General features: G+C 37.2%; 47 protein-coding genes (2 of these 47 only partly in view). 39 read left to right on the top strand and 8 right to left on the bottom strand.

The genetic code is table 11. The features are described from left to right. The 14 genes from glnT to JOC48_RS03220 form a co-directional block, all read left to right on the top strand. A protein-coding gene (glnT, locus tag JOC48_RS03285; RefSeq protein WP_204497616.1) for a type III glutamate--ammonia ligase crosses the window boundary here: on the top strand, window positions 1-1,268 show its 3' portion. Its footprint begins 88 nt before the window's first position; the window shows 1,268 of its 1,356 coding nt (coding positions 89-1,356); the start codon falls outside the window, past its left edge; its stop codon occupies window positions 1,266-1,268. A gap of 27 nt (window positions 1,269-1,295) precedes the next feature. Continuing rightward, window positions 1,296-2,456, top strand: coding sequence for an N-methyl-L-tryptophan oxidase (gene solA, locus JOC48_RS03280; protein WP_204497615.1), 1,161 nt, complete (start codon window positions 1,296-1,298; stop codon window positions 2,454-2,456). A gap of 372 nt (window positions 2,457-2,828) precedes the next feature. Continuing rightward, window positions 2,829-3,233, top strand: a complete 405-nt coding sequence (locus JOC48_RS03275; protein WP_204497614.1) for a cupin domain-containing protein — start codon at window positions 2,829-2,831, stop codon at window positions 3,231-3,233. A gap of 118 nt (window positions 3,234-3,351) precedes the next feature. Then, window positions 3,352-4,347, top strand: coding sequence for a heme-dependent oxidative N-demethylase family protein (locus JOC48_RS03270; protein ID WP_239584155.1), 996 nt, complete (start codon window positions 3,352-3,354; stop codon window positions 4,345-4,347). 14 nt (window positions 4,348-4,361) lie between these two features. Then, entirely contained in the window at window positions 4,362-4,901 is a 540-nt protein-coding gene (locus JOC48_RS03265; RefSeq protein ID WP_204497613.1) for a dimethylamine monooxygenase subunit DmmA family protein, read from the top strand. A gap of 21 nt (window positions 4,902-4,922) precedes the next feature. Further along, entirely contained in the window at window positions 4,923-5,879 is a 957-nt protein-coding gene (locus JOC48_RS03260; RefSeq protein WP_204497612.1) for a PDR/VanB family oxidoreductase, read from the top strand. A 203-nt stretch (window positions 5,880-6,082) separates the two neighbouring features. Then, window positions 6,083-7,528, top strand: a complete 1,446-nt coding sequence (locus tag JOC48_RS03255) for an ethanolamine ammonia-lyase reactivating factor EutA (protein ID WP_204497611.1) — start codon at window positions 6,083-6,085, stop codon at window positions 7,526-7,528. Between the two features lie 138 nt (window positions 7,529-7,666). Further along, window positions 7,667-9,049 carry an ethanolamine ammonia-lyase subunit EutB gene (locus tag JOC48_RS03250; protein WP_204497610.1) on the top strand — a complete coding sequence of 461 codons (1,383 nt, stop codon included), beginning with the start codon at window positions 7,667-7,669 and terminating at the stop codon, window positions 9,047-9,049. 76 nt (window positions 9,050-9,125) lie between these two features. Continuing rightward, window positions 9,126-9,866 carry an ethanolamine ammonia-lyase subunit EutC gene (gene eutC / locus JOC48_RS03245; protein WP_239584167.1) on the top strand — a complete coding sequence of 247 codons (741 nt, stop codon included), beginning with the start codon at window positions 9,126-9,128 and terminating at the stop codon, window positions 9,864-9,866. 31 nt (window positions 9,867-9,897) lie between these two features. Next, window positions 9,898-11,172: a class-III pyridoxal-phosphate-dependent aminotransferase gene (locus JOC48_RS03240; protein WP_239584154.1), complete on the top strand. Its 1,275-nt coding sequence runs from the start codon at window positions 9,898-9,900 to the stop codon at window positions 11,170-11,172. A gap of 36 nt (window positions 11,173-11,208) precedes the next feature. Further along, window positions 11,209-12,225, top strand: a complete 1,017-nt coding sequence (locus JOC48_RS03235; RefSeq protein ID WP_204497608.1) for a phosphotransferase enzyme family protein — start codon at window positions 11,209-11,211, stop codon at window positions 12,223-12,225. A gap of 123 nt (window positions 12,226-12,348) precedes the next feature. Then, window positions 12,349-13,113: a 3-oxoacyl-ACP reductase FabG gene (gene fabG, locus JOC48_RS03230; protein ID WP_204497607.1), complete on the top strand. Its 765-nt coding sequence runs from the start codon at window positions 12,349-12,351 to the stop codon at window positions 13,111-13,113. Window positions 13,114-13,305: 192 nt separating this feature from the next. After that, entirely contained in the window at window positions 13,306-14,634 is a 1,329-nt protein-coding gene (locus JOC48_RS03225; RefSeq protein WP_204497606.1) for an ammonium transporter, read from the top strand. A gap of 51 nt (window positions 14,635-14,685) precedes the next feature. After that, on the top strand, window positions 14,686-14,943 hold the full coding sequence (locus JOC48_RS03220; protein WP_204497605.1) for a hypothetical protein: 258 nt from the start codon (window positions 14,686-14,688) through the stop codon (window positions 14,941-14,943). A 641-nt stretch (window positions 14,944-15,584) separates the two neighbouring features. Here the strand turns inward: JOC48_RS03220 and JOC48_RS03215 are convergent. The 4 genes from JOC48_RS03215 to JOC48_RS03200 all read right to left on the bottom strand — a co-directional run bounded on the left by JOC48_RS03215 (window position 15,585) and on the right by JOC48_RS03200 (window position 21,453). Next, on the bottom strand, window positions 15,585-17,030 hold the full coding sequence (locus JOC48_RS03215; RefSeq protein WP_239584153.1) for a YfcC family protein: 1,446 nt from the start codon (window positions 17,028-17,030) through the stop codon (window positions 15,585-15,587). A 306-nt stretch (window positions 17,031-17,336) separates the two neighbouring features. Beyond that, complete coding sequence (locus JOC48_RS03210; RefSeq protein ID WP_204497604.1) at window positions 17,337-19,106, bottom strand: LytS/YhcK type 5TM receptor domain-containing protein; 1,770 nt, start codon at window positions 19,104-19,106, stop codon at window positions 17,337-17,339. Between the two features lie 195 nt (window positions 19,107-19,301). Continuing rightward, on the bottom strand, window positions 19,302-20,039 hold the full coding sequence (locus JOC48_RS03205) for a LytR/AlgR family response regulator transcription factor (RefSeq protein WP_204497603.1): 738 nt from the start codon (window positions 20,037-20,039) through the stop codon (window positions 19,302-19,304). A gap of 280 nt (window positions 20,040-20,319) precedes the next feature. Beyond that, on the bottom strand, window positions 20,320-21,453 hold the full coding sequence (locus JOC48_RS03200) for a DUF2927 domain-containing protein (RefSeq protein ID WP_204497602.1): 1,134 nt from the start codon (window positions 21,451-21,453) through the stop codon (window positions 20,320-20,322). Between the two features lie 189 nt (window positions 21,454-21,642). Between JOC48_RS03200 and JOC48_RS03195 the strand changes: the two genes are divergently transcribed. Both JOC48_RS03195 and JOC48_RS03190 read left to right on the top strand, forming a co-directional pair. Beyond that, a complete protein-coding gene (locus JOC48_RS03195; protein ID WP_204497601.1) occupies window positions 21,643-21,774 on the top strand; it encodes a YpzI family protein in 132 nt (43 codons plus the stop codon). A 495-nt stretch (window positions 21,775-22,269) separates the two neighbouring features. Next, the gene (locus JOC48_RS03190) at window positions 22,270-23,502 is read left to right on the top strand and encodes a multidrug effflux MFS transporter (protein WP_204497600.1); all 1,233 of its coding nucleotides are present in this window, start codon (window positions 22,270-22,272) and stop codon (window positions 23,500-23,502) included. A gap of 224 nt (window positions 23,503-23,726) precedes the next feature. Here the strand turns inward: JOC48_RS03190 and JOC48_RS03185 are convergent, their stop codons facing one another. Both JOC48_RS03185 and hisD read right to left on the bottom strand, forming a co-directional pair. Beyond that, window positions 23,727-24,821, bottom strand: a complete 1,095-nt coding sequence (locus tag JOC48_RS03185; protein WP_204497599.1) for an ABC transporter ATP-binding protein — start codon at window positions 24,819-24,821, stop codon at window positions 23,727-23,729. A gap of 211 nt (window positions 24,822-25,032) precedes the next feature. Beyond that, the gene (gene hisD / locus JOC48_RS03180) at window positions 25,033-26,346 is read right to left on the bottom strand and encodes a histidinol dehydrogenase (RefSeq protein ID WP_204497598.1); all 1,314 of its coding nucleotides are present in this window, start codon (window positions 26,344-26,346) and stop codon (window positions 25,033-25,035) included. A gap of 413 nt (window positions 26,347-26,759) precedes the next feature. On the opposite strand from hisD, the gene JOC48_RS03175 reads away from it, so the two are divergent. From JOC48_RS03175 to JOC48_RS03150, 6 genes are all read left to right on the top strand, one after another. Beyond that, complete coding sequence (locus JOC48_RS03175) at window positions 26,760-27,707, top strand: carbohydrate ABC transporter permease (protein ID WP_204497597.1); 948 nt, start codon at window positions 26,760-26,762, stop codon at window positions 27,705-27,707. Continuing rightward, the gene (locus JOC48_RS03170; RefSeq protein ID WP_204497596.1) at window positions 27,707-28,528 is read left to right on the top strand and encodes a carbohydrate ABC transporter permease; all 822 of its coding nucleotides are present in this window, start codon (window positions 27,707-27,709) and stop codon (window positions 28,526-28,528) included. Before JOC48_RS03175 ends, JOC48_RS03170 begins: the two co-directional genes overlap by 1 nt. A gap of 79 nt (window positions 28,529-28,607) precedes the next feature. Further along, on the top strand, window positions 28,608-29,900 hold the full coding sequence (locus tag JOC48_RS03165) for an ABC transporter substrate-binding protein (RefSeq protein ID WP_204497595.1): 1,293 nt from the start codon (window positions 28,608-28,610) through the stop codon (window positions 29,898-29,900). A gap of 162 nt (window positions 29,901-30,062) precedes the next feature. Continuing rightward, the gene (locus JOC48_RS03160) at window positions 30,063-31,847 is read left to right on the top strand and encodes a sensor histidine kinase (RefSeq protein ID WP_204497594.1); all 1,785 of its coding nucleotides are present in this window, start codon (window positions 30,063-30,065) and stop codon (window positions 31,845-31,847) included. Next, complete coding sequence (locus JOC48_RS03155; RefSeq protein WP_204497593.1) at window positions 31,828-33,411, top strand: response regulator transcription factor; 1,584 nt, start codon at window positions 31,828-31,830, stop codon at window positions 33,409-33,411. Before JOC48_RS03160 ends, JOC48_RS03155 begins: the two co-directional genes overlap by 20 nt. A gap of 35 nt (window positions 33,412-33,446) precedes the next feature. Further along, window positions 33,447-34,286 (top strand): nitrilase family protein, encoded by an 840-nt coding sequence (locus JOC48_RS03150; protein ID WP_204497592.1) that lies wholly within the window; start codon window positions 33,447-33,449, stop codon window positions 34,284-34,286. A 69-nt stretch (window positions 34,287-34,355) separates the two neighbouring features. Here the strand turns inward: JOC48_RS03150 and JOC48_RS21745 are convergent, their stop codons facing one another. Together JOC48_RS21745 and JOC48_RS03145 are read right to left on the bottom strand one after the other, a co-directional pair. Next, window positions 34,356-34,814: a CBO0543 family protein gene (locus tag JOC48_RS21745; RefSeq protein ID WP_420829204.1), complete on the bottom strand. Its 459-nt coding sequence runs from the start codon at window positions 34,812-34,814 to the stop codon at window positions 34,356-34,358. Window positions 34,815-35,347: 533 nt separating this feature from the next. After that, entirely contained in the window at window positions 35,348-36,043 is a 696-nt protein-coding gene (locus tag JOC48_RS03145) for a hypothetical protein (protein ID WP_204497591.1), read from the bottom strand. A 402-nt stretch (window positions 36,044-36,445) separates the two neighbouring features. On the opposite strand from JOC48_RS03145, the gene JOC48_RS03140 reads away from it, so the two are divergent. The 17 genes from JOC48_RS03140 to JOC48_RS03060 all read left to right on the top strand — a co-directional run. Further along, entirely contained in the window at window positions 36,446-38,215 is a 1,770-nt protein-coding gene (locus JOC48_RS03140) for a right-handed parallel beta-helix repeat-containing protein (protein ID WP_204497590.1), read from the top strand. A 15-nt stretch (window positions 38,216-38,230) separates the two neighbouring features. After that, entirely contained in the window at window positions 38,231-39,628 is a 1,398-nt protein-coding gene (locus JOC48_RS03135; RefSeq protein WP_204497589.1) for a hypothetical protein, read from the top strand. A 3-nt stretch (window positions 39,629-39,631) separates the two neighbouring features. Beyond that, complete coding sequence (locus JOC48_RS03130; protein WP_204497588.1) at window positions 39,632-40,024, top strand: hypothetical protein; 393 nt, start codon at window positions 39,632-39,634, stop codon at window positions 40,022-40,024. Window positions 40,025-40,782: 758 nt separating this feature from the next. After that, window positions 40,783-41,433 (top strand): GntR family transcriptional regulator, encoded by a 651-nt coding sequence (locus tag JOC48_RS03125; protein ID WP_204497587.1) that lies wholly within the window; start codon window positions 40,783-40,785, stop codon window positions 41,431-41,433. 118 nt (window positions 41,434-41,551) lie between these two features. Further along, entirely contained in the window at window positions 41,552-42,535 is a 984-nt protein-coding gene (locus JOC48_RS03120) for a sugar phosphate isomerase/epimerase family protein (RefSeq protein ID WP_204497586.1), read from the top strand. Between the two features lie 13 nt (window positions 42,536-42,548). Next, complete coding sequence (locus JOC48_RS03115) at window positions 42,549-43,373, top strand: sugar phosphate isomerase/epimerase family protein (RefSeq protein ID WP_204497585.1); 825 nt, start codon at window positions 42,549-42,551, stop codon at window positions 43,371-43,373. 70 nt (window positions 43,374-43,443) lie between these two features. Continuing rightward, on the top strand, window positions 43,444-44,550 hold the full coding sequence (locus tag JOC48_RS03110) for an ADP-ribosylglycohydrolase family protein (RefSeq protein WP_204497584.1): 1,107 nt from the start codon (window positions 43,444-43,446) through the stop codon (window positions 44,548-44,550). A 136-nt stretch (window positions 44,551-44,686) separates the two neighbouring features. Next, on the top strand, window positions 44,687-45,979 hold the full coding sequence (locus JOC48_RS03105; RefSeq protein ID WP_204497583.1) for an ABC transporter substrate-binding protein: 1,293 nt from the start codon (window positions 44,687-44,689) through the stop codon (window positions 45,977-45,979). Window positions 45,980-46,063: 84 nt separating this feature from the next. After that, a complete protein-coding gene (locus JOC48_RS03100; protein ID WP_204497582.1) occupies window positions 46,064-47,011 on the top strand; it encodes a carbohydrate ABC transporter permease in 948 nt (315 codons plus the stop codon). Continuing rightward, window positions 47,011-47,847 carry a carbohydrate ABC transporter permease gene (locus JOC48_RS03095; RefSeq protein WP_204497581.1) on the top strand — a complete coding sequence of 279 codons (837 nt, stop codon included), beginning with the start codon at window positions 47,011-47,013 and terminating at the stop codon, window positions 47,845-47,847. Before JOC48_RS03100 ends, JOC48_RS03095 begins: the two co-directional genes overlap by 1 nt. Before the next feature lie 26 nt (window positions 47,848-47,873). Then, complete coding sequence (locus tag JOC48_RS03090) at window positions 47,874-48,959, top strand: ADP-ribosylglycohydrolase family protein (RefSeq protein ID WP_204497580.1); 1,086 nt, start codon at window positions 47,874-47,876, stop codon at window positions 48,957-48,959. A gap of 141 nt (window positions 48,960-49,100) precedes the next feature. Next, the gene (locus JOC48_RS03085; RefSeq protein WP_204497579.1) at window positions 49,101-49,994 is read left to right on the top strand and encodes an aldo/keto reductase; all 894 of its coding nucleotides are present in this window, start codon (window positions 49,101-49,103) and stop codon (window positions 49,992-49,994) included. Between the two features lie 148 nt (window positions 49,995-50,142). After that, the gene (locus tag JOC48_RS03080) at window positions 50,143-51,615 is read left to right on the top strand and encodes a glycoside hydrolase family protein (RefSeq protein ID WP_204497578.1); all 1,473 of its coding nucleotides are present in this window, start codon (window positions 50,143-50,145) and stop codon (window positions 51,613-51,615) included. A 27-nt stretch (window positions 51,616-51,642) separates the two neighbouring features. Next, window positions 51,643-52,521, top strand: coding sequence for an NAD(P)-dependent oxidoreductase (locus JOC48_RS03075; RefSeq protein WP_204497577.1), 879 nt, complete (start codon window positions 51,643-51,645; stop codon window positions 52,519-52,521). A gap of 161 nt (window positions 52,522-52,682) precedes the next feature. Further along, a complete protein-coding gene (locus JOC48_RS03070) occupies window positions 52,683-54,146 on the top strand; it encodes a glycoside hydrolase family 32 protein (protein WP_204497576.1) in 1,464 nt (487 codons plus the stop codon). Between the two features lie 344 nt (window positions 54,147-54,490). Further along, window positions 54,491-56,842 carry a glycerophosphodiester phosphodiesterase family protein gene (locus JOC48_RS03065; RefSeq protein WP_204497575.1) on the top strand — a complete coding sequence of 784 codons (2,352 nt, stop codon included), beginning with the start codon at window positions 54,491-54,493 and terminating at the stop codon, window positions 56,840-56,842. Window positions 56,843-57,063: 221 nt separating this feature from the next. Further along, window positions 57,064-57,671, top strand: the 5' end (the start) of a protein-coding gene (locus JOC48_RS03060; protein ID WP_204497574.1) for a PrpR N-terminal domain-containing protein. 1,135 nt of this gene lie beyond the right edge of the window; 608 of the gene's 1,743 nt are visible here — the first part of the coding sequence; it begins with the start codon at window positions 57,064-57,066; the stop codon falls past the right edge of the window.

Raw genomic sequence — 57,671 nt, 5'->3', positions numbered from 1 at the left:
CTTTTTCAGACCTTAACGGTACATCTAGAGCGAAGCTGGTTCCGTCCAAACGGTTATCAGCCGTCTGTGAGAGTGGAGCTGGGTTTGCTGGCTTTGCTGTAGGGGATCTGGGGCATGGACCAGCAGATCCGGATATTTTATGTATTCCCGACTTACGCTCCTTAACGATTTTACCGTGGCAGAAAGATTTGGCATGGTTTGCTGGTACCTTAACAGAGGATGGAACCCCTTGGTCTTATTGTACAAGAACGATTTTATTAAATGTGATGGAAAGAGCGAAAAAGCTAGGTTATGAAATGAAAACGGGGTTAGAACCGGAATTCTTTTTATTAAATGAAGATGAACAAGGTGGAATTTCACCTTCTGATCCTTATGATGTAGCAAAGAAGCCTTGTTATAATCAACAAGCATTGATGAGAAACTATGATTTCTTGAGTAGACTAATCCATTATATGGATGAATTAGACTGGGGAGTTTCCCAGGCTGACCATGAGGATGCAAATGGACAATTTGAGGTGAATTTTAACTTTTCCGATGTTCTTACTTCTGCAGATCGCTTAACGTTTTTTAAATATATGGTACGGAACATGGCGGAGGAACGTAATTTAGTTGCTACCTTTATGCCAAAGCCATTTTCTCATTTAACTGGTAATGGATGTCATATGCATTTAAGCCTTTGGAATGGAGATAAGAACCTGTTTGAATCTGATCATGATCCGAGAGGTAATGAACTATCAGAAACTGCCTATCATTTTATAGGTGGTGTGTTAAAACATGCGCGTGCTCTTTCAGCCATCGTTTGTCCAACAGTCAACTCTTATAAACGTCTAACGGCTTTGTCCACAAGCTCAGGGGCAACATGGGCGCCAAATTTTATCTCTTATGGTGGTAATAACCGTACGAAGCTTATTCGAATCCCTGAATCCGGAAGAATTGAATTCCGTGCGATGGATAGTAATGCCAATCCTTACTTAGCAGCAGCAGCCATATTATCGGCAGGGCTGGATGGTATTGAAAATAAGATCGATCCAGATCAATTCATTTCAGATAATTCCAAATTAATGAATCACTTAGGTGAAAAAGTCGATAAACTACCTTCTACTCTACAAGAAGCTATTTTGGAATTAGAGCAAGATACCGTTTTAATCGATGCATTGGGTGCAGGATTCATGGAAACATACTTGAAGAGAAAGAAAGAGGAATGGGCGGAATACCATGATTTTATTAGTTCATGGGAAATCAAAAAATACCTGAAGGAAACGAACTAAAGATGGCAAAAGTGATGAGGCTGGGGGATGAAGGTTTTGGAGAAAAAATATGATGTCATCGTTTTAGGAGGCGGCTCCATGGGTACTGCTGCCGCTTATTACTTAGCAAAGGAAAATAAGAAGGTAATGGTGATCGATCAATTTTCGATACCTAATCATTACGGTAGCCATCATGGTCATACAAGGATGCTTCGTTTAGGCAATGGAAATGGTGGAAAATATGTACCTTTTGGAAAAGAGTCCCTCCGTTTGTGGAAGGAATTAGAAGAAATCTCAGGGAAAACGTTATTTAATCAATTAGGTGCTCTAACTGTTGGTCACCGGCAATCAACGTTTGTCAAGGAAGCTATTAAAAGCTCTATTAACCATGATGTTGTATATGAGGAAATGGATGCAAAAATGATTATGGACCGGTGGCCGGGAATTAAAATACCGGATGATTATTACGGCTGCTTTGATCCGGAATCGGGATTTCTCTTTAGTGAGGAATGTATTCAAACCTATAAGGAAGAGGCAATGAAGCTAGGAGCGGACGTGATTGAAAATCAACCGGTTGTAGATTTAGAAATGAACGATGACCAAATCATTTTATTTACAGCTAATGGACAATACACTGCTTCCAAGCTTGTAGTTACAGCTGGTGCTTGGCTTCCTAAGCTTCTTCCATCGATGAGTATACCTATTAAGCCATTAAGAAAAACGATTGGCTGGTTTAAACCAACCGTTGAAAAATTATATAGTGAAGATTTCCCTTGCTTTATCTTTGATACGAATACGATTGGTCATTATTACGGCTTCCCGGATTTTGATGGAGGTGGAGTTAAATTAGGAAGAATGGATCTAGGCTATGATTGTGATCCTGATACATTAAACCGTGATTTTGGTGCTTATGAAGACGATGAATATGATATTCGCAATTTTTTAGAGCATTTTCTTCCGGGAGCTTCCGGTGAATTGCTGAAAGGTGCAACAAGCATGTTTTCGATGACTCCTGATGCGGATTTTATTGTTGATGTTCATCCGGAATATGAAAATGTATGTGTAGCAGGTGGATTTTCCGGACATGGCTTTAAATTTGCTAGTGTAATTGGGAAAATTCTAACAGACCTTTCTATCCGTGGTGAAACAGAGTATGATATATCATTTCTTCGGTTAAATCGTTTTTCAGAATTAGAGAGAGTTAAATAAATTTTTCGTATAGTAGGAGCCTTCCCGTACTACAGGGAGGCTCCTTTATTATGCTTAGGAAATGATAAAATGGCTGGATTGTAGGTAAGCGATGTCCAGCTCCAGCGCACAAGGGGATATTAAAACAACAATCGATCGGAAGCTTTGTTAGAAAATATAAAAATAATGAAAAAACCTTGTCAGATCATATAACGATTTCTCAATTATTCAGAATATTTGGTATTTTTTTAGGGGAAATCATGGCATGATTACCATATAAACAGAATAAAGGAAGGAGATATTTTCCTTCCTTAAAATGCAAAGGGTTGTTTTTAAACAATCATCTATTGTTTCCTTCCATCGTATAAAAATTTATTAAAAGGAGTGTTTTTAATGAGTGAAAAAGTATTGGATTATGACTATTTAAGTGTTAAGCCAGGTGTTCAATTAATTAAAAAAGGTACGTATCAAATGGTAGAACTGGATGAAAGGTTAGGGATTCCTGGTTTGAAAAGCCAGATTATTGATGTTCCAGTTACCGACAAAAAGGATGCCTATCAAATGGGGTATTTTTCCATGCAACCTGGGGAAGGATTTGAATTTACTTACACCTACCTTGAAATAAAGGTTATCGTCAGCGGTAAAATAATTGTTCGTGATGACCAAGGGATAAAATATGTTTCGGAACCTGGCGATGTATTTGTATTTACTCCAGAAACAACGGTTTATTTTGATGGTGAAAGTGATGGTTCTGCAGTATATACGGGACACCGTTTGCCTGAAGCGAGTTTTATGTAATCAACCAAACATCGGCTCAATATATCGTAGGACTGTTTGAGTCGATCTTTTGAACATGTATGACTATATGATACAAGGTTAAAAGAATCTATTCATTATGTTAAAGGAGGAAAGCTTCATGTCTATGTTAAATGAGGATGTCAAAAAAAATTATGTACAACACTTATCCACCGAGCCTCTTGTTAAACGATTTCCTTTTCCTTTCCACGAAGATTCCTATCGATATTCCAATAATTCCAGACAGCTTGAATCGGGTTTATGCTTAGATATTACGCCTGAATACAAGGGGGAGGTTGAGGAAAAAAGAGCTTTGTTAGAAAAGTTTCCGATGAAGTGTTATCAGTCATTTTCCCATACGATCGAAGCACAGTGGGAAGTACTAGACATGTTAATCCATGAAATGGTTGAGATTTATCCAGATTATTTTACGCTTAAAAAACAAGGCGATGTATGGATCTTTACTAACTATCTCCTTAACGAGCAGGATACCTTCACTTTTGGTCAATTAAATACGTTACCTTGTGAACCACTTGATTTTATCGGTCGTCATATGCAAGAAGACCTTGTTATTGTATCCGAGAGAGATCAGGATTTATATATGGATGCAGGTCAATTATGCTTTCCTGCCAATTGGTCTTTAGTTTTTGATTTGGGAATGACCTTTACAGAATGGCATTCACCGGTTCCAGTTTTCTCAGATAAGCTTGCAGCGAAGGTCCGTGACTTTTTAATGAGAATGGAAGCTGGCAAGCCGTGGACCAGGTACAACTGGACATTGACGGTGGAACATATTTTACCTACTTTTGCCGAAGACTTTGATCAATGGGCACCCAAAAAAGAAAAGATAACGAAAGAAAACATAGGGGATCTTGTGCATCTTCGGGTGGAAGATCAAAGGTTATTTCGTTTGCCAAAGTCAAATAGTATTCTATTTAGTATTCATACCCATTTAATCAACTTGAATGAACTATCTGAAAATCGTGAATGGCTAAATCGTTTTAGTAAGATTATTGATGACCTTCCTGAGTACATAGCAGAATACAAAGGTTTTTCTGAATATAAGCTGCTATTGTCAGCATGGTTAAAAGAAACTTTATATGTGAAAAAGCTATAAAGGAAGTGAATGCTATGACTTTTAAAGAACAAGTAATCGAGTCCATTGAGATTCCGGAAAATGCTCAAAAAATAGTGTTGTTTTTAGATCAGCAGGGGTTAAACGAGATACAACCTCAATGGAAGCAATTCGCTCGATTAAACAACCGAATAGAAGCTTATCTATTGATGAATGAAAAAAACCCCTTATTTATGAAAGAAAAAATAGATCAGCTAGTGCCAATAGAATTTTCGTTTGCAAAAGTAATAACAGAAGAAACGGTACAGGAAGTCCTCTCTAACCAAACCATAGGTACTTATCTATTGTTGGGGTGTGATTCTGAACTTGTAAGGACGATAAAAAGACAAGCGATAGAAATTGGATTTTCCGAACAGGAAATGCGATTGCTGCAAGTTGGAGAGAAAAAAGAAAAGCTTTTTTGTGTAAAGTGCTATCACTACAATAACTTAACCGATGAACATACAGTCGTGTGCAATCATTGTCAGACAAAGCTCGATGTCTCGGAGCATTATTCAAGAGTGAAAGAAGCTTATTTAGGCTATATTGCCATATAGACGAAAGGGAGTTGGATTACATTGCAGACGAAATTTTTACAAGTAATTGTAGAAAAAGTAAAAATAGAAACATCTTCCGTCAAAAGCTTTACATTAGTTCCCCCTCGTGGAGAAAGGTTACCTGGATTCAGTGCTGGTTCACATGTCACTACTTATATAGAAAATAACGGAAAAAAATTAGAGCGTCATTATTCATTAGCGAGTAACCCTGAGATTCCAAATGAATACGTGATTGGCATTAGAAAAAGTGAATCTTCGAGAGGAGGTTCTGAAGCATGGCACGAGTGCATTAAAGAAGGGGACCGTCTATTTATTAGCAATCCAAAAAATCACTTCCCACTTAGCTTTCGGGCAAGAAAACACGTGTTTTTTGCAGCGGGGATTGGAATCACTCCATTTATTGCTATGATGTTTGACTTGAAAAAAAGAGGGATTGAATTTGAGCTTCACTATGCAGCAAGGTCAAAGGAGCTTTGTCCCTTCTTTCCACTAATCAATGAGCATTTTCCAGAACATAGTCATTTTTATTTCTCCGAGTTAAACAATCGCATGTTACCAGATTTAATGAAGGAACAGCCGATCGGAACGCACGTTTACTTTTGTGGCCCTGAGTTAATGGTAAAGCAGTTTTCACAGCGTGCACATGCTTATGGTTATCCAAAGGCAAATGTTCATTTTGAATTGTTTTCTCCTCCTGATATGGGTCCAAAAACTCCTTTTCATGTAAAGCTATCGAAAAGCAAGAAAGAGTTCTATGTTTCAGAGACGGAAAACTTATTAGATGTTCTTTTAGATGGAGGGGTTGATGCGTCTTACTCCTGTCGTGTTGGTGGGTGCGGAAGTTGTCAACTAAATGTGAAAGAAGGGGTGGTTGATCATAGAGACCAATTTTTATCGGATGAAGAAAAGAAAACCTTACAAGTGATTTTGCCTTGTGTGTCGAGGGCCAAATCTAAAACACTAGTTCTTGACATATAGTCGATAAGAAGCATGGGGGCGATCCTCTTGCTTCTTTTTAAAGGGCAAATGCCACTATGATTCTTCTGATATTTTTCATAAAAATTTAAAAAACCTTGGTAGAAGTTCTTACATTTCTCGCTATTTAGGAAGATTTCGTTGTTAAATGGGATTAAACATGTCAACATAATGTTAGTTTCATTCACATCAAGGAGGGGTTGGTAATGGAAATCACTCCGGTGACGAGTGTTGGGATTGATATTGGTACGAGTACAACGAAGATGATTGTCAGTCATTTATTGATTAACAGTACATCTAATCCTTTTTCCATTCCAACATTTGAAATTTCTGATCGAATTATTTTATTTCAAAGTGATATTATATCAACTCCACTTCTTTCGAAAGACGAAATCGACGTAGAACGTATAGCAGCATGGCTTAAAAAACAGTATGTGTTAGCAGGGATCCGTGTTCCTGACATTAAATCCGGGGCCGTTATTATAACAGGTGAAACAGCTAACAAAAGAAATGCGGAGAAAATGATTCATTTTCTTGCAGAGCGCGCAGGTGATTTTGTTGTAGCAATCGCTGGTGCCAACTTAGAAGCAGTTTTGGCAGGAAAAGGATCAGGTGCATTTCAGTATTCCATCGACAATGTACTTACCGTGGTCAACATTGACATAGGTGGGGGAACTGCAAATGCTGTTTATATGAGGCAAGGAGAAGTAGTTGCTTCCGTTACTTTTCTTGTTGGTGGCAGATTAATAGAAATGAATGAAGAAGGTAAAATACTTCATGTTTCAGACGCCATCACGCCTTGGTTAGAAAAAAATAACTACCGGCTTCAAAAAGGAGAAAAAGTATCCTTTGTTTTGTTACAAACCATCATCCAACATTTATGTGAGAACATGGTTACTATTCTAATGCGTGGGTCCTTTAAGAAGGATGATCCACTGATTCATAGCTATACAACAACTACATTACCTTCCGTGGATGCGATTTTTATTTCTGGCGGTATTGGTGCGTTACGCTTTTACCCAGAACCACAATCTATATCGGATATAGCAGTATATCAAGACGTAGGACCTCTCATCACGTGTGAACTTCAAAAAACAATCAATAATTATCAAATAAAACAAGTACCTGCGGAGCAAACTTCGCGCGCAACGGTTATAGGGGCTGGCATGCAAAGTACTGAAATAAGCGGCTCAACGATTTATGCTGACCGGGGTAGGTTACCTATTCGAAACATTCCAGTATTAACATGCGAGATTGCAGAAGATACGTTGCAAAAGGAGAAGACTCTACATAACACCATATACTCCGTTCTATTAAAGGGTAAAGAGATGTATCCGGACTTTTTAAAAGCACCCTTTGCTATTCATATTCTAGGGAATGTGAAAACTTCTTATTTACTTATAAAACAACTAGCCATTACCCTTAATCAGGTTTATCAAGCGTTATTTCCTAAGTCAGACTTGATGATCATCGTGTGTGAACAAGATATGGCCAAAGCACTTGGTCAGGCGATAAAGGTATTAGCAGGGGGTCGTTTTGATCTTATCTGTATCGATCAAGTTCAAGTGAAGCATGGTGATTTTCTAGACATTGGAGAAATGATACATCAGTCGACTGTTCCAGTAGTTGTTAAGACGTTAGCCTTTTCTTAATCTAATCCGTTTGTTTCTATCTATTAATTTTTTCACAATTTATCGTTGAATAGAAATGGTTTCAAACTTTATATTCTCATAGATGGCTAGATGAGGTATGGATGAATTGAACTCAATGGAATTCGAAGGGGAGATTCAGTGATCAAAAAGATTAGGTTATTAAACGATACGTATCTATTTAAAGATTTAAAAGAAATAATGGCTAAAGCGAATGAAGAGAAATCTGGTGATCAATTGGCAGGGATTGCGGCTTGTGATGCAAAAGAACGTTTGGCAGCGAAACATGTACTTGCAGATCTCACTTTGGCGGATATTCGAAATCATCCACTTATTCCTCCAGAAAATGATGAAGTATCCAGGTTAATCGAAGAGCAAGTTGATGAACGCGTATATGAGTTTATTTCTAATTGGACAGTAGCTGAGTTAAGAGAATTTCTTCTATCTGAAATGGCAAGACCACCGGATATAGAAAGACTTCGGCTCGGATTAACTAGTGAGATGGTAGCGGCAGTGACCAAAATTATGACCAATATGGATTTAATACAAGCAGCTTCCAAAATAAGTGTGGAAACAACATGTAACCACACCATTGGTCAAAAAGGCTGTTTAGCTGGTCGAGCACAACCAAATCACCCGTCTGATCATATTATGGGAATTCGTGCATCATTATACGAAGCATTAGCTTACGGGGTTGGTGATGCGGTGATTGGGATTAATCCAGTCATTGATACCGCTGAAAGTGTGAAGAGCATTTTAACGATGACGAAAGAGGTTATCGATAGCTGGGCTATTCCTACGCAAAACTGCGTACTTGCACATGTTACTACGCAAATGCGTGCCATTAAAGATGGTGCTCCAGCTGATCTCATCTTTCAAAGTCTTGGTGGTACTGAATTAGCTAATCAATCCTTTGGCATTGATATAAAACTGCTAGATGAAGCGGACGAATTAATCCATACAGAAGGTACCGCACAAGGGCCGAACCGATGGTATTTTGAAACAGGTCAAGGGTCCGAGCTTTCATCCGATGCGCATCACCTAGTAGATCAAGTTACACTTGAATCCCGTTGTTATGGGTTAGCTAAACGCTACAAACCGTTTATTGTAAATACGGTTGTCGGGTTTATTGGTCCAGAGTATTTATATGATAGTAAACAAGTTATTCGGGCTGGATTAGAGGATCATTTTATGGGTAAATTACAAGGTCTTCCGATGGGGGTGGATGTTTGTTATACAAATCATATGAAAGCAGATCAGAACGATATGGAAAACCTGGCTATTTTACTTGGTTCAGCTGGCGTCAATTTTTTAATCGGTGTACCGATGGCGGATGATTGCATGCTCAATTATCAGTCGACAAGTTTTCATGACATCGCCAGTGTCCGTGACATACTTGGACTAAGGCCGACCCCAGCCTTTGAAGCATGGTTAGAGAAGAATGGGTTAATGGAGAACGGGAAACTAACGAAATATGCTGGAGATCCATCTTTCTTCCATCAGAAAACAACGCTACAAGCATAGGAAGACGAAGATGTGAACTTACCATAAGGATCAAGGTGATGCTATGTTTGAAAAGGAACCGCTGAAAGCTCCAAACATGTTTGGAACAAAAAATAAAAGAACGCTAATTGACGGAGTGAATAAAGCTGGCATAGAGGAAATGCTGCGTACAACTCCTGCAAGGATTGCGGTTGGGCGTACAGGAACACGTCCAAAAACGAAAGCAATATTACAATTTCAACTCGATCACGCTGCAGCAATTGATGCGGTTAGTGGGGAGGTCGACGTTAGTTACTTAGAAGAATTTGATTTATTTTCTGTAGATACATGCTTTGAAACAAAAGAAGAGTACTTAAAGCGCCCAGACAAAGGAAGAAAACTAACAGACGAGGCGGTTAAAACAATTAAAGCAAGATGTGAATATAGACCACAGGTGCAAATTGTTGTATCTGATGGCCTTAGTGCAAGTGCCATTGACACGAATTTGGAAAATGTGTTACCGGCTTTATATGATTCATTAAAGGTGAACAATTTATCGGCAGGGACTCCCTTTTTTGTGAAAGGTGGCAGGGTTGCATGCATGGATCATATTGGGGAAGTATTACAACCGGAAGTGCTTGTTTTATTGATTGGAGAACGTCCCGGTTTAGTATCTGCGAATTCGATGAGCGCTTATATATGTTACCGGCCAAGGTTTGGCGTGCAGGAGTCCAATCGCAATGTCATTTCGAATATCCATCCTGGCGGTACACCTGCTGTTGAGGCAGGCGCTCATATCGGTACGCTTTTGAAAAAAATGATAAAGCAAAAGACGAGTGGTGTAGCACTTGCATTCTAAAAAAGAACCAACCATTAGGGGGAGTTGTCATATGAAGCACATAAACATGACAAAGGATATGGTAATCGATAAATCCATACGCTGGTGGAACCCGCATAAAACAGAAAACTGGCAGGAGCTAGGCGTTGATTTAGTGATGGATAAACGCGAAGGTTATTACTTTTATGATATGGATGGCAAGCAATTGATGAATTTACATTTAAATGGTGGAACCTATAACCTAGGGCATCGAAACCCTGAAATAATTGCTTCTTTAAAGGAAGGGCTACAAAGCTATGATATTGGAAATCACCATTTTCCATCAGTCATGCGTGCGGAATTAGCAGAAAAGTTAGCAAAAGCTTGTCCTGGTGAATTGAAGTATTCGATTTTTTCAAGTGGTGGGGGAGAAGCGATCGATGTAGCGATAAAATGCGCCAAATATGCGACAAAAAGGAGAAAGGTTGTATCGATTGAACATTGCTATCACGGTCATACTGGGATAGCTGTTGCATTAGGTGACCACCGTTTTTCCGAGCCTTTTCTGAGTAGAGGGGATCCAAACGTATATATTCATGTTCCTTTTAACGACATAAATGCCATGGAAAAAGCTTTAGCAGGTAATGATATTGCTTGTGTCATTATCGAAACAATTCCAGCTACTTATGGATTTCCAATGCCCGATGTTACTTATTTGAAGCAAGTGAAGGCATTATGTGAGCAATATGACACCCTATTCATTGCAGATGAAGTACAAACTGGTCTAATGCGAACAGGCAGCATGTGGGCGATCACGAAATATGGGGTTGAACCACATATATTAGTAACCGCAAAAGGACTAAGTGGTGGTATTTATCCAATCGCAGCAACGGTAGTAAATGAAAAAGCAGGACAGTGGCTGCTGGAAGACGGTAAGGCACATATGTCAACCTTTGGGGGTTCAGAGCTTGGTTGCTTGGTCGCGTTAAAAGTATTAGAAATAACAGCGCGAGAAGATGTGCAGGAAAATGTAGCATTTATATCCGATTATTTGGCGAAAGGACTTGAAGCCATTAGACAAAAGCTGCCGGACTTTTTCGTCGGGGTTCGTCAAAATGGTTTGGTAATGGGATTGGAGTTTGACCATCCTGAGGGAGCGAAATATGTGATGAAATGCTTATATGATCATGGGGTATGGGCTATTTATTCCATGCTTGATCCAAGTGTCTTACAATTTAAACCGGGTCTATTATGTGATGTTGCTTTTTGTGATGAATTGTTAGCTCGCCTTGAAAAAGGCATAGAGCAAGCATTTGCGCATGTAAAAGCAGATCAATCCGTCGGTTAGTTTCCACTTAATAAAGAATGGAAAGGAGATATGGTAATGGAAGGTGTCCAGAGTCAAGTCGAAGTGGCCAATAAAGTGGCTGAACGAGCGCTTGCATGTTATGACTTTTCTGATTCAGCAACGTTACACCTGTTAAATTACTCGGAAAATACAACCTATTTAGTGAACGATTCACAAAAACAAGAAAAAGCTATTTTACGGATTAATCGAGTTGGGTATCACCATAAACAAGCGCTTGAGGATGAGCTCGTTTGGTTGCATGCAATTAAACAAGATACATCGATTGAGGTTCCAGCTCCAATTAAGGGGAAAAATGGCTCGTATATTCAAACATTTTTAGATGAAGAACAGGGACAACAACAGCATTTTGTAATGTTTGAATTTTTACAAGGAGAAGAGCCGGACGAATCAGATGTAAGTAATCTAATCTTCTATTTTAAAAAGCTGGGAGAGATTACCGCACTCTTGCACAAGCATAGTCAAACATGGACTCCATCATCGCGTTTAGAAAGACCAGTATTAGATTTTGATGCGCTTATAGGTAAGCGTCCAAGGTGGGGGAGATGGCAGGATGGTTACGGTATTACTCCTCAGCTCAACCAATTATTTGAATCTGTTTCTGATCAGATAGAGACAGCTGTTATGGAATTTGGTAAAGGACCTAGCCGTTTCGGGTTAATCCATGCTGACTTGAGGCTTGCGAATTTATTAGCAATAGATGACAAGATTCAAGTAATCGATTTTGATGATTGTGGCTATAGTTGGTATTTATATGACTTGGCAGCAGCATTAAGCTTTATCGAGGATAAGTCTTATGCACCAGCATTAGTTCGATCTTGGCTTCGAGGATATCGAGGTGTCCGACCATTATCTATAAAAGAAGAGGAAATGATTCCTACGTTTATTATGCTGCGAAGGTTACAGCTGATTGCTTGGATTCGTAGTCATTTTGACCTTGAAACGGCAGAAAAAAATTGGCCTCATTTTACAGCTAATACCGAGGAACTAGCGCGAAACTATTTAGCTCGTAATCAACTATATAAGATTCAATAGTTCTGTCTATTACCTGATCCTTATTTTGTCACTGGTTTAATAGAATAGTTGTCCAGATCAGATAATGAGGAAATTTGTTCTACTATTTATAGTAAATGATTCACTAGAGGAGGGGATTAATCATTGAATTTTGAAGGGAAGTCAGTCGTCGTTACAGGAGGTAGCAAAGGAATTGGGAAGGGAATCGCATCTGTGTTTGCTAAGCTTGGTGCAGATGTTGCAGTTGTTGCCAGAAATCAGGATACAGCAGCGTCTGCGGTCTCGGAAATAAAAAGGAATGGGTATCGAGCCGAAGCGTTTCAGGCAGATGTTACAGATCGATCCTCCTTAGAAAGGATGACTGCTCAAGTAGCAGAAGCCTACGGTGGAATAGATATTCTTTGTGCGAATGCAGGTATTTTTCCTAATGTGGGATTAGAAGAAATGACAACCGAGGATTGGGATCTTGTGTTAAATACGAATGCGAAAGGGGCGCTATTCTCTTTGCAAGCTTGTTTACCTTATCTAAAGGAAGCGAAAGGTGGGCGTGTCGTCCTAACATCCTCTATTACTGGTCCTATAACTGGTTATTCTGGTTGGTCACATTACGGTGCTAGTAAGTCGGCCCAATTAGGGTTTATGAAGAGTGCTGCATTAGAGCTTGCGAAGTATCAGATAACCGTTAATGCGGTGCTCCCGGGTAATGTGATGACGGAAGGATTACAGGATATGGGCGAAACTTATTTGGAAAATATGACGAAAGCAATTCCTTTAGCGCGATTAGGGGATGTTGAGGATATAGGTTATACTGCGGCATTTTTAGCATCTCAACAAGCTGGCTATATAACAGGGCAAACAATTACCGTGGACGGTGGACAGACAGTACCGGAAGATTTGGATTCCTTTTAACGAGGGGGTGTGAAAATTTGCGGTAAAAATACGCGGAAAGTTATTTGAATATTAAAAATAATCAAATACTTTCTAGTGCATAATTAAAGGAGGTGTTGTCCGGAGAAGTAGTCACATAAGTGCTCCCTGTTACGTGTTGCAGAAGATTTGGGTTGAATAAAGGAAATAAATAAATAAAAGGTTGGTGAAAAAATGACAGAAGAAGCTTTTAATATGCTAGGTAATGTTAACATGGAAATTTATTATTGGTGGAGTATTGCATTAATGTTTGCTATTCATGCAGGATTTTTGTCATTAGAGGTCGGTGTATCTCGCGTAAAAAATGTCTTGGCATCATCAGTCAAAAACTTTATGGCGCTGGCAATTGTTATACCAACCTTCTATTTAGTTGGTTGGTGGATCTACAACGCATTTCCAGATGGATTCATTCCGAGATTTGATGAGGCATCATTAGCCGCCTTACCATGGTCGGAAAATATGGGACCAAATGTTGCTGATAATGCGACAGGTGTATTTTGGGGAGCTTTTGCCTTGTTTTCCGCAACAACAGCTTCTATCTTATCGGGAACTGTAATTGAGCGAATTAGGCTAAGTGCTTTTGTTATATTAGCTGGTATTCTTGGTTCGGTTATCTGGATTCTAGGCGGAGCCTGGGGATGGCATCCAGAGGGATGGTTGTTAACAGAATTAGGTTATCATGATGTCGGTGCATCAGGCGTTGTGCATACGATTGCTGGATTTTTTGCATTAGGTGTTCTGTTTAACTTAGGTTCTCGAATTGGTAAGTATAAAAAGGATGGTACACCAAATCCGATTTTACCACATAACTTACCATCTGCCTTTTTAGGAATGATGCTAATTTTCGTCGGATTCTTCGGGTTTCTTGCTGGATGTTTAATTTTTATTGTCGGTGGTCAGTGGGAAACTATTTACGGTACGCCAGCCACACTTTCTTCGTTCGCCTTTAATGGATTAATGGGCTTTTCAGGTGGGATCATTGGTGCTTATCTCAGCTCGAAGGGTGAACCATTCTGGACGATATCTGGCGGTTTAGCAGGATTTATATCGGTAGGTGCCGGTTTAGACCTCTATTATCCGGGTCTTGCTCTAGTTATCGGTGCAATCGGTGGCTTTGTTGCTTACCTTTTAGGTTCTTTGTTGGAGAGAAAAGGTGTCGATGATCCTGTTGGTGCCATCTCTGTACATGGATTTATCGGGTTTTGGGGAGTACTTGCCGTAGGGATATTTGCTTCTGGTTATCCAAATGTGGCAGGTCCAGAAATTTCGCTTTTCGGCCAAGCGCTGGGAGCAATTGTCATGGCTGCTTTAGGTTTTATTCCAGGATACGGGATCTCATTTATTATGAAGAAGCTGAATGCCTTACGCATTCCGCCGGAAGTTGAAATTGTTGGTCTTGATGTTTCAGAAATACCTGCCTCAGCTTTTCCTGAAGGGATACCAGCTACGGCAGGAAAGATTACTCCAATCTTGGAAAAGAAAAAGGTATCTGGTGAAGAATAATTTGCGTTTTTAAAACGTTGATGAATACAAAAATTGAAAGGAGAGGTTTTAGTGAAAACTAGTCCAATTACGTCGTGGGAAGGTGCAGAAGCTTATTTTACATTCGGTCCAGCATCCATGGGGGTTTTTCTATCACTGATCATCGGTGTGGTTATTTTAGCAGGATTGCTTGTTCGAATGGTAAGGCATGAAAATGAAAGTTTTGAGCGAGCGATACATTTATATTCTGAATATGTAACGGAAGGTAAATCTGTGCATGAGAAAGACGAGGAAGCACCAGCAGTTGCAAGTGGTGTAGCAATTCAATAGAAGATCTAATATAAAAAAGAGGCTGAGCGTTAGCCTCTTTTTTATATTTAGAGGATGTTCACAAAGTCACTCCGCTTCCAAAGCATCCACTACAGTACTTTCTCTACTAAGATGGTATGGTCACAGCGATACCTCAGAGTTTACATATCTAATCAGTACTATCTCCACCAATATAACAAACAAAACTGCAATAATAAACAAAGTTTGACAATATTCTTAACAATAGAATTGCATATCTACCAACGTTTCTTTACAATTTTTGTATGGAAATTCATACCCAGTTGTAGACGCTAGGTGGTCTACGTCACAATGATATAAAGTAAGGTCATATTAGATGATAAACGTTGAAGGGGTTCAAGTATGTTATAAATGTAAAAAAACAAAGCATCATAGTGAATTCTATGCAAAAGGAAATCGTTACTTAAGCTGTGCCGTATGCAGAAGAAAACGAGAAAAGAGAAGAATGATGGTAGAAAGGCTATTGGAAAAAGATAAATATGTCAATCAGAGACAGTCAACATAAGAGATTATCATTCTAGTTTAACTGCTTTGCGTTTACTGAAGGAGAAGATCATCCTAGCGATTTCACATGGAAAGGACATGGGGATTCGAACCCACCATGTCCCATACAATCCCTAAAATCATCCTACCCACTGTACAGCTTGGGCAAAGATTAATAAAACTATTGCTACGGCAACCCACATGAAAAATAAAGGTAAGTAAAAGCGAACCCATTTTTGCCAACCAACCCCTGCTAAGGCTAGTGTTGCCATAAAGTAACCGGATGTTGGGAAAAGAATGTTACCTATGCCATCTCCTAATTGATAAGCAAGTACGGCAGTTTGTCTTGTTATGCCTATTAGGTCAGAAAGTGGTGCCATAATTGGCATCGTAACTAAAGCCTGTCCACTTCCTGATGGAACTAAGAAATTGAATAGCAATTGAACCATAAACATTCCAATTGCACTTAAGATAGATGGAAAGTCACCTACAACATTACCTAGACCATGGATGATGGTATCCATGATTTGACCTTCTTCCATAACAACTGCAACTGCTCGGGAAACCCCAACAATCATTGCTCCAACTAATACATCGCGAAAGCCTTCATTAAATCCTTCACAAATTTCTGTCGGTTTTAATCCTGCAATTAACCCAACAACGATACCCATGATGATAAACAGTCCAGACATTTCCAGCATGAACCAGCCTTGATTTAGGACACCATAAACAAGTACTGCGAAGAATCCTAATGTTGCAATAGAAGCATACAATTGTTTGTTTGTCATTTTACGTCCACTTGTTTGTTTTGTGTTTTGATATAGCTCTCGTTTTTCTCTGTCTTCGTCAAAAACCAAGCTTAATTCAGGGTTATTTTGAACTTTTTTTGCATAACGTAAAACGTACACAATGCCAATCGTAAGGACAGCGACAAATGCTACAGCTCTTAATCCTATTCCTGAATAAACTGGTATCTCAGCAATTTTTTGACCAAGTCCTGTGTTAATTGGATTTAATACCCCGGTAGTGAACCCTGCGGTTGTAGCGGTTAAAGCAACGGCAGCTGCAACAACTGAGTCAAACCGTAGTGCAATCATAAGTGGCAATATAACTGGGACATATACTAAACTTAATTCTTGCGTCCCAATCAGACTACAAATAGCAGCAAATACGATCATAAGTACAGGTACCAACGTAATACTTTTATTGGAAAACTTTCTAGTTAATTTATCCACACCAATTTCAATAATACCTGTTTTGCGGAGTACCATGAACATGCCGCCGATGATAAAAGTAAAAAATACAACAACACCTGCATCGACGAGTCCTGTTGGAATTGCTAGCATAAAGTCTATCAAGCCAATAGGTGTTTGCTCAACTACTTGATAGGATTCTGGATCAATGGTTGTTCTTCCTTCAGGGCCTGGAATTCTTTCATAAACTCCTGCAGGTACAAAATATGTTGCAATCGCTGCAATGGCACTAAAGATAAATAATATGACGTAAATATGTGGCATAGTAAACTTTTTCTTTGAATCTTTGTTATGCTGTGGCTTGTATGATGGAACTGTATTTTCTAAAGCCATTCACATTTCCCTCGCTTTCTAAATTTTTTGTAGATAAGTCTGTAAATTCTTTATCTTCGTTACCCAGGTGATATGTATTGTTTGAATGAATCATCCACTTTTGTCCCGCCTTCCATTGAAATAATATTTATAAAAATAATACTAAATTGTTAGAATTTTTTGTTTTTTTGAAGACGAATGACATGTATATGGAGACAAGTGACATCATTATCGATACAGAATGCATGAATTTATGTATTGGTTAAAGTTATTTAGCTTTTCATTTAAAATAAAAAAGCCACGGTCACCATGGCTTTTTACATTTCATTATATTATTTCAGCAACATTTCGTTTTCCTTGTTCAAATTGAAGTGGAATTTTTATAATAACTTCTGTCCCTGAATCAACTTCACTTTGGATTTTCATGTTTCCATCCGTACCGAAAAGAGCCGTTAAACGTTCCTTAATATTATTTAGGCCTACACCATTGCCATCCATTGAGTCGTTATTTTGCCCCAATACATGACACTTTTTTTTAGGGATGCCAATACCATCATCACTGACTACTATGTTTAAGAATTCTTTTTGCTTTTCAACGTAGATGAATATGTTCCCTTTTTTATGATGCTTTGTAAATCCATGACGAATGGCATTTTCTACAAGTGGTTGCAATGTAAAAGGTGGTATTAGTGCATCTTCTAACCCAACTTCGACGTTTTTGTTCAATGAGTATCGATTTGGAAATCTAGCTTGTTCCAAAGATAAATATGCATCAACATTTTCAAATTCTTTGCTGACAGTTACTAATGTGCGTCTTGCGCCCATAATATTTCCGCGTAAAAATGTACCTAAATGCACCAGTAAATCTCTTGCTAGCATTGGCTTTGTTCTACAAAGTGCAGCTATGATATTTATTGAGTTAAAAAGGAAATGTGGGTGAATTTGTGCTTGTAATGCTTTGATCTTAGCATCTTGCAAGAGCCTGCTAGAACGTTCTGCCTCTCCTAGTTCCAATTGTGTAGAAAACAGTGTTGCCAAACCTTCAGCTAATTCCATTGCAACAGAATCAACTTTGTTGGCGTCTATATAATAAAACTTTAGTGCTCCAACTGCTTTTTGTTTTACAAGTAAAGGGAGTATGATGGCAGTTTTTAATGGACAGTTGGAATTGGTGGATGAAAATTTTTTTTGTAACTTTGCGATGATAACTTTGCCTGTCTCCATCGATTCTCTGGTTGCATCCATTTCTACTTGATTTTTGGAATGAGTGTGCGTTCCTTTCCCTACATGGACTAAATCATCTGTCCAATTAGTTATGGATACAGCATCAACATTTGTTAGTTTGTAAATGATAGTTGCTGCTTTTTTGGATGAGTACGAATTTAAGCCTTGTCGGAAAAATGGCAACGTTTTGTCAGCGATAAAGAGTGCTGATTGTGTTTGGGTTGCTCTCGTCCTTTCTTCTTCACGTATCACACTATAAAGAATCATAGCACAAATCCAAATACCAATACTGTTTACGAAAATAATCGGAAAACCGGTAAACTGAATTAACTGAAATGCGGTTTGATGTGGTACAGCGAAAACAGGCACTAGGAGAATTTGAATGGTAAGAATAACGACTCCAATAGCTAATACAATGGTGGGGCGAATCTTTTGATTTAAAGGGAACTTCCTACCGATCCACCCTGCAGCAATCCCGCCAAAAATAGTAGCAATGAGTACGGCAGTATTAATAAATCCACCTAACAAATAACGATGAACACCTGCGATTATTCCAGCCCCTAAACCGACAATTGGCCCACCAAAGATTCCGCCGATGATTACGCCAATATTCCGAGTATCGGCTATCGCATTAAATGAACCTAATGTTGAAATCCAACTCCCTGAAGTAAACGTGGCATTGGGGTTCACAACAATTCCTGTATAATTTCCAATGACACCAAAAAAACCAAATACTACAATCATAACCATATGATCCTTCACATTTAAGCGCTGGTGGATCATTTGACGAAACGCTTTTAGGCGTGTGATTAAGAAAGCTATTGTTACGATAATACACATTCGTGATACTAATTGTGATAGCAAATCCCACATGCGCTTGGGGCCTCCTTTTTGTTCGCTTTCCTGGGTGTTTTAGTAAGTATTTGTCCAATTAGATGGAGTATGGTTAATCAACTGTTCTTTGTGTCCTTTCAAGAACATGATTAAATAGGGAAATCTAAAACATTTTTAACGTACAGCGAGATAGTTAGTAACGGTGTTGTACTTGTCTGTGTGATCGTCTATCTTCTAAAACCTTAAAGCCGCTCTTATATCTTTGATATACGAACGGCTTACCGGCACTTTTGACCCATCATGTAATTTAAGGTTATACGTACCGTTAAACCATCGTTCTATTTCGCTAACGTGATTGAGATTAACGATATATCCACGATGTACTCGAATAAACGTTTTCGAGTATAACTTTTCCTCTATCTCATAAAGTGCTATATCAACTAAATGTTCTTTGTTCATCGTTTTAATAAATACTTGTCTATTTTCTGTCCCTATATAAACAATTTCATCAGTATCAACTACTAAGAATTTTTCATCCTTATTTACTACAAGTCTATCAACTGGTTGATCTTTTTCTGTCAATTCGATATCCCGTTGATGTGAGGATTCTGTATGCAGCCGACGCATTAGCTTTTTAACGGTTGCAATCACTCTTTTTTCATTAAAGGGCTTCACCAGATAATCGATTGCATCTAAATCAAAGGCATCGACTGCATATTCATCATATGCAGTTGCAAAAACGATAAATGGAGGATTTTTTAGCGACTTCAATTGTTTAGCTAAATCTAGTCCGGTGCCTTTTGCAAGGCCAATGTCTAAAAATACAACATAAGGACGCAACTCATTAATCTCCCACATCGCTTCGTGGATATCCTCTGCCTCGCCAACTATATTCAAACCATCATTTTGTAACAGCATATATTTAAGTTCTTCTCGTGCAAACAACTCGTCCTCAACTAAATAAACATCCATAAATATTGGGTCCTCCTTTTTTGCTACAATAAGGAAAACTGAAAATGAAAATATAAATTCCCACAATGTACGTGTTGGAATCTTTCTTTCATAAATATATAGGTTACTAAATCAATTAAGTTATAACCATTAACTTGTCAGGAAATATGACGCAAGTATTTGTGGAGCGTATGGAGGGGTCTGACCCCTATTGTCAGATTCAATTCCGTAACCATTATGTAACGTCATCATGTAAACGAAAAAAGTTCTAGCTTAACGTTAAGCTAGAACTAATTCCGTGTTATTTGACAATCCAGTCGTTAAGGGTCTGTTCAACTTCGGCTTCTGTCATCCCTGGTTTTATATCCTTACGATAGAGAATTTCAATCAATTTTTTATCGGTGCTACTAAGCTCAGTAAGGTTGGTATCTGTATAAGGATAAAGAATACTATTTGGATTGTTTTCAAAATGGCCATAGAATCCCAGTGCATGCATCAATTCATGGAGGATAGTCGTCTTTCTTAATTGTTGGTCTGTATCGGTACCGATAAGAATTTTCGTTTCAAAAAGCTCATCATCGTGCGTGAGCAACGTCGGCATCGCGTAACCAACGACCATATAATCATTGTTTCTTAACTCTTCATTAAATCCATAATCTTTAAATTGGTATGTTGGAACAAAATGAACATTTATTCGGTTACTTCCAGCAAATGGTTGACTTTCTCGCAAATTTAAATCAACGGGAAGGATTTGATTTATTGTTTGTAAATTAGATTCTAGAGCTTTCATATCCGTTGCTGTTGGTTCTCCGTAAACATGTACACCTACATGATCTGACCACTTGATAAACTTAGTTCCTTCCTGGTCTTCATTATGGAAGAAGAATTTTTTAAAGGCATCGACCTCATGTCGGGAATAGGTTCGGTTGTCAATTTCAAAAGTTTCTTTGCGATCCGCTACCAAACCGTTGTCTTTGATAGATTGAATATAAAGCTTGTGTGTGCCTTCCTTTGTATAAGCTTGCGAGATGTCGAATGGTTCATAATCAATTTTTACTTTGTAAGTCACATCTTCTTCTTTTTCAAGTTCGAAATTCGCTTCTTTATAATAAAGTGGTTTTACTTCATCTTTGAAAGACGGTTTGGCAGGTGGCTCGTCATCAATCTCAAACGCTATTGTTTTGGTTATTTCATTCCACCACCTTTTAGCTGTGATGGTCAACTCATATTCTCCGTTTCCAGATACGGTATGATCGTTTTGAATAACGTTCCCATTTAAATGTAAAGTATATTCGCCAGCAGCCTCCTCATCAATGTTAATGGTTTGGTCGTTAACGTAAACTTCCCCTTGCTGAACACCATCTATATCAATTTCTGGCTCAGGTATGCAACCAGTTAATAAAAATAATGACAGAAATAAAAACATTTTTTTCATACTCTTTCACTCCCAAACCCATTATAAAGCAAGTTACTTATCAAATGGGGTGGTAAATGGTGCCTGTGACCACTTGAAATTTGAAGAAATTTGTCGAAGGAGAGGAGCTCACTACAGATAAGTCCTTTTAATATGTGCGTATGACAATTCAGCAGGTTTCGAATACTACTCACGAAAGGAGGCAAACCAATGGGTAGAGATAGACAAGAAAAAAAGCTTAAAAAATCAGGAAGAGTGGAATCTGATCGAGATCAGGGATTAGGATATGCTGGTGCAACAAGAGTAGAGGAAACAGAGCAAGCGAATAAACGTAGACGATAAGTGATATCCTGTAAAAATTATACAGGAGGGTTTTCGTTACTAGTCCAATTTTTTGATTTTAAATCAAGGAAAACCCTGTGGAGTAAATTCTCTACAGGGTTAATTCTCTAGGTCACAGTGATGGCCCGGCCTTTGTAGCAGATTTAGTAATAAGAGTAACAGCCACCATGCTTGGGAATTATGACAGGGAAGGTTTAACTGCTTATATACCGAAGCGTTATTTTACGGAGCATATCGATTGGTTCGGAATAAAGTTGCTGATTCAACCGTATACTCTATAAATCTAGAAGTAGTAAAAAAAGTACTTTAACGTAACAGATGCCCCAGAGATAGCTGGCTTTGTATTGGTTTGTATTCAAGCCTCTTATTCAGGCAGTGGGTACAGTAAAGAGGATCATCGTAAGTGGGGGTTATTATTCCACATCTACGATTGTCGATTTACATAATAGGGTTTAAGTGGGGGGAGTTTTAAACGGAAAGGATTGAAGTATAAGGATGGTAAATGAATATAAACAGGATCGATTAGGGCATTCGAAATTGCGGATTGTTATATTAGGTTTTCTGATTGCGTTTGCTCCATTTACGATTGATATGTATGTTCCAGCATTCCCATTATTGACCACAGACCTAAATACATCTGCTTCCATGACCCAACTCAGTTTAACAGCTTGTCTTTTAGGTCTTGCATTTGGGCAGATTATTGTTGGTTCATTAAGTGACACTTATGGGAGAAAGAAACCTCTAATTATTGCAATTTCCATATATCTTATCGCATCATTACTTTGTGCACTTGCTCCTTCCATTTGGGTGTTAATTTTTTTGCGTTTTATGCAGGGCGCTGCAGGTGCAGGTGGTGTAGTTATTGCTCGATCGTGTGTACGTGATATCTACTCGGGTCCACAATTGACAAAAGTTTTTGCTATGTTGATGTTAGTTATGGGCACTGCACCGATTATTGCTCCTATTATAGGAGGACAGCTACTGCATTTCTTTTCATGGAGAGGAATATTTATTGCTCTTTTTATGCTAGGTTTAATTATAATGTTATCGGTGATTTGGGGGCTGCCTGAAACCTTGTCCATCCAACATCGATCGAAGGGTGGACTAAAGAATAATCTAACTATCTTTAAAGGCTTGTTTGTAGACCGGTCATTTATGGGTTTTGCTTTCATCCAAGGCCTGGTTTCCGGTGCGATGTTTGCATATATTGCTGGTTCTTCATTTGTTTTTCAAGATATTTACAACGTCACTCCACAAGGATATAGCTTAATATTTGCTGTAAATGCTATAGGTATCATCACTGCTAGCCAGATAACTGGAAGGCTGGCAGGAAAAGTTAATGAAATGACAATACTAAAGTTTGGTTTGCTATCTGCAACAATAGGAAGTATTACTTTACTTATCGTATTTTTAATTGGAACAAGCATTGAATTTGTTTTGATACCATTGTTTTTTGTCGTATCTAGTGTAGGAATAGTGAACCCAACTTGCACTTCACTAGCAATGCAAAGTAAGGGGAATAGTGCGGGTAGTGCATCAGCTTTACTTGGTCTTTTACAATACGCCTTTGGCGGCTTAGTTGCTCCAATAGTCGGAATAGCAGGCAGCCAAAATGTCTTGCCGTTGGGAATTGTGATAGCAGCATGTGAAGTGTTAGCGATTACCTGTTATTTTATGATAGTTAGATTAAATTACACTGTTACTTATACTGAAAAACTTAATCTTTGATGGGACTGATGCCCTGGCACCGCCTGGAATTTGATGGAATTTGTCTCATGACTTTCGTACAAGGTGAATTATATGTCCTTTACTAAGATAAAAAGCTCACATCCCCACTGAAAAGGGGGTGTGAGCTTTTTGTCAATGATTTTATTGATCTCTGGATACTGTGTTTTTGAAACAATTGAATCATTTGATAACATCTTTCACTATGATATTTTTTATGAATAATCCTAATCAATTCTTAATTCGGTGGCTACATCAAAAAAGTGCGCTTTGTCCATATCAAATGTAAGGGATTTGGTATCTCCATCAGTCAGGTTGTCTTGTGCATCAACTCGAGCAATTAAATCTTTTCCTGCTATTTTTGAGTAGATAAATGTTTCCGCCCCCATTAATTCTGCAACTTCGATATATACATTTAATACCGTTTCTGAGTTGTCAGCTGCAGAACTGTCATCAAGATCTTCAGGGCGGATGCCTAAAATTAGCTCTTGGTTATCATATCCTTGGTCTACGAGCTTTGTTACACAGTCCTCAGGCAACTTAAGCTTATGTTCATCATCAATGTGGAAATATCCATTACTAATTTTTCCGTTAATGAAATTCATGGAAGGTGAGCCGATAAATCCCCCAACAAATACGTTGTTTGGTTTGTCATACACATCTTTAGGAACGCCTATCTGTTGGATCTCCCCATCTTTCATGACGATGAGACGAGTTGCCATTGTCATCGCTTCGGTTTGATCGTGTGTCACATAGATCGTTGTTGTTTGTAGTCGTCTATGTAGTTTTTGAATTTCTGTTCGCATTTGTACACGTAGTTTTGCATCTAAGTTGGACAATGGCTCATCCATCAAGAATACCTTCGCATCCCGTACAATGGCCCGACCAAGAGCTACACGCTGTCTTTGACCACCAGATAATGCTTTTGGTTTTCTTGTTAAATATGCCTCTAGTCCAAGGATCCTTGCTGCATCCTTTACTTTAAGGTCGATCTCGTCTTGTTTCACTTTCCTGAGCTTTAGTCCAAACGCCATATTATCATAGACATTCATATGTGGATATAGCGCATAGTTTTGGAATACCATGGCGATATCACGATCTTTTGGTGCTACATCATTCATTCGTTGATTGTCGATGAAAAAGTCTCCAGAAGTAATTTCTTCTAGCCCTGCAATCATCCGCAATGTAGTCGATTTCCCACAGCCAGATGGACCAACAAAAACAATAAACTCTTTATCATCAATGTCTAAATTAAAATCGGTTACTGCAGTCGTGTTTTTATCATATTGCTTCACAATGTTCGCTAATTTAATCGTTGACATGAGAATGTCTGCCTCCTTTAGTGATAGTCTGAAAGTATATAAGCATTTAGACTATTAAGTAAATTTTAAGACTGCACAAAATTTAGACTGTCAATAGGATGTAGTGAATGAAATTTTACTTTTACCACGATATTTTGATTTCTTCCATATCTACTAACCAAAGAAAGCATCAACTCTGTGATGCTTTCTTTGGTTCAATTGTGCAAGTTTATTAATTGTTATTTTCTAACGCTAACAACTCTTCCATGTCTGCATCTAATTTTCCTTCTAAGCGAATGTTTGCAGATCTAAGATGACCAATTAGTCCTTCTCGATGGGATTGTCTGACGCAATGAGGGGCGATCGTCTGCACACCTTTTTTTTCAATTCTTTGATATGTCACAACTTTCAAGAATGTACCAACCCAGACGCCACCTGTAAATTTTGCGGCTTGATTTGTCGGAAGGATATGGTTTGTACCGGACACTTTATCAGCATAAACAACGGATGAGTTTTCTCCTAAGAACAAGGATCCGTAGTTGGTGAATTTATCAATATGCTGAGGAGCATCTTTAATTTGAACGTGTAAGTGCTCTGATGCTAAATCATTTGTTACTTGGATCGCTTCATCAAGTGTATCAGTGACAATGACTTGTCCTCGTTTTTCCCATGAAGCTCTTGCTAATTCAGCAGTTGATAGTGTTTGAAGTTGATTTTCAACTTCTTTCATAACAGCGAAAGCAAATTCTCGACTTGTAGTGACTAGGATCGCTTGAGTATGAACATCATGTTCGGATTGTGCTAATAAATCTGCGGCAACGTACGCTGTCTTTGCTGTTTCGTCTGCAACAACGAGTACTTCACTAGGTCCTGCTAATAGGTCAATCCCTACCACTCCATGAACCTGACGCTTAGCTTCTGTTACAAATCGATTTCCTGGTCCTGTAATTTTATTGACTGGTTGTATGGTTTCTGTTCCATAAGCTAATGCAGCAATTGCTTGTGCTCCTCCAACTGGAAAAATCTCATCTGCACCTGATAAGTGAGCGGCATAAAGTACAGCTGGATGAATAGTACCAGCTTTTGTAGGAGGGGTACACACACGAATATTTTTCACTTCAGCAATCTTAGCAGGAATGATAGCCATTTGAGCTGAAGAAAGCAGCGGATACCTTCCGCCAGGTACGTATGCGCCAACGGATTCAATAGGTATTACCTTCTGGCCTAGGTGGACACCGGGATCCATCTCTTGTTCAAATTCTGTTAACGTACGTCGTTGAGCTTCCGCAAAAGCTTTAATTCTTTCTATAGAAAATTGGATATCTTCTATCAAGGATAGTGGCAATTGTTTTTTCGCATGTAGAATCGCATCATTGGACACTTTAAGGTCCTCTAATTCTACTTGGTCAAATTTAGCTGAATATGCTCTTAATGCTAAATCTCCATCATTTTTTACCTCTTCTATTATAGAAGAAACAGTATTTTGGAGCTTTGATGACTCTGATTCGATTGCTTGCTTTTGTTCTTCTTTTAGAAATTCAATCATTTTACCCCTTCTTTCCTAATTATTTTTCTAATCAATGGTTCTCTTAAATGAATCTATTTAATAGACAAACACGATAATTACATACCATTATAGTGGAGTTGCTGTGTATAATCGTTGTTCTACATTGAACAAATTAGTGTTTAATTTTAACTTTTCTGAAAATTGATTGCCTCAACTCATCCACAAATATGAAATTAGCATCATTTTTCAACAATGCACTATTTGGCTGGTATGATACTTTTCGTACTAGTGTTTATTGTGTTTTTTTATATAAGGATGCTAAACGAGATAGAAACAAATTATATAAAAAGTCAAAATTTTTACCCTTTTTGGTCAATAGAACCCATCTTAAATCAGACAGAAACAATCTATAATGAAGTGAGAATATTCAGAAAAAAGGTGATGTGAAGAGAATGGAGACAAAATTAAAACAGAAGGAATTACATACACATGTGAAGACTAAGTTTTTTATGAGTGCGGATAAGAAGGTGAAAATCAAGAAAGTATTATCCTATACAGCGTTTGTGGCTCCTGCTGCATTGTTTTTCATTATGATCCAGATCATTCCTTTCCTTATGGGGGTCTATTATTCCTTTACTTCATGGAACGGTGTTAGTTCTGCGGTTGAATGGATTGGATTGGAAAACTATAAAACTATTTTCACAGGAGATCCAGAGTTTTATAATTCGTTTATGTTTACGGCAAAATTCATGCTAGTCTCAGTATTGTTAACGAATGTTATTGGGTTTGGACTAGCTCTATTATTAAATGAGGCATTAAAGACTCGTAACATATTACGTACGGTATTTTTTATGCCAAATGTAATTGGTGGATTATTATTAGGGTTTATCTGGCAGTTTATTTTTACAAAAGGGTTTGCTTCTGTTGGAAACCTTACGGACATTCCATTCTTTAAGCTTCCTTGGTTAGGAAATGAACAAACAGCTTTCTGGGGAATTGTTATCGTTTTTTGTTGGCAGATGAGTGGTTATATGATGGTAATCTTTATAGCTGCACTACAAGGAATTGACAATTCGTTATTAGAAGCTGCCAAAATGGATGGTGCAAAAGGGTGGACACTATTAACTAAGATCATAATTCCGCTAATATTGCCTTCATTTACAATCTGCTTATTTTTAACGATTTCAATGGCGTTTAAAATATATGACCTAAATATTTCTTTAACAGGTGGCGGTCCCTTTAATTCAACACAGTCGATTGCTATTAACATTTACCAAGAAGCATTTCATAACAATAACTATGGATTAGGTACTGCTAAATCAATTTTATTCTTCATAGCGGTATCAGCTTTCACAACTTTTCAAGTTATGCTAACGAAGAAAAGAGAGGTGGAGGCGTAATGAGTTACAAAAAAAGCACTTTTATTGTTGAACTTATTGGTATAGCCATTGCCATTTTATTTCTTGTTCCATTTTATTTTGTACTCGTTAATTCAGTAAAAAGTTTTCCTGAAATATTGGTTAATGCTGCATCATTCCCAAACAAAGTATTATTTAGTAATTTCTCAAAGGTGTGGGGGTTGATTAATTTCCCAAAGGCTTTCTTAAATTCACTTTTAGTTACAGTAACTAGTATTGTTGGAATAGTCGTAATCAGCTCCATGGCAGCATGGAAGCTAGTTAGGACGCCAAATAAATTAAGTCAAATTTTGTTTATCATCTTTGTTTCTTCTATGGTGATCCCGTTTCAAACGGTGATGATTCCATTATTAAAACTTTCCGGGACGCTTGGGTTAATAAATAGCATTCATGGGATTGTCATCATGTACTTTGGATTTGGTGTATCTTTATCCTTGTTTCTGTTTCACGGTTTTATTAAAACCGTTCCGACTGAAATAGAAGAGGCAGCGAGAATTGATGGGTGTAGTGAATTTGGTGTATTTTGGAGAATTGTTTTCCCAATATTAAAGCCGATTACTGCCACAGTAATTATTTTAAATACATTGTGGATTTGGAATGATTACCTGTTGCCTTTACTAGTCTTGCAAAATCCTGATCTAAGAACAATACCATTAGCCACAAGTGCTTTATTTGCTCAATACCAAAAACAATGGGATATGGGATTAGCAGCTCTTGTATTAGGAATTGTGCCAATCATTGCTTTCTTTCTATTTCTACAGAAGCACATTATTAAAGGTGTACAAGCAGGTTCGATTAAATAGTTTGAAATTTTTGTCACTTTTATAAAAGGACAAAAATTTATATAAAAATTAGTTACACTATAACAAGGGGGAATTGTTTATGAAGCGTCATTTATTACTATTGTTGTCACTGTTATTTGTATCTGCAATTGCTGTGGGTTGTTCTGAAGGCAATGCAGAAACGACAGGATCAAATTCGAGCACGGGTTCTGAAGAAGGTGAAGAGCCTAAAGAAGTATATATTTTCCACCCGAAAGTTGAAATTGCTGATCAGCTTGAAGCGATGGCAGCTGAGTTTGAAGAGGAGTATACAGACATTGACATTCGATTAGAAGCATTGGGCGGGGGTGCAGATTATCGTCCGGCATTAAAGGCGAAATTTTCTTCTGGTGAAGAGCCTGACATTTTTATTAATGGAGGATTTACAGAGTTGGAGTTATGGAAAGAGCATCTTGCTGACCTCTCTGACGAACCATGGGTGGAGCACGTATTACCTATTGGAAAGGAGCCAATGACAGATAGTGAAGGTAAGCTATATGGTATGCCAATTAACCTAGAGGGATATGGGATTGTTTACAATAAGAAACTATTTGAAGAAGCGGGTATTACAGAAAAGCCAACTACCCTTTCCGAATTAAAAGAAGCTGCACAGAAACTAGAGAATAGTGGAATCACGGCATTTGCTGCTGGGTATGGCGAATATTGGATTCCTGGTGAGCATTTGATCAATGTTCCATTTGCAAAACAGGATGATTCTGCATCATTTATTCAAGGACTCAACGAAGGCACCACTTCTATTGTTGGTAATGAATCATTTGAACAGTTTAAAGAATATATTGATATAGAACTAGCCTATGCGAATGATAATCCTTTAACAACGGATTACAATACACAAGTTACTTTGTTTGCTTCTGGTGAAACAGCAATGCTTGCAGGGCAAGGGAACTGGACAGAAGCGATGATTTATGAAATTGACCCAGAAATGGATATGTCTTTTCTATCTATACCTCTAAGTGATGAGGCGGATGAAGATCTTTTACCTGTTGGTGTCCCGAATAACTGGGCAGTCAATAAAAACTCGGAAAATGTAGAAGCCGCAAAAACATTCTTAAACTGGATGGTCTCATCTGAAACGGGACAGCAATACATTACAGAACAATTTAAGTTCATACCTGCATTTGATAACATTGAGCCGACAGGGATAGGTGCTTTAGGTGAATCAATCTTGGAATACTCTAAAGCAGGAAAAACAATACCATGGACATTTTATAAATTTCCTAGTGGTGCAAGCCACGAATTTGGATCAACAATTCAATCGTATGCAGCTGGAAATATAGATTACGAGACTGTGTTAGAACAATTCCAAGCAACTTGGGATAGTTTGAAAGAATAAATGAGTTTTTTATAGAAGAATGTCTCCAGTAGGCATTCTTCTATATTCCTACTAATAAGCTTCTCTAAAATAGTACTGGATTATATAGGATAGACTCTAGTATAATTTTACAATACCTTTTTTATTTGATCTGTTGAGAGGTTATTCTTAGGAGGCTCCTTTATGATTCAGACAAGCATAAGGAATAAACTGAATGTTTTACTACTTTTAATAACTATTATTCTGCTAGGAGTCATTTTAACAACATACTTTTATACAAGGGAATCATTAGAAAACAATTATATACAAGAAAATGAAAAGCTATTATATCAAGGTAGAGAAAATGTAGAAGGCTACATGGATGAATTAATAGATATCACATTATCTTTCTATAGTAATCGGAATTTTATGAATTACTTGAAATCAGATCGTCATGAAACAGATTTCGAAACCTTTTGGACAGTTAGAAATGAACTAGAGAATTTTCTCTATACGGATCAAAATTTAAAAAAAGTGAATATTTCTTTATTTGATGAGAATAAAAGTATAGCCGTGTCAAAGAGTAAAGTTATGTTTACACAAATAGATGACGCAACAACAGCAACCTACTTTGATAAGGTTAAACATAATCCTCATCATATGTATATAGAAAAGTTATCAAGTGAGCAACGCGGTAATGATGACAATGTCATTTCCATTCATCGGGCTATAATTGATGTTCCTTCCAATGATTTGCTTGCTTTTATATCAGTAGAAATAGAGGTTGAACGGCTTTTTGAAATTAGTGAGCAGTTATATTCTGAAGATACGGAAGATTTTTATATTTTTACGTCAGAAGGAGAAGCACTATACCATTCAAAAGAAGAGGTTGAGAATCAAGATTGGATCGATCGTATTCTATCGGCAGAAAAAGAGCAAGGTACACTAAATTGGGATACGGAAGATTTAGAAGGCATTATATTTTATTCGAAGCTTCCTGAATCCTCTGGTGGGTTGATCTTAGTTAAGAATATCTCCTATTCATCTCTTTATCAAAGTGCGCTTAGTATTGTCAAGAAGAATATATTAATCGGCGTGGTGGGCCTTTTGTTAACCATTATCGCTATATTTTATGTTTCGTTTAAAATCACGTCTCCGATTCATATTCTAGTAGAGAATATCCAAAACATTAATAAAGAAAAAATGGAAGTTAATTTTAAATCGCTAGGAAATGATGAGATAGGTGTTTTGGGCGAATATTTTAAGCAGATGATTCAGCGGATTAATCATCTAATTAATCGTGAATATAAATTGGAGATTAAAAATAAAACAAATCAATTAAAGGTGCTTCAGGCACAGATTAATCCCCATTTTTTATATAATGCATTGCAATCTATCGGAACAGTAGCTTTAAAGAAAAAAGTTCCTCAAGTCTATACGTTGATTACCCATCTATCCAAAATTATGAGGTATGGCATGGATATGGACAAAGACAAAGTACAATTGATTGAAGAAATTAACTACTGTAAGGCCTTTTTATTGTTACAAAAAGAGAGATTTGGGAAAAGGTTCGATTACTCCGTGAATGTTGAAGCCGATACAATGAGTGATTATGTGCCCAAAATGCTTCTTCAACCTATCATAGAAAACTATTTTAAGCATGGATTCGATGGAAGTGATCGTAAAATAGGTCAGCTTAGTATTACCGGATATCATGAAAATCACGATCTTGTAATAGAAATTGGTGACAATGGGAAAGGAATTTCTACGGAACGGCTACAAGAAATTAGACGATATTTGAACGAAGAACAGAAGAAAAGTGAAACAGACCTGAATATAGGTTTGAAAAATATACACAGTCGATTACATCTATACTATGATGGCCAAGCTAGTTTGCGATTTCGTAATAAGAAGACGGACGGTTTATTAGTGACAATCCGAATTCCAATCGAAACGGAGGATGATATCGATGAAAGTAATCATTATTGATGATGAAAAACATGTAAGAGAAAGTATCATGCTCTTAGCAAAATGGGAACGACATGGTATAGAGGATGTTTTTGAGGCACAGGATGGCGAAGAGGCAAAAGATATTATAGTAACAGAGCAGCCTGAGATCATTTTTACAGATATGGACATGCCGATAGTTGATGGCATCGATCTGTTCAAGTGGCTGGATGCTAAGGCTATAACAAGTAAAACAATTGTTATAAGTGGTCATGCGGATTTTCATTATATGCGTAATGCTATTTTTTATGGAAGTTATGATTATATTTTAAAACCAATAGATCCTGAGATATTAAATAATACTTTGGAACGGGCTATACAAGAGTGGAACGAGGAAGAAATTAATCGGAAATCTGTATTAGAGTATAAACAAGAACTAACGGAAGTAAAGCCGTTTTATTGGGATCACCTATTATCAGGAACTATTCATCAAGCGAACATCTCTCCAAGTGTGGTAACGAAAATAAAAGATGAATTTGCTATTAATCTAAACCACTCACCTTATAGAGTAGCAATACTTTCTATTCGTGCGATGATCGAAACAAAGGTTATTGGTGACATGGAACAAACATTTTCTACTTTACTAGATTTTTGCAAGAAAGTGATTAGCAAGAATAAAGATGGTATCTGCTTTCGAAATATCAATAAAGATGATGAGATTATTCTAGTATTTTGCAATAGTAGTAAGGTAGAGGCGTACATGAATCAACTGGAACGGGAGATCTTTGAGTTTACTCATATGCATAGTACGATTGCAATAGGTGGGGAAAATAAGAAACTAGTAGATGCTTATCAATCTGCACTAACTTACTTACTAAAAAGAAACTTGATGGAACAAAATAATAAACCGAACAGACTGACAATCTCAGAGATAGATACTCGTCCAGTTCTTCATATATTAGATTTTTCTAAGGACATAAAGTGGGCTTTGCAAAGTGGGAGCTTAGAGCAGATCGATAACGTATTAGATGGAATCTTTAGTGCGCTTGAATCTTCCCATAATCTGTCTCTTGAACAATTAAAGGTTTGGGAGGAACAATTTGAATTATTAACGAAAAATTGGCTGAAGGAATACGAGATAAATGAAGCTCTTTTATTATACAAAGGAGTAAAATTTTGGGATAGCAATGGAAACTTTAATTTCGAAAAATTCAAACAAGAAAAGAGAAAAGAGTTTTACGATTTAATTCAGTGTTTACACGATGCGAAATTTAAGACGGAAAAAAGCAGTATTCAAAAAATTGAAGACTATTTAAGACAAAATTATGATCATGAAGTTACACTACAAGAAATTGCAGATCGTTTCTTTTTGAGTCGAGAATATATATCTAGAAAATTCAAAGAAGAATTCGGTGAGACCATTACCGATTATGTGACTAAAATTCGAATTGAAAAGGCTAGGGAGCTGTTAGTAAATCCGCACCTAAAGATTTATGAAGTTGCCTATAACGTCGGTTATCAAAATGAAAAATATTTTAGCAAAGTATTTAAGAAGAGAGTTGGTAAATCACCTAATGAGTATCGAAGTACTTCTTTGTCGAGCTAGGGTAGTGGTTTACTGTAAAGGGAGGTAATTCTCGCATGGAAAAAGGAAGTGTGATCCAGGTTGCATGCGTGCAAATGAAGCCTGTTTTTGGGGCCGTGGAATCCAATGTTGAGCAATCATTAGAATGGATTAAACAGGCTTCTGAACAAGGAGCTAAATTAATCGTCTTGCCTGAATTATGCAATACTGGGTACGTGTTTCATACAAAAAAAGAAGCTATTGCGTTATCTGAAGTTATCCCAGAAGGAAAAACGGTCCAAGCATGGTGTCATGCGGCTAAAGTATATGGCGTTTACATTGTAGCAGGGATTGCTGAAAAAGATGGGAACAGTCTTTATAATGCTGCAGTTTTCATTGGTCCGGATGGCTATATTGGAACATATCGGAAAAATCATTTGTGGAATGAAGAGAAGCTATTTTTTGAACCGGGTAATCTAGGATTGCCCATTTTCGAAATCGATGAAGGTAAGATTGGTATCTTAATTTGCTATGATATGTGGTTTCCTGAAGTTTACCGATATTATGCATCCCAAGGTGTGGATCTTATTTGTATACCGACGAATTGGGTTCCAGAAAAAAATCAACCAGAAGATGAAACGCTTATGGCTGTCCATATTGCTATGGCAAATGCTCATTGTAATAGTTTATTTATTGCTTGTGCCGATCGTGTCGGCGTTGAGAGGAATCAACCGTTTATTGGTGGCAGTACGATCGTTGATATACATGGCTGGCCAGTGACTGGTCCGGCAGATATGCATGAAGAAAAGTTAATCTCGGCAACGATTAATCTCTCTGAGGCCCGAACGGAAAAAACAAAAGGGCAGTTGAATAATATTTTACAAGACCGTAGAACGGATTTATATTGGTCACAGTGACCACCCGAAATTTCGGCGGATTTTGTCGGAAGTGAATGATGGTGGGACAAGGAGCCTGTCCCCTTGTCCCTATAAAGTTTTAAAGAATAGTTTGGTACTTCTATAGGATATATAGAGTACGAATAATAAACTGATCCACGTATAATACCATTCCCAGTGTATATAACGGATTAGTTTTGTATGGTTCTCCAACAAAACTTCTAAAATGGTTAAAACCGTGGGAAAAGAAATGGAATAGATGAGTTTAATGAAAAGCGATCTAGTTGAAGGATAATGAACATTAAAGATAGCACTAATAACAGGCAATGCGAAAAACTCAAATGTAAAACTTGTTTTTGTTGCATCAGAAAAGAAGCGGATCGGGTATTCAATTAAGTTGTATTGAACGACGAGTATACCCAAAACTGATGCAGGTACTAGCATAATTAAAAAACTCAAACACGCGAAGTGGACGCTGTCTCTAGGTATGAGCCCCACCAGCAAAATAAAAGCAAAAATCCAGACCGATAATTCAATAAAAAATTCCATCGACATAAAACACTCCCCTCCCAGCACATTGGCTATTTTTAAAATGTTTTTCCCATACACTTTTGTAAAATTAATGAAAGCGCTTTTATTTTTTATCATCAAATAAAAAACATAAAAATAAAGCAGGTCTATCCAGTGGAACAACCCCTAACAGGTATTTAAACGGTCTTATGGTATAGATGCTAAATAGTATTATGAAGAGAGTAACCGTATGGAAATCTCAGAGTAAATTACTAATACTTTATAACTACTAGCATATTTATTTCAACATAAAGAGGTAAATTCCTTCTTGTTTTTGGGCTGGTCCCACCCGAAATTTTAAACTTGTCTCTCTTGTCCATGGTCCAGTGCGATTGTAAAGTCGGTGGGCAAGGTTGAAGCTATTGATAAAGTAACAAGATTCCATTGAATATACATGAACTAAAAAGAAGCTAATAACCTCATATAGTAGGGCATTAGCTTCTCTTTTTTTCTTTTTTGTCAAATTTTAGGATGCGTTTATCAGTGGTCCTGACCTGTCCCCTTGTCCCATTTTATTTTTGTGTTTCTACAGTCTCCATCATCGCTAAGAATGCAGGTTCAGCAGCCTCAATCGCTTCAATTACTGGAATGTGGATGGTAAACGCAAATAGTTGATTATCCACTTCTTTTCCAACGTGTAGTAAGGTTAATGTACCTGTATCCGACGGAATTTCTTCAATAAGTGTGTATGCTGTGTTGCTCTCATCGATCGATTCAGCTTCTGTTAGATTTCCCTCTGCTTTTTCAGTAATGGATGCTTTCTTTTCTTCTGCGCTTACATTATTTCCTAACGGTTGAATTCTCATGAAAATTTCTTCATTAAATGGTGCAATTAGAATGTCTTTTCCCTGTTCTTCCTGTTCCAATCGGTACCCCTCTAGTGTGTAAAGGAAATATCCTAATTCACTCTGTTGGAGATGTGCCGTGTGAGTCTCTAGCTCTAATTCACCAGCTAATGTTATTTCAATAGTATCAGGTAAAGGAGTGTTCGCTTCGTCATTAGGTTCTTCTTTTTCCTCTGGAGTTGTTGTGTCATCTGATGGAGCATCTGGATTGTCTACTTTATCTTCATTATTTTCACTCTGCTCCGCGGATGGTGTTGGTTGCCCATTAATTTCTTTAGACGCTTGTTGTGAACTGCAACCAACTAAGATGAATAAACAGGAAAGTAACGATGTCAATATCATTCGATGTGTCATTTTCTTCACTTACTATCCCACCTTTATTAGTAAAATATCGTTTCAGTTTATTAGTCGAAATTAGTGTAATACAGTTACAATTTATGTAAATTTTTTATAAAGGGGTCTGACCCCCTCCGTGGACATTTGTCCGTGTGGGGTGGACAGTTTGTCGGAGGGTGTAGGTATTTTTCTTTTCTTTGTCTTAAAGATCCATCTATAAATCCCTTTGATTCATTAGGCTTGGCTGCAAAATAGGATGATAATTTTGTATAATAGGGCATGAAACCTTACTAAATATTAAATTATAAGATTATCAAAAATGAAGTTTTTCATTCGGTTTGGGTTAAGGTTTAATTTCCATTTGAGTACAAGTAGTGTATCAGTCAAATTCCGCCTATTATAGTCTCTCAAGAAAGAAGGAAAAGTTTTATGGGAAAAGTAACGAAGGTTTCTAACCGTTTTTTTTCATTGAATAAATCAATTAAAAGATCCATTTTGTCTGCTATGGATGGGGACACAATTGTTATTAGAAAGGGTACATACGAAGAGGATCGTGCACTTGTGATTGAGAAATCAATAGAGTTGACAGGTAACAAGCAGCATGTGTTTATTAAATCGCCGATTGTTATTAAAAATGGGGCAAAAGTAAAAATGAATGGAATTACGCTCCATCACCTAGAGGGCTACCATAATGGAATTGAAATTTTGAATGGATCGCTAGAATTGGAAGATAGTGTGATTGAGCATATAAAAGATCGAGGTATCTATGTTTCACAAGGTGGAACGTTGAAAGTGTCAAAGTGTAGGATATCCGAAAATAATTGTGGCATATACAGTAAGGGTTTCGTAGAGATTGAGCAAAGTACCTTTTCCCAGCACTTAGATCCACAAATTTTTATTTCCGGAGGATCTGCTGTAGTTAGACAAAGTAAGATTCATAGTGGGAAAGGGAATGGCTTAAGAGTAATTGAAAAGGGTCAATTAACCATGGAAGACTGTTTGATTCATGGGCATGATGAATTTTCACAGATTAGTATAGAGGAAGGCAGTTCTCTCGAATTAAAGAATAGTAAAGTTTATGATGGTTACGAAGGAATCTATGTAGGAAGTTCAACGATCGAGGTTGAAGGAAGTGAATTAGCTAAACATGAAATTCCGCATGTAAAGCTGATAAACCGTTCGGAAATGTCGTTATCAAAAACAAAACTTAAGGATGGTAATGGTAATGGCATTCAATTAATAGAAGAAAGTAAAGGAACAATCGAGAATTGCTCCGTACACGGGCACATGGATTATACCCACATCAGTCTACGAGATAAAAGTGTTCTAACTGTTAAGAATAGTAAAATCTATGATGGTCATGGGGCATTTTTTGTGGATGACTCCAAGTTAGAGCTTATTGAAAGTGAAGTATATAACCATCAACTTACTCAATTGCTACTAAAGAATGGTTCAGAAATGCTTGCATGGAAAACGAGAATCATGGATGGTCAAGGGCGCGGTATACAATTGGGAGAAAACAGTAAAGGTGAAATAAGAGATTGTATCATTAGCGGACATCGATATTACCATCAAGTTGTGATTGCGAATAGTTCGTTACAATTGGCTCATACGAAAATTTATGATGGTCTAGGTGCGGTTTCTATCAAGCAGTCATATATAGAAATCATGGATAGTGAAATTTACAACCATGCTGAGCCTCAAATTAACGCTATTCACGGAACGGTCATGATGGATCATTCCGTAGTACGTAATGGAAAGAAAGTAGGAATGATCTTGAGGAAAAAGAGTATAGGTGTGATTCAGCATTGTCAATTTTTTGAAAATGAATCCTATCCACAATTATTCTTAGATGAACATGTAAAAATAACGATGAAAGATTCAACCATTTATAATGGGGGCAGTGTGGGAATATTTATTCGGAATCATTGTAAAGGAAAGATGGAGAACTGTTCTATTTATGGTCATAACAAGGTTGAAGCCCAAATCATGGTGAAAACAAGTGATCATATGCAGTTAAAAGACTTACATATTACGAAAGGAAAAGTGGGCATCTTTTTAATCGACTCATCCCCAACTATCAATTTTTGTGAAATAGAGGAACACGAACGAGGAGAGATAGGTATTAATAGTAATAGTAATCCAGAAATTTTAAATGGCGACTATGAATTAGTAACGATGCAGTATCAAAAAAACTAAAAATATGGTGAAAATATGAATGAACATTGGAAAATTACGCTTTCAGAACATATTAGTATTGTATTTGGATTGACGTCAGGTATATTAACTTTACTTGGGCTCATTGCTATTTTTGTATCCTTAAATAGTCAGCATAATGTGGAAAAAGCAAGGGAAACGATTTGGGAATTGATGAAATATCCACATAAACACATGGAGTTTCGTACCAATTTAGCTAAACAGAAAGAAATAAGAGAAGAAATAAACTATCATCTTTTTATTTATAAAAATATCATGTCGGGTGGTAGAGATTTTACTAGTAAAATTATTCAAATCTCGAAAATAATCATCTGGGCAGTTTGTATTATCTGGCTGACTTCTTTGTACTTTGTTACGAATAAAGATAGTACGGAATTCTATTATATTTTAGCAAGTACGGTCCTTGTTATTCTCATCATGCTAACGTTTATTTGGATTTTAACTAAATTGAAAAATATACCGCAAATTAGTAAGTTACCAAGTTATCATGAGCTGCTTAATTGTAAAAATAAAGCGATGAATCTTGATATGCTTCTATTAGCGGCTATGATGATGCAAATACATATTGTGAAATCGAAGCAGGAAGGGACAAATACCGTATCCTATACATTTTTTGCAAAATTTCCTAAACCAATGTATGGCTTTAACGTTGAGTTCAATCCTCCTGTTGAGAGTGCGTTCAATGAAGAGATCGTTTTAAATGATGACAATCCTTTACCTAAAGTAAAGATTAAACAAGAAAAATTAGAAAAAATACAGTTGACCGGTGAGCCAATCATGTATAGTACGGTATTGGCACATCATAGCTACAATGAAGAAAACGACTTATTAGATGATTTAATGGATGAGAAAAGCTTGGAATTCACGTTAAAAATTGATAAAAGTAGAACGATTAAAGTAAATTATGTCAATGAAGATTGGAGCAGTACAGAATCATTTCCATATGAGGATGGAGTGATGATAGATAGAGCTAAAAAGTTAAAGGATATACAAGAAATAGCTATTTCTTCTTCCACAAGCACTGTGGGGGAGCATTTGGACTACAACTTGAAATTAAAGCATCATGATTATTGTAAAATAGACACCTTGGGCGGAGAAACAATAACGGGTAAGGTGGTCAATCTTGGAAGTGATTCAAAGGTAGGGTGGTATTATGAAATCTTGACAGATGACGCTGAGCAAGTGGTGCAAATTTCTTATAACGGCGAGGATCCACCCAAATTGATTTATAACGAAAATGGACTTATTCAATGGGTACATCCGAGTTTGTATGAGGGAAAATTTCTTTATACGATCTTTGTTACCTATGTAAATAAACTATCGTTTTTATACAAATCTATTCTACGTCATTTGAGATTTGTCTTTCATTCGATCGTAAGGGGAAAGGGCGGTTAATCCATGAAACCAGAAATAGAATCGTTACAGTCTTATGTGGCATTATCCTTTATTGTAATTGGATTTTTAATAAGATTTAGCCCAGCTTATTTAGGTCTATCTTTTCCATATCATGAATGGTTGGTAAATACTATTTCATTTGCACTATTTTTTATGGGCTTACCTATTGCTATTTACCAGATAACTAAATTCGATACTAGATTAACCATTTTTTACTCATCAGCGTCAATCCTTTTCCTTCTAGCGGCATACTTTCAGTTTGAATTGCTAGCCATAATTAACCTAAGCCCAATTGTCCTGATAGTAAAACTATTCGTATTACTATTTATAATTTTAGGCCTAGTCATACTAATGGCAGGAATCGGCTATAACAGAGGATTAAAGATGCAGGATTAATGGGGGGTCTGACCCCTTCTGTGGACAAATCGGTCATTTTGTCCTCGGTGGGAGGACAGTCTTTTGTTTTATCGCTGTTCCGGGGGTCAGACCCCTTTCGTATAAAAATCCCCAAAAACAAAAAGTCTTTGGGGGTTTTTATTTTATATTATAAAGATTTAACAGCAATTCCCGGTATCTCCTAATAAGGAAAGTCCTTGTTTATCTCCACTCAGATCAACAACAAGGTCCTCTGTGTTCGGTTTAATTCTTGGGTCAATTGCTACTTTTACTTCATTAATCGTTTCGATTATATCATCCGTTTCTAGCTCATCCAGAGCCAGTGCAAGTTTTGGCGTTCCTCAGCCATAGCCGTTGAAATAGATACGGATGTTGTTAACGTTTCTTGCATTTAAGTGCTCACGAGCGTCGTCAGTAATAATCACTTTTATTCCATCCTTCCTATGTTATTTGTATTGGTTCTTTTATATATATTAAATTCCTTGTTTATCATAAATGATTGTTATTATATTTTCAATTGTGTGCCACCCGAGATTTGGCGATTTTAGTTTTTGGAAGAAGGAGCTATCATTATAATTGTTTTGTTGATTTTATTAACAGCACAGTTTAATTATATGATTAAATTTTTAAAATATTGTTGACAAAAATGGAAACGCTTTCTATAATTGGGTTAGTCAATCAAATATATATAATTTTAATCATCATTGTATACAATGTATACGATGTATGCAAAAGACGGAGGGTAGGTTGATGACGACATGTCTCGTAAAGCGGGCAATGGATATTTAGAAAAGAAAGCATACAACGAAATTAAGAAAATGATTTTGAATAACGAATTGAAACCAGACGAAACGATTATTCAAGATCAGATTGCTCAAAAGATTGGTGTTAGTAGAACACCGCTTAGACGAGCTCTTGCCGAATTAGAAAGAGATTATTTAGTGGAAACAACCTCTAATGGTATTGTAGTTCGAAGGTTTTCTGATGAATTCTTAAGATCAGTTTGGGAAGTTCGTGCAGTACTTGAAGGATTATCTAGTAGATTAGCGACTCCACTTATCGATGAACCAATGATTTCTTATTTTAAAACTTTGTTTGAGAGTGCTTATCGGAAATGGGAATCTGGTGAATCAGAAGCGTATAAAAAAGCAGATGAGATCTTTCACAGAAAATTAATGGAGATAGCAGGGAATATCGTTCTTCATAGAAGCCTTGAAAGTACACAAGTCTTAAATATAGCATTCGATTTAGGTTTAGTTCGATCACCGGAGGAAACCTATACAGAACATATGGATATATTAGAGGCGATGGAATCGAGAGATGCTGACAAGGCTGAAAAACTTATGTTGGAACATATCCGAAATTCTACTCACCTTATCAACGTGAAGTACAGTATTATCAAAGATTAATAAAAAAATGGGAGTTTCATAGGGGAACTTCTCATAACTATTGTATACATTGTATACAATGTATACCGGATGAATTCAACAAGCTTTTGTTGATAATAAAAAATGGAGGAGGAGAACGATGAGTAAATTAAAAAATTCAATCATTGTTGGAATTCTAGGTCGTTATGCTGACCGTTTTCATGAGTTCCAACCAGCAAGGACGTTTTTAGAAAATCTGGAGGTTGCCCGCAACATTCCGGGGATTGAAGGACTAGAAGTCGTTTATCCACAAGATTTTGTGAATAGGGAGGAGTCCATTCAAGCAATCAAAGATACAGGACTTCCAGTATCTGCAGTAAATTTAAATATCAAATCGGAAAAGAAGTGGAAAAAAGGTTCTTTTACAAATCCGGATCCGAAGTTGCGTGCCGAAGCAGTTCAGTATTTAAAAGATGCGATGGATTTAGCAGCAGAACTAGGAACAGATATGGTAACGACTTGTCCATTAATGGATGGTCATGACTATAACTTCCATGTAGATTTTTCAAAACAATGGAAGTGGTTAAGAGAAACCATTACTGAAGGCGCAAGCTACCGAACTGACATTAAAGTAAGCCTTGAGTATAAGGCGTTTGAATCGAAAAGCAATATCATATTAGCTGATATGGGAAGAACATTACACCTTTGTAATCAAACTGGATTAGACAATGTAGGTGTAACCATGGATGTTGGCCATGCATTGATTGCACAAGAAAATCCAGCTGAAATGGCGTGTATTGCTGCAGATGCAAACAGACTATTCTATGTCCATTTTAATGATAACAATAGAGGTTGGGACTGGGATATGATTCCGGGAGCCGTGAATATTTGGGATTTGGTAGAAACATTATTCTACTTAGACAAAATCAATTGGTCTGGTTGGCTAACCTATGATGTGTTTACCAAAGATGGTGATCCTGCAGAAGCTTTTGAAGTGACATTCAATATTATGGAAGCGGCACAATATTTACTTGAAAAACTAGGAAAAGAAGAAATTCAAGAATTGATTGATGAAGGTGTACCAGCTAAAACCTATGATTTTCTATTTAAACAGCTAGTTGGGAAACAACAGCCAGTATCATAAAAGGAGTGTTACAATGAAACTAGGACTAGGTAGCTACATCTTTCGTTATGCTGTAGGAACGAATACATTTCAACCAGAAAAACCAATGGATGCGGTAAAACTAGTAGAAAAGGCTGCTGATATGGGTGCAGAACTGGTACAGTTTGCTGACAATCTTCCACTAGATAACTATGACGAGGCTTCACTTAAAAAAGTTACCGAAGTGGCTGAACAACGTGGTATTACACTAGAAGCAGGAACAGCTGGAGCAACAGAAGCGCGGTTGCTTCGACATCTCAAGATTGCAAAAATACTAGGAGCTAAACTGGTAAGGATAGCACCTCATGCGCCAGATGTTCAACCATCATGGGATGAAATGCTACATGTCATTCAACAGGTGTTACCTCAATATAAAGAGGCCAACATTACCATTGGAATTGAAAATCATTTTATGATGAAATCAGAAGATCTTGTTGCACTGGTTCAATCGATTGATGATTCTTTAGTAGGAATATGTGTCGATACAGGTAATTCTATTGCTCAAGAGGAATGGCCATATCAAACAGTACAAATGCTAGCTCCATATGCTGTTTCTCTACACCTCAAGGACTACAAACTAGATATGCATCCAGATGGTATTGGTGTAAATGTACGTGGAACGGCTCTAGGTGATGGACGCCAGGATATACAAAACACATTGAACACCATCCAAAAAGCAGCAGGTGATGTGAATATCGTGCTTGAACAATGGATGCCCACGGCAAAAACCCCACTGGAAACATTACAACAAGAAGAAGAATGGATTAAAAAAGGGATAAAACATATTAGATCTCTGGTGAGGAACCAGGTTGGATCATAAATGTAATCGATTATGAATGACTCTACTATTAAACGATTTAAGTTTAATATAAAAAAATGGGAGGGGAATTATGAGTAATTTAGACCGTAGTATAGGAGCGTATATTGGTGCAGCCATAGGTGATGCAATGGGTGGACCAGTAGAGAGTAGTCATTACAAAAGAATCAAAAAGTATGCAGGGGAAGTTAAAGGATTACTACCTTACGAGGAACCTTATCTACTTCCACAGCGATTAACTGATCCTAGAGGAACATTCCATCCAGGATATGCTCTACACCCAGATCCAGGAAGCATTACAGATGATACATTTTGCCGAAAAGATATTACAAAATTCATTTTAGAAACGGAAGGTGAACGTACACCTAAAAAATTAGCTAGTTGGCTACTAGAAAACGGAGAACTAGATACACAATGGCCGCAAATTATGGTTGGTGCCCTTCATAAAATTGCCAATGGTGAAGTAACGGCTGAAGAATGTGGACGTACGTATAAACAGGGTGGTGGTATCGGCTGGTGGTTCCCTATAGGAATTATTAACGCTGGAGATCCAAAAGGTGCTGCAAAAGAGGGACGTTATTTATCTAGTATTTGGAAAGCACCATTGGAACAAGATTTTGTTGCTGCTGTTGTGGCAGGTATTGCGGAAGGGTTAAAAGAAGATGCTACCTATGAATCTATGGTTGGTGCAATGTTAGACGAATGTGGTCCTTTAGCGAAACAATTACTAGAAAGGGCGATTCATTTAGCAAATGAAGCGAATGATATTTGGGATCTTGCTGAGAAGTTGTATGAAAACGCTTTAATGCCAAACACGGCACATATATGGGAAATAACCGAGCAAGACCCACCTATTGAGAGAGACGCATTGTTACCTCCTAGAGTAAAGCCAATTGACTATACGGATGAAAGTTATACAACGTTCTTCTTTGCAGAGCAAATTCCATTTGCATTAGCAGCATTTGTATTTAAAAAAGGAGACGTTAGTGCCATACCCGCTTGTTGTAATTTAGGTAGAGATACTGATACGAATGCAAATACAGTTGGCGCATGGGTTGGAGCGTTAAACGGTGAAAAAGCCTTACCTAAAGAATGGGTTGAGCCAGTTTGTGAAGTTAATAAAAAAGAACTGGATATTCGAGATTTGGCACAAAAATTATCTGCAGTCAAAGTTAATTAGGTTTATAACAAAACATTAATCTAGTAGTAGGCACCTTTTAATTAAAGATTACCTATCAATGACAGCGATAACAATGAAGGTGGATCTTAAAGTAGTTTTTTTAACTACAACATTTAAAACGGGGAGGAGATTTTAAATGAAAATTAAAAGTAAGTACATGTTAGTCAGTGTGTTATTCATTTTGTTCTTTGGATTTATAGTAGCTTGTAGCAGTGGAGATGAGACTAGTTCTTCAGATAATTCGGGAAATGATTCAGGTGATGATTCTTCAACTAGTAATGATTCTTCAGATTCTTCTACTGAGGAAGTGGTTCTTGATTTGTGGGACTTCCAAGAAGGTGACGAAGAATACGATAGGAAAATAGAAGAATTTAATGAGTCACATCCTAATATTGAAATTAAGCGGACTGTTATTACAAGAGATCAATTTGATGCTAAATTGATTAATGCTGCAGCAGCCGATCAATTGCCAGATATTTTTATTAACTCTCACTCGAGGTTCCAATCGCTTGCAGAAGCAGGGATAGCTGGTGATATTACTGATTTAATTGAAGAATCAGGTCTTGCTGATAAGTTTTTCTCTGGCTTATTACCACCACAAAAATATGAAGGTAAATTTTTTGGATTACCATTATATAACAATGATTTAGCGCTTTATTATAACAAAGATATGTTTGAAGAAGTAGGTTTGACCGAGCCTCCAAAAACTTGGGAAGAGATTCGTGAATATGCAAAAAAACTAACGAAAGACGGTGTATACGGACTTGCCATGGCGGGGTCAAAAAATGAACAAGGTACATTTAACTTTTTACCATGGATTTGGCAAGCGGGTGCTGATTTAGACAGTCTAGATAGTGAAAAAGGAATTAACGCCATTGAATTTAGACAGGCATTAATTCATGAAGATGGATCTGTTTCTCAGGAAATGTTGAACTGGGAGCAAAATGATGCAAACTTACAATTCTTATCAGAACGTGCAGCAATGCAAATCAATGGTAGTTGGAATGTACCAACATTGAACAAAGAAGCGGATTTTGAGTGGGCTGCAGCCGAGCTTCCTAAAGGTGAAACAAAAGCAACTATTGTTGGTGGAGAGGCGATGGGTATTACAGCAACTACAGATAATCTTGAAGAAGCCTTCGAATGGTTCAAGTTTTTCTATGACGAAGAGAATTATACCGATTTCATTTTAGAAAATGGTAACCTTCCAAGTGTTAAAGCTGCTGCGGAAACGCCAGAAATTAAAAATGATCCTAATATGCAAGTGTTCACAGAACAATTGAACTTTGCTAGATCAAGAGCATATGGATCTAACTACCCAGAAATCTCTAATATTGTAGCTGAATTAGTTCAAGCAACAGTTCTTGGTAAAGATGCTGAAACAATTGCTAAAGAAGCTCAGGAGAAAATCACGCCACTTCTGCCTTAAAAATATTGATCTTAACTGAAAGTATTGTCCTCATGGGGTTGTGCAACACAGCCTCATGAGAAAAAACAAGGGGGGGAAGAAAAAATGAATTTAAAAACAGATGCATCAATTAATGTTCAGACAAAACCAAAGGTGAAAAATAAAAAATTTAAAAAGAAAATAGATCTATTTACCGATCACCTTTTTATTGTACCTAGTTTATTGTTTTTCTTGATATTCTTGTTTTATCCGATTGTTTACAACATTCTTATTAGCTTCAAAGAAATGGATGTAAGTAACTTTATGGATGGTGGAACATGGGCTGGGTTTGTTAATTATAAAGCCATCTTAACTGAACCACTTTTATATAAGTCCCTGTTAAATTCAGCAATTTTTACATTATCATGTATTATAGTGGAATTTATCTTAGGGTTTTCATTAGCTTTACTCTTTATTCAGAAATTTCCTGGGGTCAATTTTATGAGAGGTATGATCTTAGTTGTTTGGATGTTACCTTCTGTAGTAGTTGGTACATTATATAAATGGATTATGGCCGGAGATTCTGGGGTATTAAACTTTTTACTCGAAAAAATGGGAATTATTTCAGAAGGTATCCTTTGGGTTTCTAGTGAAAAGTTTGCTATGTTTTCTGTCATAGTTGCTAATATATGGCATGGTACACCTTTCTATATGATTATTCTATTAGGTGGATTGTCTACACTTCCAAGGGAACTTTTTGAGGCAGCTAGAATTGATGGTGCTAATGCATGGAAATCGTTTTTAACTATTACGTTACCTTTAATGAAACCGACAATCTTTGTTTTGATTATGTTAGGCTTGATTAATTCATTTAAAGTATTTGATTTAATTTATGTAATGACATCTGGTGGACCATTAGATGCAACAACGGTTATCCCTTATTATGCATATGAATTATCATTTTTGCAGTTTAACTTTGGGCAAGGTGGAGCTGTAAGTGGTATTATGCTATTCCTAGTTATCATCCTTGCAATCGTTTATTTAAGAGAGATGCGCAAGGAGGAGATTGGGTAATGAGAATAACAAAACGAAAAAAGAAAATAATTTTCACAACAGTTGGTATAGTAGTAACGGCTTTAATGCTGTTTCCTGTTTATTGGATGTTCATTACTTCCATCAAACCACTAAATGAAATCTATGTTGATCCTCCGTTATTTTTTCCGAGTGATCCGACCATCCAACCATATATTGATATCTTTACTTCAAAAAACAGTATGCTGCATTATATGAAAAATAGTTTCATTATTGGTTCGGGAAGTATGTTATTAACTTTGGCTTTAGCTGCACCAGCAGCCTATGGGTTAGCACGAAAAAAATTGATAGGTGTCGTGATTTTAATGGGGATTTTAATAGCTACACAGATGTTCCCTTCAATTATAATGGCGACCCCATTATATATTATCTTTTTAAACATTGGCTTAACTGATAGTTTTACTGGGTTAATTATTGCAAATACTACTAATCTACTACCCTTTGCAATTATTCTCTTACGACCATTTTTCTTAGGGTTGCCAAAGGAACTAGAAGAGGCAGCATTAATGGATGGCTGTAATAAGTTTATGTCGTTTTGGAAAGTCATCTTACCATTAACGCGGACTGGTTTAATAACAGTAGGTACATTTACATTTCTAATGGCATGGAATGAATTACTATTTGCTTTGACCTTATCAAATGATAATTCAATGCGCCCTGTAACAGTAGGTATTTATAGTTATATGGGAGAGTATGCAGCTGAATGGAATAATTTGATGGCAGCATCGTTTGTGTCATCCTTACCAATTATTTTTGCGTTTATATTCCTTCAAAAGTATATTGTGAACGGTCTCACAACTGGAACAACAAAAGGTTAAATATCTGAAAAAGGTGGGTTAAGGATATGAAGATTAAAGATAAGTGTATGGGGGCATATATTGGTGCAGCAATTGGCGATGCAATGGGAGGACCGGTTGAAGCACAACATTATAAACGTATTCAGAAATATGCAGGTGAAGTAAAGGGGCTATTGCCGTATGGTAGGCCAGTATCCATTATAGATTTAAAACCAGGCTATGCTTTGCATCCAGATCCTGGCTGTATTACAGATGATACATTTATTCGGAAAGATTTAACGAACTTTTATTTAGAAACCAAAGCACCAAGAACACCACAAATGTTAGTAGATTGGTTATTAGAAAATGCAGAGTTAGAAGAACAGTGGCCTGACATAATGGTAGAAGCACTATATAAAGTGAAAAATGGCGAAGCTACAGCTGAGGATTGTGGTTTAACATTTAAGCAAGGCGGGGGAGTTGGTTGGTGGACTCCAATTGCAATTATACATGCTGGAAATCCGAAAAAAGCTGCAGATCAAGTGAGAAATTTAAGTCGTATTTGGAAGGCTCCTTTAGAACAGGATCTGTTAGCAGCCAAAATTGCAGCAATAGCTGAAGGCGTGAAAGAGGACGCAACCTATGAATCTATGGTAGAAGCAATGTTCGAGCAGTGTGGACCACTAGCGACTCAATTACTTGAAAGAGCCATTAATATCGCAAATAAGGCAGAAAATGTTTGGGATCTAGCAGAAAAATTTTACCAAGAGGCGTTAATGCCTGATCATACAATGTCTCCATATAAGAAAATTAATGAATATGATCCACCAATCGAAGTAGATGCCCCTATGCCAGAAAGAGTGGAACCGATTGACTACAAAGAAGATGGTTATACTTGCTGCTTTTTTGCGGAACAAATTCCCTTGGCATTAGCAGCGTTTGCTTATGCGAAAGGAAATATAGAATCTATACCTGTTAGTTGTAATTTAGGACGTGACTGTGATACAACGGCTACAATTGTTGGTGCATGGGTCGGTGCACTTCATGGCGAGTCAGGATTACCAACAGAATGGGTAGATCCAGTTTGTGAAGTAAACAAGAGAGAAATGGATATTCGCAAACTATCAGAGCAAATCTGCGAATTAGAAGAATAGTAGATATTTATTGAAAACTTAGGACCTTTTCCTTTTGGTAAAGGTCCTTACTAATATCAATATTCCCCTATACTTAGACATTACAAAAGCTTTAATCCTCGAAATAGTAAAATTAAACTTTAATTAGGAAGGAACGTGAATATGCGTTATCGGAAGCTTGGTAAAACTGGTTTAAACGTATCAGTTATAGGACTTGGTACTTGGCAATTTGGAGGTGAATGGGGTAAGAATTTCGCTCAAGAAGAAGTAGAAGGTATCTTAAAAAAAGCAAAAGGACTTGGGATCAATTTAATAGATACTGCCCCCTCCTATGGAGATCATTTATCTGAAAGGTTAATAGGAAGTGCCATAGAAAACAATAGTAGAGAAGACTGGATTATTGCTACTAAATTCGGCCATAAATACGAAGGTCCCTTAAAACGATCAGATTGCTTCTCTCCACAAGAAATCGTTCAACAGTTAGATCAATCTTTAATGAGTTTAAAAACAGATTACGTAGATATGTACCAATTTCACTCAGGTAGTGATGAATCCTTTAAAAATGATGAATTATGGACTGTTTTAGAAAAACAGATACAAGCTGGCAAAATTAGACACTTAGGTATTTCCTTAAAAGATAACGATAATATGGTACAAACTGATTTGGCGTCACAGGTTAAAGCAGACGTCATTCAAACTGTATATAATCGGGTTGATCGAAAACCCGAAGAAGGAGTTTTTCCATCCTGTCATCGGCAAAACCTAGGTGTATTTGCCAGGGTACCATTGGCGAGCGGTTTACTAAGTGGAAAGTATAAAAAAGATACTAAATTTACTGAGAATGACGTGCGTCACCGCATGGATAAAGAGGAAATGATTAACAAGTTAAATTTAGTAGATGATATACGAAGAAAGGAAGTGCCTAAAGGAATGGATATGGCACAATGGTCACTGGCGTGGTGTTTGAAAAATCCTTCGGTCACTAGTGTTATACCAGGCTGTAAAAATATAGAGCAAGTAGAACTGAATGCAGGAGCAGCTGATCTTCAAATTTAAATTTTCACCACAGGTATTTGAATAGTATTTTTCAGTAGTTAAGCGTAAAAATTATTTTTGCGCTTTCAGAACTTCCGGCTACTATGCCTTGAGCCAATGACCCTGACCAAACACGAGAATTTTACCAGAAAAATGAGGAGGAGAAAGGGTGTATATACCTTTAAGTTATTATAACGAATTAGGAGACATAGAAGTTATCTCACATCATGGTCAACTTCATTTATTTCATCTTGTTTTACCGAATAGAGACATTGTAGGTCACGCAGTATCAGATGATGGTTTATCTTGGGAAACACTCCCGCCTGCTATAAGCACAGGAAACCCGGGTGCATGTGATGATGACATGATTCGTACAGTAAGCGTCACGAAGAAAGGGCGTTTATTCTACATGTTATACACTGCCTGCAGCAGAGCAGAAGGAGGTCGGGTTCAAATGGTAGCATTGGCTACTTCATTAGATTTAATTAGCTGGGATAAATACAAAAACAATCCAGTAAGTGAGGCGAGTAAACCTTATTATGAGAAGCAATTAGTACCACTGAAGAATGTATCTTGGAGGGACCCTAAACCTTATTTTCAAGATGGGGTCTATTACTGTCTTATTAATGGGCGGACCAATTATGGACCTTTTTTAAGAAGAGGTTGCATAGCATTAGTAACGTCAGATGACCTTATTCATTGGGAAGTTCAAAAACCGCTTTTTGCTCCAATGAAATATTTTGATTTAGAGTGTCCACAGTTGTATAGGATTGGAAACTATTATTATATTTTTGCGTCAGTTATGGAGGATAACTCCCAACGTTACTGGATATCTAAGGATTTGAATGGTCCATATATCACTCCACAAAATAATAAAATTATACCCGAAGGCAGTCATTATGCAGGTAGGGTTACAACCTTTCAGGGAAAGGACATTTTCTGTTGCTGGCTTAGGTCAAAAGGAGATGGACCAAATCCGTATGGGTTATTTCCGTTTCAAGGAAAAGAATTAAGATACGTCCCCTCTCCGTTAGAAATTCATCAGAATAAGGATGGCACCTTAGTATTCCACCAATATGACAATTGGAAAAAGTATTGTTGTTCTAATACAGAGAAGTTAAGTAGCTTTGATTTAGAAGCATTAATTGAGAATACTTCAGCATCATTTGAGGAAGTGAACATGAAACTTTCTGTTATAGAAGGGATAGAATTAGTCACAACAAAAAAGAATGCTTATCAAGATTTTCTGATTGAAGGAAAAATTATGTTACAGGGTCATTTAGGTGGTATTTGCTTTCATGTTGATGAAGAATCAGGTGGATATTTTATTGAAATGTACCCTAGTCAATCAACGATAAAATTAATAAAACATTTAAAAGTCTCCAATGTAGAGTTGATGTACGATTACTTTGACTATCAGATAATCCAGGAAAACGTTTACCAAATTGATCTCCCCATGGAAAAAGCATTTGCTTTGCGCCATGTAAAAGGAGAAGTTGAATTTTCTATTAATGGTGAAGTAGTGTTAAGTACAATCAGCACAACTAGGAACACAGGGAAAGTAGGGTTTTTTGTAGAAAGCGGAACTATCAGGTTTGAAGATTTACAAATAACAAACATGGATGCGCCTAACATCACTTAGTTGATTAACTTAGGAAGGGGATATAAAATGACAAACAAAGATAATCAAATAGTTATCGGGTTTGTTGGAACTGGTGTAATGGGTAAAGGTATAATTACGAATCTATTAAAGGCCAAATATACAGTCGAAATTTATACGAGAACCAAGTCGAAAGCAGACACTTTAATAGAAATAGGAGCTAAATGGAACGCTTCCGTTGCAGAACTGGCTTCTAAATCAGATATCATTATTTCAATTGTTGGTTATCCAAACGATGTAGAGCAAGTTTACTTTGCTGATATGGGTATTTTAAACCATGTACGAGAAGGTACCGTTATTATAGATATGACAACGTCTAAACCAAACTTAGCTGAAGCGATTTACGAAAGAGCAAAAGAAAAGAATGTGTATGCTATGGATGCCCCTGTATCAGGTGGGGATATTGGAGCACAAGAAGGAAAGTTGTCCATTATGGTTGGTGGAGATTTAGCCACTTTTGAGAAGGTTAAGCCAATCTTTGAAGTTATGGGTCAAAATATTCAATTTCAAGGTGAAGCTGGTGCTGGTCAGTATACCAAAATGTGTAATCAAATTGCACTTGCAACTAACATGATAGGTGTTTGTGAAGCAATGAGGTATGCTGAGAAAGCAGGATTACAACAAGTTCAAGTATTAAAAAGTATCCAAACAGGAGCTGCAGGTAGTTGGGCGTTAACTAATTTAGCACCAAAGATGAACAATAATGATTTTAATCCAGGGTTTTATATAAAACATTTTATTAAAGATATGGAAATTGCTATTGATTCAGCAGAAGAAATGGGATTAGACACACCTGGTTTAAGTCTAGCAAAATCCTTATATGACAAACTCGAAGCAAACGGAGATGGAGACTTAGGGACCCAAGCATTGTTTAAATTGTTTGGCTAGTGCATAAGGGTGCTAGACAAAGCAATGAACTAGTAGTGACGTATTAGCTTTTGCAACGGTCCTTGTCTGCATCAGCAGTGTTCCTAATAGCACTAAAATATATTGTTCAAGGGATTACGAAAATAGAATCAAAGAATTATTAATCAGAAAAGAGGGGTAAGATGAAGGCGTTTTCTGAACAAGAAGTAATTCAACAGGCGATGGATTCTGTCTTAAAAGCATCAGCGAGAGTAGAAAAGTGCCCGCACCGTCTCGGGTATCATTTTATGGCACCGGCTTTTTGGATTAATGATCCGAATGGATTTATCCAATTCGATGGAGAATATCATTTATTCTATCAACATCACCCATATAGTGCTGACTGGGGTCCTATGCATTGGGGGCATGCTAAAAGTAAGGATTTAGTATATTGGGAGCATTTACCGATAGCCTTAGCCCCTAAGGCAAATGAAGGCTGTTTCTCAGGAAGTGCTGTTGATGATAATGGAATTTTTACACTTATCTATACAGAGCATGATTCGAATAGGAGTCCACGTCAAGTTCAATGTTTAGCAACTAGTGAAGATGGAATTAACTTTGAAAAGTATATTAAGAACCCGGTGATTAGTGGTCCACCTCCTGGGGAATCCGATGACTTTAGAGATCCTAAGGTATGGAAGTATGAAGATTTATGGTATATGGTGATTGGATCAGGTATTGACGGGAAAGGGAAAGTTTTACTGTATAAGTCCGAGGATTTAAAGAATTGGAAATATGTTGGAGTTGTGTTAGAAAGTGATGGTTCCCAGGGGTATATGTGGGAATGTCCAGATTTATTTCCATTAGAAGAAGATAAGTTTGTGCTTATCGTATCACCAATGGGAATGGCTGAAGTAGGAAGGAAGAATATCTATTTTATTGGTGATTTTAACTATGAAACTGGAAAATTCATACCTGAATCAAGTGGCGAGCTAGACTATGGTTTTGATTTCTACGCTGCTCAAACGTTATTAGATGATAAAGGGCGCCGAATTGTTATTGGCTGGATGGATATGTGGGGAGCGACTATGCCATCGAAAGAAAATGGATGGGCAGGTGCGATGTCATTGCCTAGGGAAATATCGTTACATCCTGATGGCAAGCTTACATTTAAACCAATACCTGAATTGAAAAAACTACGAAAAAAGCAAAATCAATTTAAGGATATTATTTTAGATAATAATTCGAATCGCTTTTTAGAGGATATTAAAGGGGGGGGTCTTGAAGTCATTGTAGATATTGATTTAAGCCGTACTTCTTCCACTATGTTTGGTATGATATTACGAGCTTCGGACAATCAACTCGAACAAACACGAGTTATATTTAATCAGAAAACAAAAGAATTAACGGTCAATCGGAATAAATCTGGAAAAGGTGACGGTGGAATTTACGGTCATACATTGGAAGGATGTCTTGAAAAAAATTTGAAACTCCATATTTTCGTAGACCGATCCTCTGTTGAAATATTTGCTAATGATGGTCAAGTAGTTATGTCGAACAGAATATACCCTGACCCAACTAGTATTAACCTAGATTTCTTTAAAACATATGGAGAAGTGTACGTGACAACGCTGGATGTATGGGAGTTGTCGTCTGTTTGGGGATAGATGAAAAAGTTAGGAGTTCTGACCCTAAATCCCTAGGGTCTGACCCCCTCTGTGGACATTTGTCCTCTGTGGGAGGACATGGGGGGTAGAGTTGCTGATATTTGATATTTTGGCAATTCTATCTTTTTTGTTTTTTGGGACAATTTAAGGTCAAAAGGCATGGGTAGTAAGTTGGGAGTATATATCTTTTCTGAACTTATATACGTAACAGTTTTTATATATAGGTATAAATATCCAAAATTGTCAATTTTCAAAATATTAACATTATTTTAATTTCCTCTTTATATTAGTTTGAGAGAATTCAACTGAGATAGAAAATCTAGTAATTAAAGGAGGAAATTGAATTGGTAGTAGAGTTGAGAAAACGAAGCAGGAAAGTTGCTTCGCTCGTTTTAGCGACGAGTGTGGTCCTTGGTGCTAACTCCTTTTTGCCACTTGTAGAAAAGTATGTACAAGCAAGTGAACAGGAAACGACATTTGTTGAAGAAAATTTTGACCAAGTGTCTGGACAAGCTTTACCAGATGGTTGGGAACTTATTCAAGGGCAAGCAGAGGTTGTTGATGGGCAGTTGGAGCTTACCTCTCCATCTATTTCAAGTCCGAGTCGTGTATTAATTCCAGTAACAGAAGACACTGGTGACTATGTATTTGAAGCAGATATGACATTTTTATCGGCAGTAGAAGACACACGCTGGGCTTCACTCATGTACCGGGTCCAATCTGAAGATTACCCTTATTATCAATTTGCAATTAGAAGAGGGACAACTGCTTTAAACGGATTAGAATTTGCGATTCGAAATGAAAACAACCGATGGGAAGTACCAGAAAAAACATTTTATCCAGAGCCCTTCCAATTCAATAAAGCTTATCATCTGAAAGTAGTCGTAAAAGATCATCGTGTTCAACACTTTGTTAACGGACAGTTGGTGATCGATACTGATTTAGCAACAGAATGGTCTAAAGGAGATGTTGGATTTCAGGTTTCGGGAGCAACCGTTCAATTTGATAATGTAAAATTAACATCTCAATCCGAAACGTTGCCTCCGCTTGAAGAATCTAGTGCATTTTTACCTGAAGAACCTGAAACAAACATCATCCATGCACCTACTGTTATTTCACCATTTGAAACAGTAGAAGATGTAGAAAAAAGCTCAGGTGTTTCATCGATGATTTTACCAATTGAAGCAAGTGAGAGAGGTGATTTGTCTGTGAATGAAACCCCTGTATCTGAAGCCCTACAAGCCATGAGGGGAAAGGTCATTCCGATTTTTCAAATAGAAGACGAAAAAATAGTTCCAGCGCTAAAAGATATCATCCAGAATTCAAACATACAAGATTTTCATATCATGTCCTCTGATCCGAAAATTGTAAATGAAATGAAAGAAGCTGCTCCAATTGCCCGAGGAGCTGTAGAATATACGAAAAACGCCTTAAATAAACATGATCTTGAACAATTTGCTTTAGATATCCATCGAAATAACGCTAAAGTTGCCGTTATCCCACAAAAACTTTTAACACCAGACGTTATTCACTATCTTCATAGTCGCACGATATCGGTATGGGGTATTGGCGGAGACAATGAAAGTGACGCCCACAGCCTTATCCATTTAGGTGTAGATGGCATTATTGCTGAAAATGAAAACCAAACAATTCAAGCATTTAGTCAATATCCAGAAAATACAATTGTTCAGCGTCCGATTGTTGCAGCTCATCGCGGGGTACCGTCATTGGCCCCGGAAAATACAATGGCAGGGTATGATTTAGCATATGAACTTGGTGCAGACATGATTGAAACGGATCTTCAACGTACAAAAGATGGTCACCTGGTTATTATGCACGACTATACGGTGGATCGTACGACTAATGGAACAGGTGCTGTGTCAAGCCTTACTCTAGAGGAAATTCGCCAGTTGGATGCTGGTATTAAATTTGGTCCTGAATTTGAAGGAGAAAAGGTACCAACATTCCGTGAGATTTTACAAGCCTATAAAGGAAAAGATGTCGTTCTTCTTGTTGAATTGAAAGCTACAGGAATAGAAGAACAAGTGATTGAAGAGATTGAACAGGAAGGGATGACAAATCAGGTCCTTATTCAAAGCTTTAACTTAAGCAGTGTTGTAAAATCACATGAGTTAAAGCCAGAAATTGGTGTTGGCTACCTATTTTCTTCTGGTGTTCCATCCACAACAGAAGGTAAACTAAAAAATGCGCAGCAAATGTTGAATTATGCATCAACAGTAAATGCTACATTAAATTCTAGCTATGGTAGTTTGTCGAAGGAATTTATCACATACATGCGCCAGCGAGGAATGACCAGTCTCCATTGGACATTTAGAAACGAGCAGGCTTTGGAAAAACAATTACTTGATGGTTTGATTGGACCAATCACTGATTATACACAATGGTTAACGGATGCACCGATTCGCTTGGAAACGCCAATCAAAACCAGAAATCTAAAGGTTGGAAAATCGACAACTATTCAAGCAAAAGCATTTGTTCATTACCGTGAAGATAAAAAAGATAACATTCAAACATCTCTATTCGTGACAGGAGATGAAAAAAGTGTAGAAATAGAAGGAAATACGATAAAAGCACTCGCCCCAGGAGAAGTAAACGTGTTTGTCACGCATTCATTTACGATGCTCGGCAAAGAATGGAACCTAGTAGCCGAACCAATAGAAGTAACAATTCGATAAGAAGTGAACCGAGACATGTGGTTGGGATGAGGGGTCAGACCCCTTATCCCATTTTTTAGCAACTTTTCTTGTTTTAAGGATTTTTCCCCTTGCCCACTAATCCTATTATTCAATTAAGTAACATTATCAGTATTTACTTATTAAACCAGTCCCAGGATGACATCTTCCTATATATGTGCCATAATAGTTGTGTTGAAATATGCAACAAATGAGGTGTCGGAATGATTAAAGCGCTATTGATTGCACCATATTCAGGATTAGCTGAAACAGCAAAAAAAATGACACATCCGAAAGATATTAAACTAGATATCGTGATTGGAAACCTGGAAGAAGGAGTGAAGATAGCTCGATCGGCTGAAAAGCAAGGCTACGAATTAATTATTAGTCGTGGTGGGACTGCATCAATGATCCAAGAGGCGGTTTCCATCCCTGTTGTTCATATAGATATAACTGGATATGATATGCTTCGAGTTTTCACCCTTTTGCGGGGATTTGAAAATGGGGTGGCGCTAGTTGGGTATGCCAATATTTCTGAGGGGGCGAACACCCTTTGTAATATACTAGAATATGATGTGAAAATGATTACGATTAATTCCAGTGAAGAGGTTCGAGGTTATTTAGAAAAATTAAAAGAAGAAAATTATTCTGTCGTCATCGGTGATGTTATTACTGTTCAAGTTGCAGAGGAAGTTGGATTGAGAGGTGTCCTAATTACTTCTGGAAAAGAAGCAGTAATGGATGCTTTTGAAGAAGGAAGACGAGTATATCAGTATTTTCGTAAAGTAAATCATCAATTTGATTATTTACGTAATGCTTTTATTCATACCCC

Source organism: Aquibacillus albus, from assembly GCF_016908325.1.
Classification (GTDB): domain Bacteria; phylum Bacillota; class Bacilli; order Bacillales; family Amphibacillaceae; genus Aquibacillus_A; species Aquibacillus_A albus.
This window is presented reverse-complemented; position numbering and strand designations above follow the sequence as displayed.

What these genes read in the sequence shown, in the direction of transcription:
- JOC48_RS03100 (WP_204497582.1), top strand. Translation starts at nt 46,064, where the DNA reads ATGAATTTAAAAACAGATGCATCAATTAATGTTCAGACAAAACCAAAG.
- JOC48_RS03075 (WP_204497577.1), top strand. Translation starts at nt 51,643, where the DNA reads ATGACAAACAAAGATAATCAAATAGTTATCGGGTTTGTTGGAACTGGT.
- JOC48_RS03160 (WP_204497594.1), top strand. Translation starts at nt 30,063, where the DNA reads ATGATTCAGACAAGCATAAGGAATAAACTGAATGTTTTACTACTTTTA.
- JOC48_RS03115 (WP_204497585.1), top strand. Translation starts at nt 42,549, where the DNA reads ATGAAACTAGGACTAGGTAGCTACATCTTTCGTTATGCTGTAGGAACG.
- JOC48_RS03275 (WP_204497614.1), top strand. Translation starts at nt 2,829, where the DNA reads ATGAGTGAAAAAGTATTGGATTATGACTATTTAAGTGTTAAGCCAGGT.
- JOC48_RS03140 (WP_204497590.1), top strand. Translation starts at nt 36,446, where the DNA reads ATGGGAAAAGTAACGAAGGTTTCTAACCGTTTTTTTTCATTGAATAAA.
- JOC48_RS03205 (WP_204497603.1), bottom strand. Translation starts at nt 20,039, where the DNA reads ATGGATGTTTATTTAGTTGAGGACGAGTTGTTTGCACGAGAAGAACTT.
- JOC48_RS03185 (WP_204497599.1), bottom strand. Translation starts at nt 24,821, where the DNA reads ATGTCAACGATTAAATTAGCGAACATTGTGAAGCAATATGATAAAAAC.
- JOC48_RS03130 (WP_204497588.1), top strand. Translation starts at nt 39,632, where the DNA reads ATGAAACCAGAAATAGAATCGTTACAGTCTTATGTGGCATTATCCTTT.
- JOC48_RS03070 (WP_204497576.1), top strand. Translation starts at nt 52,683, where the DNA reads ATGAAGGCGTTTTCTGAACAAGAAGTAATTCAACAGGCGATGGATTCT.
- JOC48_RS03090 (WP_204497580.1), top strand. Translation starts at nt 47,874, where the DNA reads ATGAAGATTAAAGATAAGTGTATGGGGGCATATATTGGTGCAGCAATT.
- JOC48_RS03195 (WP_204497601.1), top strand. Translation starts at nt 21,643, where the DNA reads ATGGGTAGAGATAGACAAGAAAAAAAGCTTAAAAAATCAGGAAGAGTG.
- JOC48_RS03085 (WP_204497579.1), top strand. Translation starts at nt 49,101, where the DNA reads ATGCGTTATCGGAAGCTTGGTAAAACTGGTTTAAACGTATCAGTTATA.
- JOC48_RS03190 (WP_204497600.1), top strand. Translation starts at nt 22,270, where the DNA reads ATGGTAAATGAATATAAACAGGATCGATTAGGGCATTCGAAATTGCGG.
- JOC48_RS03110 (WP_204497584.1), top strand. Translation starts at nt 43,444, where the DNA reads ATGAGTAATTTAGACCGTAGTATAGGAGCGTATATTGGTGCAGCCATA.
- JOC48_RS03225 (WP_204497606.1), top strand. Translation starts at nt 13,306, where the DNA reads ATGACAGAAGAAGCTTTTAATATGCTAGGTAATGTTAACATGGAAATT.
- JOC48_RS03095 (WP_204497581.1), top strand. Translation starts at nt 47,011, where the DNA reads ATGAGAATAACAAAACGAAAAAAGAAAATAATTTTCACAACAGTTGGT.
- JOC48_RS03240 (WP_239584154.1), top strand. Translation starts at nt 9,898, where the DNA reads ATGAAGCACATAAACATGACAAAGGATATGGTAATCGATAAATCCATA.
- JOC48_RS03120 (WP_204497586.1), top strand. Translation starts at nt 41,552, where the DNA reads ATGAGTAAATTAAAAAATTCAATCATTGTTGGAATTCTAGGTCGTTAT.
- JOC48_RS03175 (WP_204497597.1), top strand. Translation starts at nt 26,760, where the DNA reads ATGGAGACAAAATTAAAACAGAAGGAATTACATACACATGTGAAGACT.
- JOC48_RS21745 (WP_420829204.1), bottom strand. Translation starts at nt 34,814, where the DNA reads ATGGAATTTTTTATTGAATTATCGGTCTGGATTTTTGCTTTTATTTTG.
- JOC48_RS03210 (WP_204497604.1), bottom strand. Translation starts at nt 19,106, where the DNA reads ATGTGGGATTTGCTATCACAATTAGTATCACGAATGTGTATTATCGTA.
- JOC48_RS03270 (WP_239584155.1), top strand. Translation starts at nt 3,352, where the DNA reads ATGTCTATGTTAAATGAGGATGTCAAAAAAAATTATGTACAACACTTA.
- JOC48_RS03170 (WP_204497596.1), top strand. Translation starts at nt 27,707, where the DNA reads ATGAGTTACAAAAAAAGCACTTTTATTGTTGAACTTATTGGTATAGCC.
- eutC (WP_239584167.1), top strand. Translation starts at nt 9,126, where the DNA reads ATGTTTGGAACAAAAAATAAAAGAACGCTAATTGACGGAGTGAATAAA.
- JOC48_RS03255 (WP_204497611.1), top strand. Translation starts at nt 6,083, where the DNA reads ATGGAAATCACTCCGGTGACGAGTGTTGGGATTGATATTGGTACGAGT.
- JOC48_RS03105 (WP_204497583.1), top strand. Translation starts at nt 44,687, where the DNA reads ATGAAAATTAAAAGTAAGTACATGTTAGTCAGTGTGTTATTCATTTTG.
- JOC48_RS03215 (WP_239584153.1), bottom strand. Translation starts at nt 17,030, where the DNA reads ATGGCTTTAGAAAATACAGTTCCATCATACAAGCCACAGCATAACAAA.
- JOC48_RS03165 (WP_204497595.1), top strand. Translation starts at nt 28,608, where the DNA reads ATGAAGCGTCATTTATTACTATTGTTGTCACTGTTATTTGTATCTGCA.
- JOC48_RS03155 (WP_204497593.1), top strand. Translation starts at nt 31,828, where the DNA reads ATGAAAGTAATCATTATTGATGATGAAAAACATGTAAGAGAAAGTATC.
- JOC48_RS03235 (WP_204497608.1), top strand. Translation starts at nt 11,209, where the DNA reads ATGGAAGGTGTCCAGAGTCAAGTCGAAGTGGCCAATAAAGTGGCTGAA.
- JOC48_RS03125 (WP_204497587.1), top strand. Translation starts at nt 40,783, where the DNA reads ATGTCTCGTAAAGCGGGCAATGGATATTTAGAAAAGAAAGCATACAAC.
- JOC48_RS03135 (WP_204497589.1), top strand. Translation starts at nt 38,231, where the DNA reads ATGAATGAACATTGGAAAATTACGCTTTCAGAACATATTAGTATTGTA.
- JOC48_RS03150 (WP_204497592.1), top strand. Translation starts at nt 33,447, where the DNA reads ATGGAAAAAGGAAGTGTGATCCAGGTTGCATGCGTGCAAATGAAGCCT.
- solA (WP_204497615.1), top strand. Translation starts at nt 1,296, where the DNA reads ATGAAGGTTTTGGAGAAAAAATATGATGTCATCGTTTTAGGAGGCGGC.
- JOC48_RS03265 (WP_204497613.1), top strand. Translation starts at nt 4,362, where the DNA reads ATGACTTTTAAAGAACAAGTAATCGAGTCCATTGAGATTCCGGAAAAT.
- JOC48_RS03200 (WP_204497602.1), bottom strand. Translation starts at nt 21,453, where the DNA reads ATGAAAAAAATGTTTTTATTTCTGTCATTATTTTTATTAACTGGTTGC.
- hisD (WP_204497598.1), bottom strand. Translation starts at nt 26,346, where the DNA reads ATGATTGAATTTCTAAAAGAAGAACAAAAGCAAGCAATCGAATCAGAG.